The organism is Streptomyces fulvorobeus (genome assembly GCF_013167895.1).
Taxonomy (GTDB): Bacteria; Actinomycetota; Actinomycetes; order Streptomycetales; family Streptomycetaceae; genus Streptomyces; species Streptomyces fulvorobeus.
In genome coordinates this window covers 3,195,025-3,251,571 of sequence record NZ_BLWC01000001.1, presented here as the reverse complement: position 1 = coordinate 3,251,571, position 56,547 = coordinate 3,195,025, and the positions used below count along the sequence as shown (strand labels likewise).

At 69.8% G+C, this 56,547-nt stretch carries 52 protein-coding genes and 3 pseudogenes (2 of these 55 cut by a window edge); 32 read left to right on the top strand and 23 right to left on the bottom strand.

The genetic code is table 11. The features are described 5' to 3' along the window. On the top strand, positions 1–833 hold the 3' portion of the coding sequence (locus Sfulv_RS14690; RefSeq protein WP_173314130.1) for an aminopeptidase P family protein. It extends 661 nt beyond the left edge of the window; 833 of the gene's 1,494 nt are visible here — the last part of the coding sequence; its start codon lies beyond the left edge, outside the window; its stop codon occupies positions 831–833. 47 nt (positions 834–880) lie between these two features. Here Sfulv_RS14690 and Sfulv_RS14685 read toward each other — a convergent pair whose 3' ends face one another. Beyond that, a complete protein-coding gene (locus Sfulv_RS14685) occupies positions 881–1,495 on the bottom strand; it encodes an ATP-binding protein (protein WP_173314128.1) in 615 nt (204 codons plus the stop codon). Between the two features lie 237 nt (positions 1,496–1,732). Here Sfulv_RS14685 and Sfulv_RS14680 point away from each other — a divergent pair, with 237 nt between their 5' ends. From Sfulv_RS14680 to Sfulv_RS14640, 9 genes are all read left to right on the top strand, one after another. After that, a complete protein-coding gene (locus Sfulv_RS14680; protein ID WP_173314127.1) occupies positions 1,733–2,548 on the top strand; it encodes a hypothetical protein in 816 nt (271 codons plus the stop codon). A gap of 122 nt (positions 2,549–2,670) precedes the next feature. Continuing rightward, positions 2,671–3,411: a YcnI family copper-binding membrane protein gene (locus Sfulv_RS14675; protein WP_173314125.1), complete on the top strand. Its 741-nt coding sequence runs from the start codon at positions 2,671–2,673 to the stop codon at positions 3,409–3,411. A 44-nt stretch (positions 3,412–3,455) separates the two neighbouring features. Then, a complete protein-coding gene (locus Sfulv_RS14670) occupies positions 3,456–4,112 on the top strand; it encodes an SCO family protein (RefSeq protein WP_173314123.1) in 657 nt (218 codons plus the stop codon). After that, positions 4,109–4,555, top strand: a complete 447-nt coding sequence (locus tag Sfulv_RS14665) for a copper chaperone PCu(A)C (protein WP_173314121.1) — start codon at positions 4,109–4,111, stop codon at positions 4,553–4,555. The genes Sfulv_RS14670 and Sfulv_RS14665 overlap by 4 nt, the downstream gene beginning before the upstream one ends. 12 nt (positions 4,556–4,567) lie before the next feature. Next, positions 4,568–6,520 carry a copper resistance CopC/CopD family protein gene (locus tag Sfulv_RS14660; protein WP_173314119.1) on the top strand — a complete coding sequence of 651 codons (1,953 nt, stop codon included), beginning with the start codon at positions 4,568–4,570 and terminating at the stop codon, positions 6,518–6,520. Positions 6,521–6,537: 17 nt separating this feature from the next. After that, positions 6,538–7,857 (top strand): iron uptake transporter deferrochelatase/peroxidase subunit, encoded by a 1,320-nt coding sequence (gene efeB / locus Sfulv_RS14655; protein WP_173317866.1) that lies wholly within the window; start codon positions 6,538–6,540, stop codon positions 7,855–7,857. 63 nt (positions 7,858–7,920) lie between these two features. Next, a complete protein-coding gene (pheA, locus tag Sfulv_RS14650; RefSeq protein WP_173314117.1) occupies positions 7,921–8,856 on the top strand; it encodes a prephenate dehydratase in 936 nt (311 codons plus the stop codon). Positions 8,857–9,503: 647 nt separating this feature from the next. Next, positions 9,504–10,781 (top strand): serine--tRNA ligase, encoded by a 1,278-nt coding sequence (gene serS, locus Sfulv_RS14645; RefSeq protein WP_173314115.1) that lies wholly within the window; start codon positions 9,504–9,506, stop codon positions 10,779–10,781. After that, a complete protein-coding gene (locus tag Sfulv_RS14640; RefSeq protein WP_173314113.1) occupies positions 10,778–11,593 on the top strand; it encodes an HAD family hydrolase in 816 nt (271 codons plus the stop codon). Before serS ends, Sfulv_RS14640 begins: the two co-directional genes overlap by 4 nt. A gap of 198 nt (positions 11,594–11,791) precedes the next feature. On the opposite strand, the gene Sfulv_RS14635 is transcribed toward Sfulv_RS14640, so the two are convergent. The 4 genes from Sfulv_RS14635 to Sfulv_RS14620 are packed head-to-tail and all read right to left on the bottom strand — an operon-like array spanning position 11,792 to position 15,373. Next, entirely contained in the window at positions 11,792–12,511 is a 720-nt protein-coding gene (locus Sfulv_RS14635; protein ID WP_173314111.1) for an ABC transporter permease subunit, read from the bottom strand. A gap of 30 nt (positions 12,512–12,541) precedes the next feature. Continuing rightward, entirely contained in the window at positions 12,542–13,453 is a 912-nt protein-coding gene (locus Sfulv_RS14630) for an ABC transporter ATP-binding protein (RefSeq protein ID WP_173314109.1), read from the bottom strand. Further along, the gene (locus tag Sfulv_RS14625) at positions 13,450–14,313 is read right to left on the bottom strand and encodes an ABC transporter permease (RefSeq protein WP_173317864.1); all 864 of its coding nucleotides are present in this window, start codon (positions 14,311–14,313) and stop codon (positions 13,450–13,452) included. Before Sfulv_RS14625 ends, Sfulv_RS14630 begins: the two co-directional genes overlap by 4 nt. Positions 14,314–14,356: 43 nt before the next feature. Continuing rightward, positions 14,357–15,373, bottom strand: coding sequence for an ABC transporter ATP-binding protein (locus Sfulv_RS14620; protein ID WP_256669262.1), 1,017 nt, complete (start codon positions 15,371–15,373; stop codon positions 14,357–14,359). A 405-nt stretch (positions 15,374–15,778) separates the two neighbouring features. Between Sfulv_RS14620 and Sfulv_RS14615 the strand changes: the two are divergent. The 3 genes and pseudogenes from Sfulv_RS14615 (at position 15,779) to Sfulv_RS14605 (ending at position 19,257) form a co-directional block, all read left to right on the top strand. After that, positions 15,779–17,550 (top strand): annotated as a pseudogene (locus Sfulv_RS14615) (SDR family oxidoreductase). A gap of 95 nt (positions 17,551–17,645) precedes the next feature. Beyond that, the gene (locus Sfulv_RS14610; RefSeq protein WP_256669259.1) at positions 17,646–18,566 is read left to right on the top strand and encodes a MerR family transcriptional regulator; all 921 of its coding nucleotides are present in this window, start codon (positions 17,646–17,648) and stop codon (positions 18,564–18,566) included. 148 nt (positions 18,567–18,714) lie between these two features. After that, a complete protein-coding gene (locus tag Sfulv_RS14605) occupies positions 18,715–19,257 on the top strand; it encodes an RNA 2'-phosphotransferase (protein WP_173314108.1) in 543 nt (180 codons plus the stop codon). 25 nt (positions 19,258–19,282) lie between these two features. Here the strand turns inward: Sfulv_RS14605 and Sfulv_RS14600 are convergent, their stop codons facing one another. Next, positions 19,283–19,573 carry a hypothetical protein gene (locus Sfulv_RS14600; RefSeq protein ID WP_173314106.1) on the bottom strand — a complete coding sequence of 97 codons (291 nt, stop codon included), beginning with the start codon at positions 19,571–19,573 and terminating at the stop codon, positions 19,283–19,285. Between the two features lie 197 nt (positions 19,574–19,770). On the opposite strand from Sfulv_RS14600, the gene Sfulv_RS14595 reads away from it, so the two are divergent. Both Sfulv_RS14595 and Sfulv_RS14590 read left to right on the top strand, forming a co-directional pair. Then, positions 19,771–20,667 carry an LLM class flavin-dependent oxidoreductase gene (locus tag Sfulv_RS14595; RefSeq protein WP_173314104.1) on the top strand — a complete coding sequence of 299 codons (897 nt, stop codon included), beginning with the start codon at positions 19,771–19,773 and terminating at the stop codon, positions 20,665–20,667. 147 nt (positions 20,668–20,814) lie between these two features. Next, positions 20,815–21,660: an HAD hydrolase family protein gene (locus Sfulv_RS14590; RefSeq protein ID WP_173314102.1), complete on the top strand. Its 846-nt coding sequence runs from the start codon at positions 20,815–20,817 to the stop codon at positions 21,658–21,660. 64 nt (positions 21,661–21,724) lie between these two features. On the opposite strand, the gene Sfulv_RS14585 is transcribed toward Sfulv_RS14590, so the two are convergent. Further along, the gene (locus Sfulv_RS14585; RefSeq protein WP_173314100.1) at positions 21,725–23,431 is read right to left on the bottom strand and encodes a sensor histidine kinase; all 1,707 of its coding nucleotides are present in this window, start codon (positions 23,429–23,431) and stop codon (positions 21,725–21,727) included. Between the two features lie 78 nt (positions 23,432–23,509). Continuing rightward, positions 23,510–26,916: pseudogene (gene cydD / locus Sfulv_RS31475) on the bottom strand (thiol reductant ABC exporter subunit CydD); the annotation flags it as partial. On the opposite strand from cydD, the gene Sfulv_RS31470 reads away from it, so the two are divergent. Beyond that, positions 26,903–27,025, top strand: a complete 123-nt coding sequence (locus Sfulv_RS31470; RefSeq protein ID WP_371874667.1) for a hypothetical protein — start codon at positions 26,903–26,905, stop codon at positions 27,023–27,025. The pseudogene cydD and the gene Sfulv_RS31470 overlap by 14 nt on opposite strands. A gap of 35 nt (positions 27,026–27,060) precedes the next feature. Here Sfulv_RS31470 and cydB read toward each other — a convergent pair whose 3' ends face one another. The 3 genes from cydB to hisC all read right to left on the bottom strand — a co-directional run bounded on the left by cydB (position 27,061) and on the right by hisC (position 30,970). Further along, on the bottom strand, positions 27,061–28,065 hold the full coding sequence (gene cydB, locus Sfulv_RS14575) for a cytochrome d ubiquinol oxidase subunit II (protein WP_173314098.1): 1,005 nt from the start codon (positions 28,063–28,065) through the stop codon (positions 27,061–27,063). A gap of 18 nt (positions 28,066–28,083) precedes the next feature. Then, positions 28,084–29,595, bottom strand: a complete 1,512-nt coding sequence (locus Sfulv_RS14570) for a cytochrome ubiquinol oxidase subunit I (protein WP_173317859.1) — start codon at positions 29,593–29,595, stop codon at positions 28,084–28,086. Positions 29,596–29,893: 298 nt separating this feature from the next. Then, positions 29,894–30,970 (bottom strand): histidinol-phosphate transaminase, encoded by a 1,077-nt coding sequence (gene hisC / locus Sfulv_RS14565; RefSeq protein ID WP_173314097.1) that lies wholly within the window; start codon positions 30,968–30,970, stop codon positions 29,894–29,896. A gap of 404 nt (positions 30,971–31,374) precedes the next feature. Here hisC and Sfulv_RS14560 point away from each other — a divergent pair, with 404 nt between their 5' ends. From Sfulv_RS14560 to Sfulv_RS14550, 3 genes and pseudogenes are all read left to right on the top strand, one after another. Beyond that, the gene (locus Sfulv_RS14560; RefSeq protein WP_173314096.1) at positions 31,375–32,496 is read left to right on the top strand and encodes a LacI family DNA-binding transcriptional regulator; all 1,122 of its coding nucleotides are present in this window, start codon (positions 31,375–31,377) and stop codon (positions 32,494–32,496) included. A gap of 174 nt (positions 32,497–32,670) precedes the next feature. After that, positions 32,671–33,739: pseudogene (locus Sfulv_RS14555) on the top strand (metallophosphoesterase). A gap of 188 nt (positions 33,740–33,927) precedes the next feature. Beyond that, on the top strand, positions 33,928–34,722 hold the full coding sequence (locus Sfulv_RS14550; RefSeq protein WP_173314095.1) for a hypothetical protein: 795 nt from the start codon (positions 33,928–33,930) through the stop codon (positions 34,720–34,722). Positions 34,723–34,843: 121 nt separating this feature from the next. On the opposite strand, the gene thiC is transcribed toward Sfulv_RS14550, so the two are convergent. Then, the gene (thiC, locus tag Sfulv_RS14545; RefSeq protein ID WP_173314094.1) at positions 34,844–36,646 is read right to left on the bottom strand and encodes a phosphomethylpyrimidine synthase ThiC; all 1,803 of its coding nucleotides are present in this window, start codon (positions 36,644–36,646) and stop codon (positions 34,844–34,846) included. A gap of 197 nt (positions 36,647–36,843) precedes the next feature. Between thiC and Sfulv_RS14540 the strand changes: the two genes are divergently transcribed. Next, positions 36,844–38,175: a YibE/F family protein gene (locus Sfulv_RS14540; RefSeq protein WP_173314093.1), complete on the top strand. Its 1,332-nt coding sequence runs from the start codon at positions 36,844–36,846 to the stop codon at positions 38,173–38,175. A 12-nt stretch (positions 38,176–38,187) separates the two neighbouring features. Here Sfulv_RS14540 and Sfulv_RS14535 read toward each other — a convergent pair whose 3' ends face one another. The 4 genes from Sfulv_RS14535 to Sfulv_RS14520 form a co-directional block, all read right to left on the bottom strand. Further along, positions 38,188–38,625, bottom strand: coding sequence for an SsgA family sporulation/cell division regulator (locus Sfulv_RS14535; protein WP_173314092.1), 438 nt, complete (start codon positions 38,623–38,625; stop codon positions 38,188–38,190). Positions 38,626–38,726: 101 nt separating this feature from the next. After that, positions 38,727–39,497: an IclR family transcriptional regulator gene (locus tag Sfulv_RS14530; protein ID WP_173314091.1), complete on the bottom strand. Its 771-nt coding sequence runs from the start codon at positions 39,495–39,497 to the stop codon at positions 38,727–38,729. 237 nt (positions 39,498–39,734) lie between these two features. Continuing rightward, entirely contained in the window at positions 39,735–39,947 is a 213-nt protein-coding gene (locus tag Sfulv_RS14525) for a DUF5326 family protein (protein WP_173317857.1), read from the bottom strand. Positions 39,948–40,070: 123 nt separating this feature from the next. After that, the gene (locus Sfulv_RS14520; protein ID WP_173314090.1) at positions 40,071–40,388 is read right to left on the bottom strand and encodes a cupin domain-containing protein; all 318 of its coding nucleotides are present in this window, start codon (positions 40,386–40,388) and stop codon (positions 40,071–40,073) included. A 68-nt stretch (positions 40,389–40,456) separates the two neighbouring features. Here Sfulv_RS14520 and Sfulv_RS14515 point away from each other — a divergent pair, with 68 nt between their 5' ends. The 7 genes from Sfulv_RS14515 to Sfulv_RS14485 all read left to right on the top strand — a co-directional run bounded on the left by Sfulv_RS14515 (position 40,457) and on the right by Sfulv_RS14485 (position 45,872). Continuing rightward, positions 40,457–40,834 carry a phage holin family protein gene (locus Sfulv_RS14515; protein WP_173314089.1) on the top strand — a complete coding sequence of 126 codons (378 nt, stop codon included), beginning with the start codon at positions 40,457–40,459 and terminating at the stop codon, positions 40,832–40,834. Between the two features lie 66 nt (positions 40,835–40,900). Further along, positions 40,901–42,025: a cystathionine gamma-lyase gene (locus Sfulv_RS14510; RefSeq protein ID WP_173314088.1), complete on the top strand. Its 1,125-nt coding sequence runs from the start codon at positions 40,901–40,903 to the stop codon at positions 42,023–42,025. A gap of 210 nt (positions 42,026–42,235) precedes the next feature. Then, positions 42,236–43,132, top strand: coding sequence for a LysR family transcriptional regulator (locus tag Sfulv_RS14505; RefSeq protein WP_173314087.1), 897 nt, complete (start codon positions 42,236–42,238; stop codon positions 43,130–43,132). Between the two features lie 51 nt (positions 43,133–43,183). Then, positions 43,184–43,663 (top strand): NUDIX domain-containing protein, encoded by a 480-nt coding sequence (locus Sfulv_RS14500; RefSeq protein ID WP_173314086.1) that lies wholly within the window; start codon positions 43,184–43,186, stop codon positions 43,661–43,663. Positions 43,664–43,915: 252 nt separating this feature from the next. After that, a complete protein-coding gene (locus Sfulv_RS14495) occupies positions 43,916–44,800 on the top strand; it encodes a GNAT family N-acetyltransferase (protein ID WP_173314085.1) in 885 nt (294 codons plus the stop codon). 132 nt (positions 44,801–44,932) lie between these two features. Continuing rightward, positions 44,933–45,391, top strand: coding sequence for a MarR family winged helix-turn-helix transcriptional regulator (locus Sfulv_RS14490; protein ID WP_173314084.1), 459 nt, complete (start codon positions 44,933–44,935; stop codon positions 45,389–45,391). 28 nt (positions 45,392–45,419) lie between these two features. Further along, entirely contained in the window at positions 45,420–45,872 is a 453-nt protein-coding gene (locus Sfulv_RS14485) for a GNAT family N-acetyltransferase (RefSeq protein WP_173314083.1), read from the top strand. 88 nt (positions 45,873–45,960) lie between these two features. On the opposite strand, the gene Sfulv_RS14480 is transcribed toward Sfulv_RS14485, so the two are convergent. Together Sfulv_RS14480 and Sfulv_RS14475 are read right to left on the bottom strand one after the other, a co-directional pair. Further along, a complete protein-coding gene (locus tag Sfulv_RS14480) occupies positions 45,961–47,355 on the bottom strand; it encodes a serine hydrolase domain-containing protein (RefSeq protein WP_173314082.1) in 1,395 nt (464 codons plus the stop codon). 97 nt (positions 47,356–47,452) lie between these two features. Continuing rightward, positions 47,453–48,037 (bottom strand): dihydrofolate reductase family protein, encoded by a 585-nt coding sequence (locus tag Sfulv_RS14475; RefSeq protein ID WP_173314081.1) that lies wholly within the window; start codon positions 48,035–48,037, stop codon positions 47,453–47,455. A 165-nt stretch (positions 48,038–48,202) separates the two neighbouring features. On the opposite strand from Sfulv_RS14475, the gene Sfulv_RS14470 reads away from it, so the two are divergent. Further along, complete coding sequence (locus Sfulv_RS14470) at positions 48,203–48,775, top strand: TetR/AcrR family transcriptional regulator (protein ID WP_173314080.1); 573 nt, start codon at positions 48,203–48,205, stop codon at positions 48,773–48,775. A 70-nt stretch (positions 48,776–48,845) separates the two neighbouring features. On the opposite strand, the gene dnaB is transcribed toward Sfulv_RS14470, so the two are convergent. Further along, complete coding sequence (gene dnaB / locus Sfulv_RS14465) at positions 48,846–50,303, bottom strand: replicative DNA helicase (RefSeq protein WP_173317855.1); 1,458 nt, start codon at positions 50,301–50,303, stop codon at positions 48,846–48,848. A gap of 477 nt (positions 50,304–50,780) precedes the next feature. Between dnaB and Sfulv_RS14460 the strand changes: the two genes are divergently transcribed. After that, positions 50,781–52,118, top strand: a complete 1,338-nt coding sequence (locus Sfulv_RS14460; RefSeq protein WP_173314079.1) for an MATE family efflux transporter — start codon at positions 50,781–50,783, stop codon at positions 52,116–52,118. 130 nt (positions 52,119–52,248) lie between these two features. On the opposite strand, the gene rplI is transcribed toward Sfulv_RS14460, so the two are convergent. From rplI to rpsF, 4 genes are all read right to left on the bottom strand, one after another. After that, on the bottom strand, positions 52,249–52,695 hold the full coding sequence (gene rplI / locus Sfulv_RS14455) for a 50S ribosomal protein L9 (protein ID WP_173314078.1): 447 nt from the start codon (positions 52,693–52,695) through the stop codon (positions 52,249–52,251). Between the two features lie 18 nt (positions 52,696–52,713). Further along, positions 52,714–52,950, bottom strand: coding sequence for a 30S ribosomal protein S18 (gene rpsR / locus Sfulv_RS14450; protein WP_003967857.1), 237 nt, complete (start codon positions 52,948–52,950; stop codon positions 52,714–52,716). Positions 52,951–52,993: 43 nt separating this feature from the next. Beyond that, positions 52,994–53,623: a single-stranded DNA-binding protein gene (locus Sfulv_RS14445; protein WP_173314077.1), complete on the bottom strand. Its 630-nt coding sequence runs from the start codon at positions 53,621–53,623 to the stop codon at positions 52,994–52,996. A gap of 74 nt (positions 53,624–53,697) precedes the next feature. Continuing rightward, on the bottom strand, positions 53,698–53,988 hold the full coding sequence (gene rpsF, locus Sfulv_RS14440; RefSeq protein WP_006604399.1) for a 30S ribosomal protein S6: 291 nt from the start codon (positions 53,986–53,988) through the stop codon (positions 53,698–53,700). Positions 53,989–54,267: 279 nt separating this feature from the next. Here rpsF and Sfulv_RS14435 point away from each other — a divergent pair, with 279 nt between their 5' ends. From Sfulv_RS14435 to Sfulv_RS14425, 3 genes are all read left to right on the top strand, one after another. Continuing rightward, positions 54,268–54,582: a hypothetical protein gene (locus Sfulv_RS14435; protein WP_173314076.1), complete on the top strand. Its 315-nt coding sequence runs from the start codon at positions 54,268–54,270 to the stop codon at positions 54,580–54,582. 129 nt (positions 54,583–54,711) lie between these two features. Then, entirely contained in the window at positions 54,712–55,830 is a 1,119-nt protein-coding gene (locus Sfulv_RS14430; protein ID WP_173314075.1) for a lipid II:glycine glycyltransferase FemX, read from the top strand. A 133-nt stretch (positions 55,831–55,963) separates the two neighbouring features. Continuing rightward, positions 55,964–56,547: the 5' portion of an alanine racemase gene (locus Sfulv_RS14425; protein ID WP_173314074.1), read on the top strand. The gene runs 448 nt beyond the window's last position; only the first 584 of its 1,032 coding nucleotides appear in the window; its start codon is at positions 55,964–55,966; the stop codon falls past the right edge of the window.

Sequence of the window (56,547 nt, the reverse complement as noted above, 5' to 3'; positions counted from 1 at the left end):
TCTCCGAGGCCCGCCTGGTGAAGGACGCCTTCGAGATCGCGGAGCTCCAGAAGGCGTGCGAGATCACCGCCCGCGGCTTCGAGGACGTCGTGAAGGTCCTCGACAGGGCCGAGGCGACGAGCGAGCGCTACATCGAGGGCACCTTCTTCCTGCGCGCCCGCATCGAGGGCAACGACATCGGCTACGGCTCGATCTGCGCCGCCGGCCCGCACGCCACCACCCTGCACTGGGTACGCAACGACGGCGCCGTCCGCTCCGGCGAACTGCTGCTGCTCGACGCGGGAGTGGAGACCGACGCCCTCTACACCGCCGACGTGACGCGAACCCTTCCCATCAGCGGTACGTTCACGCCGCTCCAGCGGAAGATCTACGACGCGGTGTACGAGGCCCAGGAAGCGGGCATCGCGGCCGTCAGGCCCGGCGCCGACTACCGGGACTTCCACGACGCCGCGCAGCGCGTGCTCACCGAGAAGCTGGTCGAGTGGGGTCTGCTCGGTGACCTCTCCGTCGACAAGGTCCTGGAGCTCGGCCTCCAGCGCCGCTGGACCCTGCACGGCACCGGCCACATGCTCGGCATGGACGTCCACGACTGCGCCGCCGCCCGCACCGAGGCGTACGTCAACGGCGTACTGGAGCCCGGCGTGTGCCTCACGGTCGAGCCCGGACTGTACTTCCAGGCCGACGACCTGACCGTACCCGAGGAGTACCGCGGCATCGGCGTCCGGATCGAGGACGACATCCTGGTCACCGAGGACGGCAACCGGAACCTCTCCGACCAGCTGCCGCGCCGGGCCGACGAGGTCGAGGCGTGGATGGCCCGGCTCAAGGGCTGACCCCCGCCAGGCGGCCGGCTGTCGCCCCGCGCCGGAGGGCGCGCCGCTCAGGACACCATGAGCAGCGCGCCCTCCCGCCATTTCAGGACCTTGTCGAAGCTGACGACGGCGCCCCGGCCCGGCCGGTTGCCGAAGTGGACGTGGTCGGCCAGCTGCTCGATCAGACCGAGTCCCCGCCCGCTCTCCGCCAGGAGAGGCGGTGGCGGGGCCGCATCGACGGCGGGGCAGGACGCTTCGCGGCGTGCGGGCGGGTGCGGCAGAGCGGCGGGCCGCCGGCCGGCCGGACCGCCGGCGGACGGGTGTACGGAGGTGCGAAGCTCGCGCCGGGCGGGAAAGCCGGGTCCCGAATCGGCGACCTCGATACGGCATTTCTCGCCGTCCAGATAAGCGGTGACCCGGTACTGCCCGGCGGCGGGCCCGTTGCCCGGGAGGCGTGTCCCGGAGAGCTCACCGGCACCGCCCGCACCCTCGGCGTCCACGGTGTCCCAGCGTTCCCCGCCGTGCTCCACGGCGTTCGCGCAGGCTTCGCTGAGCGCGACCGACAGCTCGTAGGAGATGTCCGGATCGACGCCCGCCGTTTCCATCGTGCCGAGAAGGAAACGACGCGCGAGCGGGACGCTCGCAGCTTCGCGCCGCAAATGGAGTGACCACCACATGCTCATGCTCCAGCCTCCTGGCTGCGGCTCGACATACGGATACGTATTGCCGCGAAGCGCGCTCCGTAAGCGCGGATCGGCCGGGACGGCACTCATTCGGCGGATGCGAATGTTCCGCATACCGGCTATGTCCGCCGGTCGCAGCCCACCCGAACAGGCACAACAGCCACCCAGCGCGCAGGAAAGCGACCTTCCGGACCTGCCTGACGCGGATCGAGCCCGCAGTGCGATGATGACCCTGCCATGTCTACGCCTGTCGCACGCGCCGGAGCCGGTCTGCGGCTCATGAGGGCCGCGGTGTTCACCGCGGTCTGCGTCGTGCTGTCCGCGGCGGGGCACACGCTCGCCTCGTGCGCGGCCGTCCCGTGGTGGACCCTGTTCGCCGGTTTCCTCGGGCTCCTCGCGGTGGTGGCTCCGCTCGCCGGGCGCGAGCGGTCGCTCCCCTCCATCGCCGCCGCGCTCACCGGCGGACAGCTCGCCCTGCACGTCCTCTTCGGACTCGGCACCCATGGCGCGGGCACGGCGGCGGCGGCCGGGACGGAGAGCGACGCGCTCGTCCGCTTCGCCGGCGGGCTGCTCTGCGGTGAGAAGTCGGCCCGGCTGAGCACCGGCGAGGCGCACCGCCTCGTCACCACCGCGGGGATCGACCCGGTCGCCCTGGCGCAGGATCACGCACACCCCGTAGCGGCCGACCCGACCGCGCTGACCGGCCTCGCGCAGTCCTCCGGGACGCTGCCGAGCCTGCCCATGCTCCTCGGGCACCTCCTGGCCGCCCTCGCCACCGGCTGGCTGCTGCGTCGCGGCGAGGTCGCCCTGTTCGGCCTCGCCCGGCTCTCCGCGCACGGCGCCCAGGAGCTCGCGTCCGGCGCCCGGCTGCGTGCGCTGCGCGCCGCGCTCTCGCTCGTACGCGCCATGCTCGCCGGCCTCCCGGAGCGGCGCACGACCGGGCGGCTCCTCCCCCGTACCGCGGCCGACGCACCCGCGCCGGCCACCGGGAACCCCTTGCAGCACGTGGTGATCAGGCGCGGGCCTCCCGCCGTGTACGTACGCGCAGCCTGACGCGACACCCTTCGCGCGGATCACTCCGCAGGGCCCGGATCACCCGGGGCAAGGGGTCGCGATGCCGTCGCGCACCGGCGCGCCGGACCATCCGTTTCCTCCTGCCTGTGGAGATTCCTGCCATGAACGTTTCCCGCATCGCCCTCGCCGGCGGCGTCGCCGCCTCCACCGTCCTGCTGTTCGCCGGCCCCGCCGCCGCGCACGTCAGCGTCCAGCCGCAGGGCGAGGCCGCCAAGGGCGGTTACGCGACCGTCAACTTCAAGGTCCCCAACGAGCGCGACAACGCATCGACGGTCAAGCTCGAAGTCAGCTTCCCGGCCGACCACCCGCTGTCCTCGGTGAGCCCGCAGGCGGTTCCGGGCTGGAAGATCAAGGTCGACAAGACCGCGCTGGACAAGCCGCTCGACGTGCACGGCAAGAAGATCACCGAGGCCGTCTCCAAGGTCACCTGGACCTCGGACGGCAGCAAGATCGCCCCGGGCTACTTCCAGCAGTTCCCGCTCTCGGTCGGCCGGCTTCCCGAGGACGCCGACCAGCTCGTCTTCAAGGCCCTCCAGACGTACGACAACAAGGAAGTCGTCCGCTGGATCGAGGAGCCCGCAGCGGACGGCGAAGAGCCCGAGAGCCCGGCCCCCGTGCTCAAGCTGACCGCCGCTTCGGCCGACGCGCACGGCGCCACCGCCGCCGCCGACGACCAGAGCGCCCACCCCTCGGACGACAAGGCCACCGAGGAGAAGAAGGCGTCCTCCGCCTCGGCCGACAGCAGCGACAGCACCGCGCGCGTCCTGGGCGTCATCGGCATCGTCGTCGGAATCGCCGGGGTCGCGTTCGGGGTACTCGCGGGACGCCGCCGCACCGTCTGACGTCCAGAGCAGCACCCTCACCACAGACCAGGAAACAACTCTCCATGCGCACCAAGAAGACCACGCTGGCCGCGGCGCTCGCCGCCGCGGCCGCACTGACGCTGTCGGCCTGCGGCAGCGAAACGGGCCCGGCCGACAAGCCCGTCGCCGATGTCTCCACGGCCACCAGCGACAAGGCCGCGACCGTACTCCACCAGCCCTTCACCAAGCCCGACCTCGTCCTCACCGACACCCACGGCAAGAAGTTCGACCTCCGTGAGCGGACCAGGGGCAAGCCGACGCTCATCTACTTCGGCTACACGAACTGCCCCGACGTCTGCCCGCTGACCATGAGCAACATCGCGCTCGCCAAGCGCGCCCTGCCCAAGGCCGACCAGGACGAGCTCCAGGTCGTCTTCGTCACCACCGACCCCGAACGCGACACACCCTCGTCCCTGGGCAGCTGGCTCAAGGCCCAGGACCCCACCTTCGTGGGACTCACCGGGGAGTTCCCGGCCATCCAGGCGGGCGCCCGGCAGATCGGCATCGGCATCGATCCGCCGAAGGTGGAGAAGGACGGCACGGTCACCTCGATGCACGGCGCGCAGGTGGTCGCGTTCTCCCCCAGGACCGACAAGGGGTACGTGCTCTACGGCGAGGACACCACGGCCGACGACTACACGAAGGACCTCCCGAAGCTGATCACGGGGGCGACTCCGTGAACCGCCGCACCGTCCTCGCCGGCGTCCTGGCCCTCACCACGGGGCTGACGCTGGCGGGGTGCTCGTCGGGCGGCGAGCCCGAGCTGGAGGTGGCCGGCGCCTACATGCCGCAGCCCGTCAGCGACATGGCCGCCGGATTCCTCGTCGTACGCAACAGCGGGGACGCCGCCGACCGGCTCACCTCGGTGACCAGTCCGCTCTCCGACGACGTCACGCTCCACAAGACGGAGAACCGGACCATGCGCGAGGTCCGCTCCTTCGAGGTGCCGGCCGGTGGCGAACTGGAACTCGCGCGCGGTGGCAACCACATCATGTTCATGAAGCTCAAGCAGCGGCCGGAACAGGGTGAGAAGGTCTCACTGGAGCTGCACTTCGAGAAGGCCGGCCCCATCCGGGTCGACGTTCCCGTGAAGGAGACCACCCACAACCCGAAGAAGCAGTGAGGGACTGACACCATGACAGCCACCGCCCCGCACTTCGGGCCGCACCTGATACGCCGGCCGCTCGCCGCCCTCGCGCTGCTCGCCGCACTGACCGGCCTGCTCTTCGGCCTGGTGCTGGCCGGCGCGAGTCCCGCGTCCGCGCACGCCGCCCTCACCGGGAGCGACCCGCAGGACGGGGCGGTGGTCGACACCGCGCCCGAGGAGGTCACCCTCACCTTCTCCGAACAGCTCGCCATCGGCGACGACTCGATCCGCGTCCTGGACCCGGAGGGGCGGCGCGCCGATGACGGCGCACCGCGTGAGGTGGGGAGCGGCGGCGCCGTCCAGTACGGTGTCCGGCTCCTGGCGGGCCTGCCCGACGGCACCTACACCGTGGCCTGGCAGGCCGTGTCCGCGGACAGCCACCCGATCTCCGGCGCGTTCACGTTCTCTGTCGGCGCCCCCTCCGAGACCACCGTCACCCTGCCGTCAGGCGAGGCCGGCGGCGGGCTGGTCGGCACGCTGTACGACATCGCGCGCTACGCCGCGTACGCCGGGTTCATCCTGCTGGTGGGCGGCGCGGCCTTCGTGCTCGCCTGCTGGCGGCGGGGCGCGGGGGAGCGCCCGCTGCAACGCCTCGTGGTAGGCGGCTGGATCAGCCTGACGGCCGCCACCCTGGTCATGCTGGCGCTCCGCCACCCGTACACCGGTTCCGGCGAACTCTCGGACGCCTTCGACCTCGACGGTCTCCAGGCCGTGCTCGACACCAAGCCGGGAGCGGCGCTGGTCTCCCGGCTGCTGCTGCTCGGCGCCGCCGCGCTCTTCGTGGCGGTCCTGTTCGGCGGGTACGCCAGGCGCGAGGACGAGACGGAGCAGAAGGACCTGACCTTCGGTCTGGCCGTCGGCGGCACGGTCGTCGCCGCCGGGATCGCCGGTACCTGGGCCCTCGCCGAGCACGCGTCGACGGGCATCCAGCCGGGCATCGCCATGCCGGTCGACGTCCTGCACCTGCTGGCCGCCGCCGCCTGGCTGGGTGGCCTCGCCGCACTGCTGGTCGCCCTGTACCGGACGCCCTCGGTCGACAGCTCCGCCGTCCGGCGCTTCTCCCGCGTGGCGTTCGTGAGTGTCGTCGTCCTCGCCGCGACCGGGATCTACCAGTCCTGGCGGCAGGTCGGCTCCTGGTCCGCGCTGACCGGCACCGCCTACGGACAGCTCCTGCTCGTCAAGGTCGCTCTGGTGGCCGCGCTCGTCGGTGCCGCCTGGATCTCCCGCCGGTGGACGTCCCGGCTGACGGAGAGCGCGCGAACGGCCGTGGCAGAGGGGGCACCGGACGCCGAGGACACCGAGGCCAGCGCCGAGGACGGTGAGCCGGTCGCCGCGACGGAGGTCGCGGACGCCGAGGCAGTGGGCCCCGGCCGCGCCGCCCAGCTCGCCCGCCAGCGCGCCGCCCTGACGGCCACCCGGAAGAAGCGCGCCCGGGACGCGGACCCGGTCCGCTCAGGTCTGCGCCGCTCGGTTCTCACCGAGGCCGGCATCGCCGTGGTCGTCCTCGCGGTCACGACCGTGCTGACCTCCACCGAACCGGGCCGTACGGAGGAGGAGTCCGCACGCGGCCCGGTGGCGGCGACCGCTCCGGCGACCGGCGCTCCGGTCAGTCTGACGATGCCGTTCGACACCGGCGGCCAGAACGGCGAGGGGACCGTGCGGCTGGACATCACGCCCGGTCGCGTCGGCGCCAACCAGCTGCACATCTGGGTCGACGGGGCGAACGGCGAGCCGCTGGACGTTCCCGAGGTCAAGGTGGCCCTCACGCTGAAGTCCAAGGACATCGGGCCGCTGCCGGTCGTCCCGGACCACCTCGCCGACGGCCACTGGACGGCCGCCGGCATCCAGATCCCGATGAAGGGCGAGTGGACGATCTCCGTGACCGTACGGACCTCGGACATCGACCAGACCACCATCGACAAGAACGCCAAGATCGGCTGAGCACGTTGAGCAAGGACATGAAGGACGAGGCCCCGAAGGCCGCGGGCGACGGCTCAGGGCCGGGTGCGACCGGCGCCCTCTCCCGGCGGCGGCTGCTCGGCACCGCCGGGGCCGCCGGAGCGACCGGTCTCGTGCTGGGCGCGGCGGGCGGCGCCACGGGGTACGCCGCCACCCGCCCCGAGGCGGCGAGGGAGCTGACCAGCGTCGGGGCGACCCGGGCGATGTTTCACGGGAAACATCAAGCGGGAATCACCACTCCGCTTCAGGCCCGGGGCCACCTGATCGCGTTCGACCTCGCGCCCGGCGCGGGGCGCAAGGAGGCCGCCGCGCTGATGCACCGCTGGTCGGCCACGGCCGAGCGGCTGATGGCGGGCCGGCCGGCCGAGGGCGGGGACGGTCAGGACACGGGGATCGCCCTGGACGCCGGGCCGTCCTCGCTGACGGTCACCTTCGGCTTCGGCCGCACCTTCTTCGAACGTACGGGCCTGACCGGCCGCCGGCCCACCGCCCTCGACCCGCTGCCGCCGTTCTCCTCCGACCATCTCGACGCCAAGCGCTCCAACGGCGACCTGTGGGTGCAGATCGGGGCTGACGACGCGCTCGTCGCCTTCCACGCGCTGCGCGCCATCCAGAAGGAAGCCGCCGGAACCGCCCGGGTGCGCTGGCAGATGAACGGCTTCAACCGCACCCCGGGCGCCACCGACCGGCCCAGGACCGCCCGCAACCTGATGGGCCAGATCGACGGCACCGGCAACCCGAAACGGGACGACAGCGATTTCGACCAGCGGATCTTCGTACCGGCGAGTACCGCGTCCGGCAGTGCCTCGCCCGATTCAGGTCCCGCGTTCGACTGGCTCGCGGGCGGTTCGTACGCCGTCGTCCGGCGCATCAGGATGCTGCTCGACGACTGGGAGAAGCTTCCCGTGGACCGGCAGGAGCGGGTGATAGGGCGCCGCAAGGCGGACGGCGCCCCGCTCAGCGGCGGGTCGGAGACGACCGAGATGGACCTCGGCAAGGCCGGACCCGACGGCCGCCTGCTGATCCCCGACAACGCGCACGCCCGGATCTCCTCCCCCGAGGAGAACGGTGGCGCGGCCATGCTGCGGCGCCCTTTCTCGTACCACGACGGCATCGCGGCGGACGGCACTCCGGACGCCGGGCTCCTGTTCATCTGCTGGCAGGCGGACCCCTTCCGGGGCTTCGTGCCGGTGCAGCGCAAGCTCGACCGGGGCGACGCGCTCTCCCCCTTCATCCGGCACGAGGCGAGCGGGCTCTTCGCCGTGCCGGGAGGTGCCGCGAAGGGTGAGTACGTGGGGCAACGGCTGCTGGAATCCTGACGGCCGCCCGGCCGCATTCTGAGACGGAGCGGCCCCTCGCGCACAGCGCATTAGGGTGACCGTATGTCAGCCACGCGTTACGCCTATCTCGGCCCTGAGGGCACCTTCACCGAGGTGGCCCTCCGCACGCTCCCGGAATCCGCCACCCGCGAGCTCGTCCCGATGGTCTCCGTCCCGGCGGCTCTGGACGCGGTGCGCAGCGGCGAAGCGGCGGCAGCGCTCGTACCGATCGAGAACTCGGTCGAGGGCGGCATCACCGCGACGCTCGACGAGCTGACCAGCGGCGAGCCGCTCATGATCTACCGCGAGGTGCTGCTCTCCATCACCTTCGCGCTGCTCGTGCGTCCGGGGACCGAGCTGACCGACATCAAGACGGTCACCGCGCACCCGGCCGCGCAGCCGCAGGTACGCAACTGGATGGCGGCCCACCTCCCGAAGGCGGTGTGGGAGTCGGCCGCGTCCAACGCGGACGGTGCGCGGCTGGTCCAGGAGGGGCGTTACGACGCGGCTTTCGCCGGGGAGTTCGCCGCTGCGACCTACGGGCTGGAACCGCTGGTGACGGAGATCCACGACGCCGAGAACGCCCAGACGCGCTTCGTGCTGGTGGGCCGCCCGGCGCGGCCGTCTGCGCCGACCGGCGCGGACAAGACCTCGGTGGTCATCTGGCTCGGTGACGACCACCCGGGTGCGCTGCTCGCGCTCCTCCAGGAGTTCGCGGCCCGCGGGGTGAACCTGATGCTGATCCAGTCGCGGCCGACCGGCGAGGGCATCGGCAACTACTGCTTCGCCGTGGACGCGGAAGGGCACATCGCCGACCGGCGGGTCGGGGAGGCGCTCATGGGTCTGAAGCGGATCTGTCCGAAGGTGCGCTTCCTGGGTTCGTACCCCCGGGCCGGAGTGACGGCCGAGGACGTGAGCCCGGTACGCGAGGGGACCTCGGACGCGGACTTCACCGAGGCGTCCGACTGGCTGGCCCGCAGCCAGGACGGCCGGGTCTGAGGCCCCGAGCCCGGCACCACGTCGGCACCGGGCGGGCGTCACTGCACTCCGGTCAGGACCGGGGCAGAGCCGCCCTGTGTATTGCGCACCGGTCCTACCTGCGGATTTTCATGCACCCACAGAGTTATCCACAGGCTGGCGTCTCGACCTGGGGACAAGTCGACACCGTACTGCGACATGGTCGACAAATTACCTCAGGGGCATCAGACCGGCCCACAGAGCCACAGGTCGGCGCGTGTCGCCTCAATTGCATTGATCAACTCGTCAGAGCATCGAATTCCCACCCGAATGAGTGTGTGAGCTGCGTTTGAACGGGGAATCCATACGCCTTCATGTGGCTTTCGGAACGATCTCTTCCGGTGTCCACAGATCTTCTTCACAGCCTGTGGATAACTATGGGAAACCCGGCCCTCCTGTGGACAACGCGCGGGCTCCGGCGCCAACTGCCGCCCCGCAGCCGCCCGGTGCGTCAGGAGGAGCGAAGAGGGTGAACCCTTTTCGGGGGAATGGGCTCATTTATCGGCCGGCCCGGCTCTTCCGGTCCTCCGATTCCCTTCCAGCATTACCAAACCCGGCAATCCGGGCAAAGTGACACGCTCATCGATATCGGTTCGAGCGGAGGAACCCCACACCGGTAGCCTTGGGGGGTGATTGACCTTCGCCTGCTCCGTGAGGACCCCGACCGTGTTCGCGCCTCCCAGCGCGCCCGTGGAGAGGACGTCGCGCTCGTCGACGCCCTGCTCTCCGCCGACGAGCTGCGCAGGTCGTCCGGCATCCGCTTCGACGAACTCCGCTCCGAGCAGAAGTCGCTCGGCAAGCTGATCCCCAAGGCGACCCCGGAGGAGCGCGCCGAACTGCTGAAAAAGGCCGATCAGCTGAAGACCGAGGTCAAGGCGGCCGACGCGGCTCAGGACGAGGCCGACGCCGAGGCCAAGCGGCTGCTCCTCCAGCTCGGCAACATCGTCCACGAGGACGTGCCCGTAGGCGGTGAGGAGGACTTCGTCGTCCTGGAGACGCACGGCACCATCCGCGACTTCGGAGCCGAGGGATTCGCGCCGAAGGACCACCTGGAGCTCGGCGAGGCGCTCGGCGCCATCGACATGGAGCGCGGCGCCAAGGTGTCGGGATCGCGCTTCTACTACCTGACCGGGATCGGCGCACTGCTCGAACTCGCGCTGGTCAACGCCGCGATCGCGCAGGCCACCGAGGCCGGCTTCATCCCGATGCTGACGCCCGCCCTGGTCCGCCCGCGCGCCATGGAAGGCACCGGCTTCCTCGGCCAGGCTTCCGCGGACGTCTACCACCTGGAGAAGGACGACTTCTACCTGGTCGGCACGTCCGAGGTCCCTCTCGCCGCGTACCACATGGACGAGATCGTCGAGGCCGACAAGCTGCCGCTGCGGTACGCGGGCTTCTCGCCCTGCTTCCGCCGCGAGGCCGGCACGTACGGCAAGGACACCCGCGGCATCTTCCGCGTCCACCAGTTCGACAAGGTGGAGATGTTCTCGTACGTCGATCCGGCGGACGCCGAGGCCGAGCACCGCAGGCTCCTCGACTGGGAGAAGCAGTGGCTCACCTCGCTGGAGCTGCCCTTCCAGGTGATCGACGTGGCCTCGGGTGACCTGGGCGCTTCGGCTTCCCGCAAGTTCGACTGCGAGGCGTGGATTCCCACGCAGGGCAAGTACCGCGAGCTGACCTCGGCGTCCAACTGCGACGGCTTCCAGGCGCGCCGCCTCTCCGTCCGGATGCGCGAGGGCAAGAAGGTCCAGCCGCTGGCCACCCTGAACGGCACGCTCTGCGCCGTACCGCGCACGATCGTGGCGATCCTGGAGAACCACCAGCTGGCCGACGGGTCGGTACGGGTGCCCGAGATGCTGCGTCCCTACCTCGGTGGACGCGAAGTGCTGGAGCCGGTCCCCAAGTGACGACCTTCCCGTACAAGCTCATCGCGACCGACCTCGACGGCACGCTGCTGCGTGACGACGGCACGGTCTCCGCGCGCACGCGCGAGGCGCTGGCCGCGGCCACCTCGGCCGGCGCGGCGCACATCATCGTCACCGGACGCGGGGTCCCGTGGACCCGGCACATCCTGGACGACCTGGGCTACGACGGCCTCGCCGTCTGCGGTCAGGGCGCGCAGGTCTACCACGCGGGCGAGCACAAGCTGCTGACGTCGCTCACCCTGGACCGTCAGCTCGCCGGTCTGGCGCTCGCCAAGATCGAGGCGGAGACCGGTCCGCTGGCGCTCGCCGCCAGCCGTGACGGCCTTGAGGGCGAGGTGCTGGTCGGGCCGGGTTACCGGGTGCAGGACGGGCCGCTGCCCGCCGTGTTCGTGGACGACGCCGCCGAGATGTGGACGGCGCCGCTGAACAAGGTCTACATCCAGCATCCGGAGCTCGGCGACGACGCGCTGGCGAAGGCCGCCCGGGAGGCGGTCGGCAGTCTGGTGGACGTCGTCATGGCGGGTCCCGGTGTGGTGGAGATCCTGCCGCTGGGGCTGAGCAAGGCGACCGGGCTCTCCCTGGCCGCCCGCCGGCTGGGTATGAAGGCGGCGGACACGCTGGCCTTCGGTGACATGCCCAACGACATCCCGATGTTCGGGTGGGCGCGGCACGGGGTGGCGATGGCCAACGCGCACGAGGACCTGAAGGCCGTGGCTCACGAGATCACCGCGTCGAACGAGCACGACGGGATCGCCGTGGTGCTGGAGGAGCTCCTGAGGACAGGGCGCTCCTGAGGCACGGGGGGCCGGGCGGCGTCCCGCGAAACGTCCGTTGCGGGGTCGGCGGCGGAGGATGCGGGGATCGAACGCGCTCTGTTCTCCTCCTGTGCCGCGAGGCCGATAACCGTACAGATACGGGTACCACTGTCCGTCCATAGGAACAGAACAACCCCCGTCCTCGGGACGGGGGTTGTTCTGTTCCAGGCGGTCAGCTCACTCCTCGCCGGCGAGCTTCAGCGCCCGCAGCTTCTGGCCCGCGTACCAGGTGGCGGCCACCGTGATGCCGGCCAGCAGCACCGTCGCCAGTGGCAGCCCGACGTCGGAGACGATCGCGCCCTCCGCGCCCACCTTCTCGGCGACCGCGAGGGACCACTGCTGCACACTCAGCGTCCGGGCGCCGGGCACCAGGCTGCCGAAGAGCGCCTCCCACACGAGCGCGTAGACCAGGCCGAAGACGACCGCGTGGCGGCTGACCGTACCGAGCAGCAGGAACAGCGCGCTGTACGCGATCGAGGCCACCAGCGCCGCGATCGTGTAGGCCACGGCGATCTGCTGGCCGTTGCCGTTGAGGATCAGGCCCGCGACCAGGGTCGGCAGGGCCGAGAAGACCATCGTCACGGCGATGGCCACGGTCAGTTTCGTGACGATGATCGTCGGACGCTTCACCGGCTTGGCCAGGAGGTAGACGATCGAGCCGTCGTCGATCTCGGGACCGATCGCCCCCGTCCCCGCGATGACTCCGATCAGCGGGACCATCGTGGCGAGGGCGAAGCCGCCCAGGACGTCCGACGCGACCTGGTCATCGGTCCCGGCGAACGCCCGTACCGCCACGGCGATGACGACCAGCAGCACGGGCAGGACGAAGAGGATGGCGGCCCGGCGCCGGCCGAGCAGGGCCCGGTAGGTGAGCCGGGCGACTGTGGGGTCGTACATGACGCTTCACAGCTCCTTTCAGGCCACTACTCAGGCCGCTACGAGATAGGAAAAGACCGATTCGAGGGACTCGTCGGACGGCGATACGGTCAGCAGCCGGATGCCGTGCTCGCGTGCCACCCGGGGCAGGAGCGCGGTGAAGCGCCCGAAGTCGACGGCCTGGACGCGCAGGGCCCGTTCGCTCACGTCGACCTCGATACCGGCGGTGGACGGGTCGGCGATGAGCGCGGCGGCGAGTGCGCGGTCGTCGCTCGACCGCACGAGATAGCGGTGCGGGCGGTCCGTCATCAGCCGTCGGATGCGCCGGAAGTCACCGGACGCGGCGTGCCGGCCGGCCACGATCACCTCGATGTGCGAGGCCAGCTGCTCGACCTCTTCGAGGATGTGCGAGGAGAACAGGACCGTACGGCCCTCCGCCCCCATCCGCCGCAGCAGCTCCATCAGCTGCATGCGCTGGCGGGGGTCCATCCCGTTGAACGGCTCGTCGAGCAGCAGCACGGACGGCTCGTGGACCAGCGCGGACGCCATCTTCACGCGCTGGCGCATGCCCTTGCTGTACGTCGAGATCTTGCGGTCCTGCGCGTGCTCCATCTCGACGGTGGCCAGGGCCTTGCGCGCGACCTCGTCGCCGAGGCCGTGCAACTCGGCGTTGGCGACGACGAACTCGCGGCCGGTCAGGAAGTCGTACATCCCCTCCCGCTCGGGCACGATGCCGATCTCCTTGTAGACCGCCTCGTTGCGCCAGATCGCCTTGCCGTCGAGCGTGACCTTCCCCGTCGACGGGGCGAGGAACCCGGCCATCATGTTGATGAGAGTCGACTTCCCGGCGCCGTTGGGGCCGAGCAGCCCGGTGACACCCGGGCCGACCGTCATGCTGACGTCGTTGACGGCGACCACGTTGCCGAACCAGCGCGAGGTGTGGTCGATCTCGATGGTGGTCACAGCCCGACCTTCCGGTAGCGGCGCATCAGCACGGCGTACGAGCCGGCGACGAGCGCGAGAACAACGATCAGATACGCCACTCCGGCACCGGCTCCCGGTCCTTCCCCTCCGGGGAAGGACGAGGTGGCGCCGAGGAACGCGGTCTGGACACCGTCGATCAGCGTGATCGGCGAGAAGAGCCCCAGCCACGGCACCGCGCCGCTGGACCCCGTCTCCCAGGCGATGGCCTGGAGCGTGGAGACCGCCCCGTACGAGATGGTCAGTACCGCGATCACCGCGGCGACACCGAAACCGCGGCGCGGGGTGAGGGCGGCCATCACCAGGCCGAGACCGGCGAACAGGACGGACAGCAACGCCACCGACACCAGCCCCTGCCCGAATTCCCTGGTCTGTGCGCCGAGATCGAACTTCGCGAGGAGTGAGCCCGCGTACAGGATGACGAGAGGTGTGGCGGTGAGGATGAAGAGCGCGGAGGCCATGGCGGCGAACTTGGCGACCACGTAGTCGCCGCGTTCGATCGGCCGGGAGAAGTACAGGGGGATGCTCTTGAACCGCAGGTCCCGGGAGACCGACTGCGGTGCCTGTGCGGCGATGAACAGCCCGATCACCGCCTGGAGGTAGATCGCGAAAGCGGTGTACTCGACGGGCAGTTTCGTCATCCCCGGGGTGGCGATGGCGACCGCCACGAGGATCAGCGCGACGAGGCACATCACCCCGCACAGCAGCATCGGGAGCACCTTGGACTTGGCGGAGCGGCCGAGCCCGAAGGAGCCCCGCAGGGACTGCGAGAAGAGCGAGCGGCGCGCGTAGGCGCGTCCCAGGCGCGGACCGTCGTAGGAGCGGTATCCGATGTTGTGGATGCGGGAGCTTTCGGCCCCGCCATGGCCCCGGTCCCGGTGCTCATCACGAACCGTTCCCCTTCTGCGCCGCGGCACCCGCGGACGCGGTGTGTGCCGCGCGGACCGTGTCCGGCGTCGTCTCCTCGGTACGGAAGACCTCGGCGATGTGGTGGCGCCGCTGTTCCATCCGCACGAGGCCGAGGCCGAGCCCGGCGACGCTGTCACGGACGATGTCGTACGTCTCCTCACCGGCCGCTTCGACCAGGAGGATGTGACCCGCTCCCGGCAGCCCCTCCACGTCCAGGCCGTCGAGGCCGATCAGCGGGACGCCGGCCTCGGTGAGGACCTTGCGCAGGGCGGCGGTGCCGTCGGGGTGGGTGTCGCTGTCGGTGACCTCGACCGCGAGGGTCGTGGTCGTCTGGGTGAAGTCACTGGTGGAGCTCGACCGCAGCAGGCTGCCGCCGTCGACGACGACCACGTGGTCGCAGGTGCGCTCCAGCTCGCCCAGGAGGTGCGAGGTGACGAGCACGGAGATGCCGAAGTCGGTGTGGATACGGCGGATGAGGCTGAGCATCTCGTCCCGGCCGACCGGGTCCAGGCCGTTGGTCGGCTCGTCGAGAAGGACCAGCTGCGGGTCGTGGACGAGTGCCTGCGCCAGCTTCACGCGCTGTTTCATGCCGGTCGAGTAGCCGCCGATGGGCCGGTAGCGCTCCTCGTACAGGCCGACATGGCGCAACGTGTCGGCGGTGCGCTCGCGCGCCGCCGTGGGCGGCAGCCCCGACATCCGGGCCATGTGCACGACGAACTCGGTGGCCGAGACGTCGGGTGGCAGGCAGTCGTGCTCGGGCATGTATCCGACGCGCTCCCGGATGGCGGCGCCACTGGTGGCGACGTCGAGCCCGAGCACCGCGGCCCGGCCTTCGGTGGCGGGGGACAGACCCAGCAGGATCTTGATCAGTGTGGACTTGCCGGCCCCGTTGGAACCCACCAGGCCGGTTACACCGGGTCCGATGTCCAGGGTGAGCCGGTCAAGAGCGGTCACCCGGGGGAACCGCTTGCTCAGGCTTTCGGTAACGATCACAGTCACGTATACGAACGTAGTGGCCTCGGCCACAGCGGTCGTCAGACCTGGCGGCTGTATCCGCGTCAGTCTCCAGGCGTACGGACCCGTAGGGGGACCCACGAGGAAGGACCCCCGGACGTCCGGGCCGGGTCGGTCCCGGAGTTGTCCACAGGTCTCGGCGCTCTCTTGACGTAGCCGCCGGACATTGTCACATTCATCGGTGTCAGGTTCGGGCACGTAGCCGGGGGCCGGGGGGCCGGCGCACGGGGTCCGCGAGCGGCGTCGGCCGCCGCGTCTCATCGGATGCGGTACGCGGTCACCCAGCGGGCCGGCGAGCGACTCACGGGACCCCGGACCAGGCGCGTTCCGGCTCGACGACGACCTGCCGCTCATGCGGCGTCCGGCAGAGGAGAAGGTGGCGGCGTGAAGCTGCGTGAAGCGCGCGAGCGCTGGGTCCGCACGGGTGGAGTCGAGCTGTGCGTCGCCGAGTTGGGCGACGCCTCCCGGCCGACGGTCGTGCTGGTGCACGGTTACCCGGACAGCAAGGAGGTCTGGTCCCAGGTCGCGTCCCGGCTGGCCGAGGAGTGGCACGTGGTGCTGTACGACGTGCGCGGCCACGGCAGGTCGACGGCGCCCTCGCCCCTGCGGGGCGGTTTCACACTGGAGAAGCTCACGGGCGACTTCCTGGCCGTCGCGGACGCGGTGAGCCCCGACCGGCCGGTGCACGTCGTGGGGCACGACTGGGGTTCGGTGCAGGCGTGGGAGTTCGCCACGGTCAGGCGGACGGAGGGGCGGATCGCCTCCTTCACCTCCATGTCCGGCCCTTCACTCGACCACTTCGGCCACTGGATCAAGCAGCGCATGAGCCGGCCCACGCCGCGCGGGGTGGGCCAGCTGATCGGGCAGGGCGCCAAGTCCTGGTACGTGTACCTGCTGCACACGCCGGTCCTGCCGGAGCTCGCCTGGCGGGGACCACTCGGCACGCGGTGGCCGCGGATTCTCCGGCGCATGGAGAAGATGCCCGAGGACGGTTACCCGACAGCGTCGCTGCCCCGGGACGCCGCGCACGGGGCCTGGCTCTACCGCGACAACGTCCGCCCCCGGCTGCGCGAGCCCCGCACCGACGCGTACGCGCACGTCCCGGTCCAGCTGATCACCCCGACCGAGGACTTCTTCCTCTCCGCGTCCCTCCACGACCGACTGGAGTCGTGGGTGCCGCAGCTGGTACGCCGGTCGCTGCCGGCCAAGCACTGGGTGCCCCGTACCAGGCCCGACCAGCTGTCCGCCTGGATCAGCGAGTTCGTCGCGTCGAACGAGACGGCACGGCGGGACGGGCCGCCGCTCCTGGGCCCTGCGGCGACCGGGGCCCACGCCGAACGGTTCGCCGGGCAGCTGGTCCTGGTGACGGGCGCGGCCGGGGGCATCGGCCGGGCGACGGCCTTCGCGTTCGCCGAGGCGGGTGCCCGGGTGGTCGCGGTGGACCGCGACGGTGAGGGGGCGGCCAGGACGGCGGAGAGGGCGCTGCTGATCGGCTCTCCCGCCGCGTGGGGCGAGACGGCCGATGTCGGCGACGAGCAGGTGATGGAGAAGCTCGCCGAGAAGGTCGCCCGGGAGTACGGCGTCGTCGACGTGCTGGTCAACAACGCCGGGACAGGTCTGTCCGGCTCCTTCCTGGAGACGACGAGCGAGGACTGGAAGAACGTCCTCGACGTCAATCTGTGGGGGTCATCCACGGCTGCCGGATCTTCGGCAAGCAGATGGCCGAGCGTGGCCAGGGCGGCCATATCGTCAACCTGGCCTCCGCGGCCGCCTTCCAGCCCTCACGGGCGCTGCCTGCGTACAGCGCGACCAAGGCGGCGGTGCTGATGCTCAGCGAGTGCCTGCGGGCCGAGCTGGCCGAGAAGTCCATCGGGGTGAGCGCGATCTGTCCCGGCATCGTCAACACCGGCATCACGGCGACCGCCCGGTTCGCCGGCGCGGACGCGGCGGAGGAGAGACGCCTGCGGAACCGGGCCGGCAGGCTCTACGGACTCCGGAACTACCCTCCGGAGAAGGTCGCCGACGCGATCCTCAAGGCCGTGGTGCGCAATCGGGCCGTCGTCCCCGTCACTCCGGAGGCCAGGGTCGCCCGGCTGCTGTCCCGGGTGAGCCCCAAGGTGCTGCGCGGCATCGCGCGTCTGAAGCCACCGCTGTGACCGGCGCTGTGGCCGGTGCTGTGGCCGGCGGGGGAGGCGGTGGCGAGGGTGACGGAGTCAGCGGGGGCGCCGGCGGTCCGGCGGCCGCGGAAAGCGTGCGGGACGCCGAGTACCGGATCGAGGACCTGGCCCACGCCAGTGGTGCCACGGTCCGCACCATCCGCGCCTATCAGGACCGCGGGCTGCTGCCCACGCCTGAGCGGCGCGGCCGGGCCAACGTCTACCGGCACACGCACCTGGCCCGGCTGCGGCAGATCGCCGGCCTACTGGACCGCGGCTACACCCTGGCCAGCATCAAGGAGTTGCTGGAGGCATGGGACGCGGGCCGCGGTCTGGGTGGTGTGCTCGGTATGGTCGCCGAGGTGCACGGCCCCTGGACCGACGAGGAGGCCGGCCGGATCACCCGCGCCGAGCTCGACCTGCGGTTCGGTATGTCCCCCGACGAAGCCGCCGTCGAGGAGGCGGTCGCTCTCGGCGTGCTCGAACGGGTCCCGGGCACGGAGGACGAGTTCCTGGTCCCCAGCCCGCAAGAGCTGGCGGTCGCGGCGGAGTTGTACGCGTCCGGGGTCCCCCTCCCGGCGATCTCCGCCCACCTGCGGGAACTTCGCGGCCAGGTCGAGCACATCGCCTCGCGCTTCCTGGAGTTCACCACCGAGCACGTCTTCGCCCGCTATCTCGGCCACCGCCCGCCGACGGACGCGGACGCGGCGGAAGCGGCCTCGATGGTACGGCGGCTCCGGCCCCTCGCCCAGCAGACGGTGGACGCCGAACTGGCCCGCGCCATGCGCGTGTTCGCCACCCGGCACCTGCGCCACCACCTGGTACCCGAGGAGCCGCTCACCGACAGCGACACCTCACGGCCGGTACTGCTCCCGGTGGACACAGTGCGCGCCGTCCAGCAGCTGGTTGGCGCGGACCGGGTGGAAGCCTTCGTCGCCGCTGCCACCCAACGAGAGCTGCAGGCAAGGACACTGGACGCACTCGCCAACATATCCCCTATAGAGGACTTAAGTTGAGCAACTGGGGCGTTTAGTAAGGTCCTTATCCACAGAACTCCCAAATTCCCTGTGGATAACCACAGTTGGCTGTGGATCAAACCCGAGCGCCCGCCTCACTCGGAGAAATCCGGCTGCACAGTAGTCGTACTACAAGCATCCTGTCCGAATGGATGAGGAACGCACCGTCACGGTGTCCAAGTTTCTTTCGCGCCATCTCAGGCACCAGCCGGAACGCATCGGAATCACGCTCGATGCCCAGGGCTGGGTCCGGATCGACGAGCTCCTTCGAGCGGCTGACGACCATGGACGCGCCCTGACCCGCGCCGAACTGGACCACGTGGTCGCGACCAACGACAAGCGGCGCTTCGTCGTGGACGGTGACCGCATCCGGGCACAGCAGGGCCATACCGTCGCCGTAGAGCTGGGACTGCCTGCCGCTGAGCCGCCGGCGTACCTCTACCACGGCACCGTGGCGCCGGCCCTGGAGGCGATCCGGGCCGAAGGACTGCGCTCCATGGACCGGCACCACGTCCACCTCTCGGCCGACCGCGAGACCGCGACCCGCGTGGGCGCCCGCCGCGGCCGTCCCGTCGTCCTCTCGGTCGACGCGGGGGCGATGCACCGGGCGGGCCACGTCTTTCACGTCAGCGCCAACGGAGTCTGGCTGACCGACGCCGTACCGCCGACGTTCCTGCGCCTGCGCGGATGACCGGGTGTTCCGGCCCGGTGCCGGGCTACCGCTTCAGGTTCCCCAGGCCCGTGCGGAGATCGTCGAGGTTCATGACGGGCGTGACGCTGACCCTGGCCCCGGCGAGGAAGAACGGCTCGGAGATCGGGGGCAGCTGGGCTGACTCGGCCATGTCGAAGACGAACATGCAGGTGCGGTCACCTTCCATCGGCGTGAAGTAGGCCGCCTCGGGCTTGAGATCCTCCACGATGTCCGCGATCAGCTTCGGCAGCGATCCGTCGGCGAGGGCACGGTTCGTGTGCTCGGTGTTCATCCGAGCGGTCAGCAGCATCCTCATGGCGTCTCATCCTTCCGGTGACGCGCCCGGTGCCGTGCGTCCACGCGCGGGAAGGGAACCGGCCGCGTCCACATCCAGCGTCACTCCGCGGATTCGAGGCGGCAACCCCCACGGCCCGTCCCGCCGCCCCACTCCCCGGACCACGCCGCGCCGCGCCCTGCCGGGCGTCCGCACGGCCCGGCCGTATCGTCACCCGCATGCACGTCAGCACCCTGATCCTGCCCATCCACCGCTGGAACGAAGGCCGGAAGGTCTGGCAGCGGGCCGAGGACCTCGGCTTCCACGCCGCCTACACCTACGACCATCTGGCCTGGCGGATATTCCGCGACGGACCCTGGTTCGGCGCGATCCCGACGCTGACCGCCGCGGCCGCCGCCACCGAGCGGATGCGCCTGGGCACCCTCATCACGTCACCCAACTTCCGGCACCCGGTCACCCTCGCCAAGGACCTCATCACGCTCGACGACGTCTCCGGCGGACGCATCACCCTGGGCATCGGCGCCGGAGGCAACGGCTTCGACGCGACGACACTGCGCCGGACCGGCGAGCCACCATGGACCCCGCGCGAGCGTGCCGACCACCTCGACGAGTTCGTACCCCTCCTCGACCAGCTGCTGCGTGAGCCCTCGGTCACGTACGAGGGCGAGTTCTACGCGGCCAACGAGGCCCGGAACATCCCCGGCTGCGTTCAGCGCCCCCGCCTCCCCTTCGCGGTCGCCGCCACCGGCCCGCGCGGGCAGAAGCTCGCCGCGCGGTACGGCCAGGGATGGGTGACCACCGGCGATCCGAAACTGTTCGGGACGGGGACGCCCGTGCAGTCCGTGGCCGCCCTGCGACGACAACTCGACGCTCTGGCCGCGGCGGGCGCCGCGGTCGGCCGGGACACCGCCGGGCTGGACAAGATCCTTCTCACCGGGTTCACCCCGGACCGGCCGCTCGACTCCTTCGACGCGTTCGTCGACTTCGCGGGAACACACTTCGCGCTGGGATTCACCGAGATCGTGCTCCACTGGCCGGTGCCCGAATCGGTCTTCGCCGCCGACGAGAAGGTTTTCGAGCGGATCGCCACCGAGGGACTGGCCCAGCTCGGCTGACCCCTCCCCTTCCCGCCCTCCCTGGTCCTTGGGTACATGCCGTCCTTGGGCACCTGCCTCCGGCATGTTCTGCTGTTCAGAGCGATGGACTCTCAGATGTGCGCCCCTGCGCACGCCCGTGCACTCCCATACGGGAGAATGCTCCCTGTGACCTCAGTTACCGATGCGCCGCTGCCCGCCGTGACCCGGCTGATCGCCACCGACCTCGACGGCACCCTGCTGCGCGACGACAAGACCCTGTCGGACCGCACGGTCGCGGCCCTCGCGGCGGCCGAGGAGGCCGGGATCGAGGTCTTCTTCGTCACCGGACGTCCCGCCCGGTGGATGGGCGTCGTCAGCGACCACGTCCAGGGCCACGGCATGGCGATCTGCGCGAACGGCGCCGCAGTGGTCGACCTGCGCGACGACGGCAGGCCGCTCCTGGTCAGGCCGCTGGAACGGGAAGCCGCCCTCGCGGCGATCCGCGCGCTCCGCGAGGTCGCCCCGGGCACCTCGTTCGCGGTCGAGTTCACCACCGGCATCCACTACGAACCGGCTTATCCGCCGTTCCACCTGGACCCGGGCGCCACGGTCGCCGTCGCCGAGAAGCTGCTCCAGGCCGACTCCTCCGGCTCCGGCGCCCCGGTGCTGAAGCTGCTGGCCCACCACGCCGAGCTGGCCCCGGACGAGTTCCTCGCCCTGGCCCGGTCCACCGCGGGTGACCTCGCCTCCTTCACCCGGTCGAGCCCCACAGCGCTCCTCGAGGTCAGTGGGCCGGGAGTCTCCAAGGCCAGCACCCTCGCGCTGTGCTGTGCGGAACGGGGCATCGATCCCGCCGAGGTGGTCGCCTTCGGCGACATGCCCAACGACGTGGAGATGCTCGGCTGGGCAGGTGCCTCGTACGCGATGGGCAACGCCCACCCCGATGCCGTGGCCGCCGCTTCCGGCGTGACCGTCACCAACAACGAGGACGGCGTGGCCGTGGTCGTCGAACGGATTCTCGCCGCCGGCTGACCCGGCCCACCGCCTGCCACCGCCCCGCAGGCCCGGCCGCCGCGCCGGCTCCGGGGCGCGGCCCTCAGAGCGGCGCCTCCCACACCACCGTCGCACCGCCCCCGTCCTCACCGATCCCGGGACCGAACCGGCTCGCACCGCCCAGCGACTCCGCCCGGCGGGCCAGGTTGCGCAGACCACTGCGGCGGCCGCCCTCCGGGATGCCCACACCGTCGTCGGCGACCGAGAGGCGTACCCCGTCGCGCCCGTCAGGAAGGGTGACGGTCGCGTCGACGACCACGTCGATCAGCGAGGCACCGGCGTGCCGGAACGCGTTGGACAACGCCTCGCGCAGCGCCGCGATGAGGTTCTTCCCGGCCAGTTCACCCACGAGCGAGTCGACCGGTCCGACGAAGTGGTGCGACGGTGTGAAGCCCAGCGGCACCGCCGCCATGTTGATCTCCCGCAGGACACGTGTGCGCAGCCCCGAAGGTGCCTCGGCGGGTTCCTGCTGCAACGCGAAGACGGCCGTCCGGATCTCCTGGATCGTCACGTCCAGCTCGTTGACGGCGCGTCCGACCCCGTTCCGCACCTCGGGCACCACCGATCCCCGCTGGGCGCTCTCCAACAGCATCCCGGTGGCGAAGAGCCGTTGGATGACGAGGTCGTGGAGGTCACGGGCGATCCGGTCCCGGTCCTCGTACACCGCGAGCCGTTCGCGGTCGCGCTGCGCCTCGGCCATCATCAGCGCGAGTGCGGCCTGCGAGGCGAACTGGGTGGCGAGGGTCCGCTCCGCCTCCGTGAACGGGCGCGCGCCCCGGCTGCGCGGGGTGGCCAGTGCGCCGAGCACCCGGCCGCCGCTGTGCAGGGGCAGCAGCATGCACGGGCCGAACTGGCCGGCCAGCCTGGTGACCATGCGGCCGTCCGAGGCCGAGTCGTCCATGAAGACGGCCTGCCCGTCGAGGAGCGTCGCCACGACGGGGCTCTCCGGCGGAATGATCACGCCCAGCGAATCGGACGGGTTCTCGGCGGACACCGCGACGGCCTCCAGCCCACCGTCCGCCGTAGGGAGCAGCACGATCCCCGCCGCGGACCCGGCGAGGCGACGGGCCTGTTCCGCGACGACCGACAGCGCGTCGTCGGCGTCACCACCGGACAGGAGCGCGGTGGTGACGGCGACCGACCCGTCGATCCACCGCTCGCGCCGGCGCGCCGCCTCGTACAGCCGGGCGTTGCCGATGGCGATACCGGCCTCGGTGGCCAGCACGCGCACCATGTGCAGGTCGTAGTCGGTGAACTCGCTCCCGCCGTGCTTCTCCGCCAGGTACAGATTGCCGAAGACCTCGCCCTGGACGCGGATCGGCACCCCGAGGAACGTACGCGTCCGCGGATGGCCGGCCGGAAATCCGGCGGACCGCGGATCAGCGGTCAGGTCGGCCAGCCGGAGCGGTACCGGATCGTGGAGGAGAGCGCCGAGGAGCGCTCTGTGGGCGTCGGGCCGGTGTCCGATCTCCCGGATCACGTCCTCCGGTACGCCGTGGGTGACGAAGTCGGACAGTCCCTCGCCGGTGTCGTCGACGACACCGATCGCGGCGTAGCGGGCCCCGGCGAGCTCGGCCGCCGTCTCGCAGATGCGGTCGAGGGTGGAGTGCGGTTCCAGGCCCGTGCCGGCCGAGCGCATGGCCTCAAGCAGCTGTGGGACGCGGGCGGTGAGTTCCGAGGAGAGTCCCTTAAGGCTGCGCGTGGCCCGGGTCGCGGCTTCGATCGGGTCCTTCGGGTCCGGCTCTGCCATGCACCGAGCCTAATTACTCCCATTTACTGGGGAAAGTCGGGCTGGAGCGCTACCGGGCCCGTCCGGGCGTTCCCTTCAGGCCGGCACGCTCCGCCGTTCCCGCTCCAGCATCCGCCGCAGGGGACCGTCCACGCCCGCCAGGTCGGCGTACGCACCGCGTTGCACCACGCGGCCCGCGTCGAGCACCACCACCTCGTCGACCGTGTCCAGTCCTTCCAGCCGATGCGTGATCAGGACGGTCGTACGGCCCCGGGTCGCCGTCAGCAGGTCCGCGGTGAGCGCGTCGGCCGTCGCCAGATCGAGGTGCTCCGCGGGCTCGTCCAGGACGAGTACGGGGAAGTCGGCGAGGAGCGCGCGGGCCAGCGCGAGCCGCTGCCGCTGGCCGCCGGAGAGCCGGGCGCCGTGTTCGCCCACCAGGGTGTCGAGCCCGGTGGGCAGCGAGTCGGCCCAGTCGAGCAGCCGGGCCCGTGCGAGCGCGTCCCGCAGTTCACCGTCGGTCGCCCCGGTGCGGGCCAGGCGCAGGTTCTCCCGGATGGAGCTGTCGAAGACATGGGCGTCCTGGGCGCACAGCCCCACGAACGTGCGGACGGTGTCGCCGTCCAGTTCGCACGCGTCGACACCGCCGATCCGGTACGTGCCGGCCCGCGCGTCCAGGAAGCGGAGCAGGACCTGGGCGAGCGTCGACTTGCCCGAGCCCGAGGGCCCGACCACGGCGACACGCCGACCGGCGACGAGTGTCAGATCGACGGACTCCAGGGCGTTCCTCGACGCTCCCGCGTACCGGGCGGACAGCCCTCGCAGGTCCAGCGGGAACGGCGAACCGGGAGCGGCGGCGGGGGTGGCGGGCTCCCGCACCGGCACCGGGGCGTCCAGCACCTCGTACACGCGCTCGGCGCTCCGCTTCACGCGTCGGCGGTACTGCACGGCGAGCGGCAGCCCGGTCACCGCCTCGAACGCCGCCAGCGGGGTCAGCACCACCACCGCGAGCGTCACCCCCGCCAGCCGTCCGTCGTGTACCGCGGGGAGGGCGACGAGTGCGGCTCCGACCACCGTGAGCCCGCAGACCAGCGCGGAGAGACCGCCGCCGAGCGCGGTCGCGGTCGCGGAGCGTGAGGCGATCCGGGTGAGGGTGCCATCCGCTTCGCGCACCTGGCGGCTGCGGGCAGGCAACGCCCCGGCGACGGTCAGTTCGGCCGTCCCGGTGAGCAGGTCGGTGACCCGGGTGGCCAGTTCGGCACGCGCGGGGGCCAGTCGGCGTTCCACGTGGCGGGCGCACGCCCCGCTCACCAGCGGCACGCCCACCCCCGCGACCAGGAGGCCGGCGGCGAGTACGGCACCCGCCTCCGGGAGAAGCAGGCCGGTGAAGCCGACCGCCGCGCAGCCGACGACGACCGCGGTGCCCACGGGCAGCAGCCAGCGCAGCCAGTAGTCCTGCAACGCGTCCACATCGGCCACGAGGCGCGACAGCAGGTCACCGCGGCGCGTCGTCCGCAGACCGGCCGGGGCGACGCGCTCCAGCCTCCGGTACACGGCGACCCGCAGTTCCGCGAGCATCCTGAGCACCGCGTCGTGCGAGACGAGCCGCTCGGCGTACCGGAAGACGGCGCGTCCGATACCGAAGGCGCGGGTCGCGGTGACGGCCATCATGAGGTAGAGCACCGGCGGCTGTTCGGAGGCCCGGGATATCAGCCATCCCGAGACGGCCATCAGCCCGACGGCCGAGCCGACGGCGAGGCTGCCCAGCAGCAGGGCCAAGCCCAGTTTCCCGCGCTGCGCCCCGGCGGCCTCCCGTACCCGGGCCAGGACGTGCCCCTGCCCCGGGGCGGTGTCCCTGAGGTCCGCTGCCTCCCCCGCCCCGTCCGGCTCGCCGGGGGCCACGAGGGAGGGGCCTTGGGCGAGCGCTTCCACCGGGCGCCCGTCTTCCGCGTCCGGAGCGGCGTCCGCGCGGTTTCCGGCCTCCGGCGGCCTCAGCGTCACCACACGGTCGGCAACCGAGAGCAGGGCCGGGCGGTGCACGACGAGGAGTACGGTCCGGCCCGCCGCCAGTCTGCGTACCGCATCCACGATCCCCGCCTCCGTCTCGCCGTCCAGGCTCGCGGTCGGCTCGTCGAGCAGGAGCAGGGGACGGTCCGCGAGGAACGCGCGGGCCAGGGCGAGCCGCTGGCGCTGCCCGGCCGAGAGCCCCGCGCCGTCCTCACCGAGCGGTGTCCGCTCGCCCTCGGGGAGGTCCGCGACGAAGCCGGACGCGCCCGCGTCCCGCAGCGCCGCCGACACGGCTTCGTCGTCGGCGTCCGGGCGGGCCAGCCGTACGTTCTCGGCGACCGTCCCCGCGAAGAGGTGCGGACGCTGCGGCACCCAGGCGATCCGTTCGCGCCAGCGCTCGGGGGACAGGTCGGCCAGATCGGCCCCGCCGACCCGCACGCTCCCCGGTCGGGCGCGGAGAAGCCCAGCACCACGTTCAGGAGCGTGGACTTGCCGACACCGCTGGGCCCCACCAGAGCGACGGTCTCGCCGGGCTCCACCACCAGGGAGACGTCACTCAGGGACGGTTCGCTCCGGCCCGGGTGGCGGACGGTCACCCCGTCGAGCTCCAGCCTCGGTGCCGGAGGGACCGCCTGAGTACCGGCCGCCCTGGGCTCGGTCTCCAGGACCGCGAAGATCTCCTCCGCGGCTGAGAGCCCCTCGGCTGCCGCGTGGTACTGCGCCCCCACCTGCCGGATGGGCAGGTACGCCTCCGGCGCCAGGATGAGGATCACCAGGCCGGTGTAGAGGTCCAGTTCGCCGTGGACGAGCCGCATCCCGATGGTCACGGCGACCAGCGCCACCGAGAGGGTGGCCAGGAGTTCCAGGGCGAAGGAGGAGAGGAAGGCGATCCGTAGGGTCCGTACGGTGGCCTGCCGGTACTGCGAGGTGATGGTGCGGATCGATTCCGCCTGCGCCTTGGCGCGTCCGAAGACCTTCAGGGTCGGAAGTCCGGCGACCACGTCGAGGAAGTGCCCCGAGAGCCGCGACAGCAGGTGCCACTGCCGGTCCATCCGGGACTGCGTGGCCCAGCCGATCAGGATCATGAAGAGCGGAATGAGCGGGAGCGTGACCACGATGATCGCGGCGGAGACCCAGTCCTCCGTGACGATCCTCGCCAGGACCGCGACGGGCACCACCACCGCGAGTCCCAGCTGCGGCAGGTAGCGCGCGAAGTAGTCGTCGAGCGCGTCGACACCCCGGGTGGCGAGCGCCACCAGGGAGCCGGTGCGCCGGCCGCTCAGCCAGTCGGGCCCGAGCTGCGCGGCGCGCTCCATGAGCCTGCCGCGCAGCTCCGACTTGACCGCCGCACCGGCCCGGTACGCGGCCAGCTCGGTGAGCCAGGCCACCAGGGCCCGGCCCACCGCGACCGCGGCGAGCAGCAGGAGAGGGGTGCGGAGCCCGGGAAGGGACAGGCCCTCCTCGAATCCGCCGACCACCACTTCGGCGATGAGCATCGCCTGGGCGACCACCAGCGCCGCCCCGACGAGCCCGAGCGCCACCACGGCAGCCAGGAAGAGCCGGGTGGCCCGGGCGTACCGGAGCAGACGCGGGTCGATCGGTTTCACGTGAAACATCTCCCGGAGAGTGCGCTGCGGCGGGTGCGGTCAGTGGTGCGCATCGGCGATGTGCTGGGTACCGATGCGCTTGCGGAACACCCAGTAGGTCCAGCTCTGGTAGAGCAGGACGACGGGAGTGGCGATACCGGCGCACCAGGTCATGATCGTCAGGGTGTACGGCGTGGACGAGGCGTTGGTGACCGTGAGGCTCCAGGCGTCGTCCAGCGAGGACGGCATGACGTTCGGGAACAGCGTCAGGAACAGCATGGCGACGGCGGCCACGATGGTCAGGCCGGAGAACGCGAACGACCAGCCCTCACGTCCGGCCGCGACGGCGACGACGGCGGCGGCCAGTGCCCCGGCCGCGACGATCATGGCCAGCAGACTCCAGCTGTCCCCGTTGTCGATCTGGGTCCAGGTCAGGAAGACCAGCGTGAGCACGGCGGTGGCCGGTCCGAGCGTGAGCGCCAGACCGCGGGCCCGTTCCCGGATGTCCCCGACCGTCTTGAGCCCGGCGAACACCGTTCCGTGGAAGGTGAAGAGGCAGAGCGTGACCAGGCCCCCGAGGAGGGCGTACGGGTTGAGCAGGTCCCCGAGGGTGCCGACGTACTCCATGTCGGCATCGATCTTCACCCCGCGCACGATGTTGCCGAAGGCCACGCCCCAGAGCACGGCCGGGATCAGCGAGGTCCAGAAGATCGCGTGCTCCCAGTTGGTCTGCCACTTCTCCTCCGGTCGCTTCGAGCGGTATTCGAAGGCGACCCCGCGCACGATCAGGCAGAGCAGAATGACCAGCAGCGGCAGGTAGAAGCCGGAGAAGAGCGTGGCGTACCACTCGGGGAAGGCGGCGAAGGTCGCACCGCCCGCGGTGAGGAGCCAGACCTCGTTGCCGTCCCAGACGGGACCGATCGTGTTGATCAGCACCCGGCGCTCCTTGCGGTCACGGGCCAGCACCTTGGTGAGGACACCGATACCGAAGTCGAACCCCTCCAGGAAGAAGTAGCCGGTCCAGAGGACGGCGATGAGTACGAACCAGACGTTGTGGAGTTCCATCTCTCAGCTCCTCCGCGCTCAGTAGGAGAACGCCATGGGGCGGTCGGCGTCCTGGTCGTCGTGTCCGCCGATCGTGGTGGGCGGGTTGAGGTCGGCCTCGCTGAGCTCCGGCGGCCCTGCCTTGATGTACTTCACGAGCAGCCTCACCTCGATCACGGCGAGCACCGCGTAGAGCAGGGTGAAGACGGTCATCGAGGCGATCACCTCGCCCTGCGAGGTGCCGGGGGAGACGGCGTCGCGGGTCTGGAGCACGCCGTAGACGACCCAGGGCTGACGCCCCATCTCGGTGAAGATCCAGCCCCAGGAGCTGGCGATCAGCGGGAAGAGCAGGGTCCACAGGGCGACGAGCCAGTAGAGCCTGGTGAGCTTCGGGCTCAGCGCCTTGTTCCTGAACAGGACCAGATGCGGCACCTCGTCCTCGCCGGTCCGCATCGCCGGTGGCAGCAGGAAGCGCCGGCGCGTGAGCCACAGTCCGAGCAGGCCGAGACCGAACGACGCCATGCCGAAGCCGATCATCCAGCGGAAGCTCCAGAAGGCGACCGGGATGTTGGGCCGGTAGTCGCCGGGGCCGTACTTCTCCTGTGCGGCCTTGTTGAGGTCGTTGATGCCGGGGACGTACGAGTCGACGTCGTAGTCGGCGAGGAAGGACAGCACCCCGGGGATCGAGATCTCCACGGTGTTGTGCCCCTCGCTGACGTCCCCGTACGCGAAGACCGAGAAGGGCGCGCCGTTCTGCCCGTCCCACAGCGCCTCGGCGGCGGCCATCTTCATCGGCTGCTGCTCGAACATCACCTTGCCGAGGGTGTCGCCGCTGACGGCGGTCATCATTCCGGCGATCACCACGGTGACGAGCCCGAGCCGCAGGGACGTCCGCATGACGGGGATGTGCCTCCTGCGGACCAGGTGGAAGGCGGCGATGCCGACCATGAAGGCTCCGCCGACGAGGAAGGCGGCCGTGATGGTGTGGAAGAACTGGGTGAGCGCGGTGTTCTGTGTGAGCACGCTCCAGAAGTCGGTGAGCTCGGCGCGGCCGCGCTCCTCGTTGATCCGGTAGCCGACCGGGTGCTGCATCCAGGAGTTGGCCGCCAGGATGAAGTACGCCGAGAGGATGGTGCCGAGGGAGACCATCCATATGCAGGCGAGGTGGATCCTCTTCGGCAGCTTGTCCCAGCCGAAGATCCACAGCCCGATGAAGGTGGACTCGAAGAAGAACGCGATCAGCGCCTCGAAGGCCAGCGGGGCCCCGAAGACGTCACCGACGAAACGTGAGTAGTCCGACCAGTTCATGCCGAACTGGAACTCCTGGACGATGCCGGTGACGACACCCATGGCGATGTTGATCAGGAAGAGCTTCCCCCAGAACTTCGTGGCTCTGAGGTACTTCTCGTTGCTCGTCCGCACCCACGCGGTCTGCAGGCCGGCGGTGAGCGCGGCGAGGGAGATCGTGAGAGGGACGAACAGGAAGTGGTAGACGGTCGTTATGCCGAACTGCCAACGCGCCAGGGTTTCCGGCGCCAGAGCCAGGTCCACGTCGTCGTTCTCCTTACGGGCCGAGTCCACCGCACACCGGGTCCCCAATCCCGTCGATCACGGGAGAAACGAGGCGAGCTTGTGAACGCGTTCACATTCACAAGCAATTATGGCGCACACACTTTCGGAGCGTTCGATCGGGGGTCGTTTCCAGCCGCGTGCGGCCCGCAGCCCGTGCCGTAGGCCGTCCGTCCCGCACACGACGGTGGCCCCGGACCTCATCGTTCGAGGTCCGGGGCCACCGGCAGCACCCAGCGCGTAACGGCCACGGCGGAAGGGTCCGCGCGCCGGCCGCTGCTCACTCCTTGCGGTACGACTCCGTCACCTTGAGGAACACGTCATTGGCCTCGGGCTCCCCGATCGTGACCCGCACGCCCTCACCCGCGAACGGCCGGACGACCACCCCGGCCCGCGCGCACGCCGCCGCGAAGTCGACGGTACGGTCCCCGAGCCGCAGCCAGACGAAGTTGGCCTGGGACTCCGGAACGGTCCAGCCCTGGCGCACCAGCTCCTCGTACACCCGGGTGCGCTCACAGACCAGTGTGCCGACCCGGCCCATCAGCTCGTCCTCCGCGCGGAGCGAGGCGACGGCCGCGTCCTGGGCGAGCTGGCTGACGCCGAAGGGGACGGCCGTCTTGCGCAGCGCCGCCGCGACCGGCTCGTGGGCCACCGCGAACCCGACCCGCAGACCGGCCAGACCGTACGCCTTGGAGAAGGTCCTCAGCACCGCGACATTGGGCCGGTCCCGGTAGATCTCGATGCCGTCCGGCACCTCGGCGTCCCGGATGAACTCCTTGTACGCCTCGTCGAGCACCACCAGCACATCGCCGGGCACCCGGTCCAGGAACCGTTCGAGTTCGGCCCTGCGGACCACCGTGCCCGTCGGGTTGTTCGGATTGCAGACGAAGATCAGGCGCGTCCGGTCGGTGACCGCGTCCGCCATCGCGTCCAGATCGTGCACATCGCCGTCCGTCAGCGGCACCTTCACCGAGGTCGCGCCGCTGACCTGCGTGATGATCGGGTACGCCTCGAAGGAGCGCCAGGCGTAGATGACCTCGTCCCCCGGACCCGACGTGGCCTGAAGGAGCTGCTGCGCCACGCCGACCGAGCCCGTTCCGGTGGCCAGGTGCGAGACAGGCACGCCGAACCGGTCTGCCAGCTCGTTCATCAGAGCGGTGCAGGCCATGTCCGGATAGCGGTTGAAGTGCGCGGCGGCGGCGAGCGCGCTCTCCATCACACCGGGCAGCGGCGGAAACGGGTTCTCGTTGGAGGAGAGCTTGAAGGCGACCGGTCCGCCGGCCGCCGCCGGCTTCCCCGGCACATAGGCGGGCACACCGGCCAGCTCGGCGCGCAGCTTGGGGCTCGTATCGCTCACCGCAGGTCCTCCTCGACCATCCGTGCACATCAATACTGCTCACCTTATGAGGATTCGGCCGCGCTGCGAATGGCCCGAGCCGGGATTCGCCCCCTGTGCCGGGAACCACACGGAATGCTCCCGCCCGCGTCGGCGCCGACGAGGGGGAGTGTTGGACGTACCGCCGCGCGCCGGTAGCTCGCGCCGTGGCGCGCATCCCTCGAAGAGGTGAGTTGAGACCTCTTCGAGACATCGTTCATTCAGCAGGCCCATCGACTTCGGTGCATGACACACTTGCGCGACAACAGCCAACTGCCTTGCTTTCCAAGGCAGTTAACATTAAATGATCATGCAGAAACGTGCCTCTCGGCGGGTGCATATGCGACCGGGCCAACTACCCGTCAGAGCCCTACTATCGGCTCGCCATGACAGCAGCAGGGAAGCACCAGGTGAGCCGGACAGAGACGCCCCGGCGTAACGGCCGGCAAGGACGGGCGGGTATCCGGGATGTAGCCGCCGCGGCCGGCGTCTCCATCACGACCGTCTCCGACGCGCTCAACGGCAAGGGCAGGCTCCCGGAAGCCACCCGCCGCCATGTCCGCGAGGTCGCCGAGCGGCTGGGCTATCGCCCGTCCGCGGCGGCCCGAACCCTCCGTACGGGCAAGTCGGGGCTGATCGGCCTGACCGTGACCACGTACGGGGATGAACCTTTCACCTTCACCGAATTCGCGTACTTCGCCGAAATGGCCAGAGCCGCCACGTCGGCGGCGCTCGCCCGCGGTTACGCCCTCGTCATCCTCCCCGCCACCTCCCGCCACAGCACCGTCGACGTCTGGTCGAACGTCGCGCTGGACGGCACCGTCGTCATCGACCCCTCCGACCAGGACCCGGTCGTCACCGAACTCGTACGCCAGGGCGTACCGGTCGTCTCGGACGGCCGCCCGGCCGGGTCCCTCCCGGTCACCGCCTGGGTCGACAACGACCACCGGGCCGCCGTCCTCGACCTTCTCGACCACCTCGCCGCCGCCGGAGCCCGCCGCATCGGACTGCTGACCGGCACCACCACCGACACCTACACACGGCTCTCCACCACCGCCTACCTCCACTGGTGCGAGCGCGTGGGCCAGGACCCGGTGTACGAGTCCTATCCGGCGCACGACCCGTGCGCGGGCGCCGTGGCGGCCGACCGTCTGCTGGCCCGCCCCGACCGCCCGGACGCCGTGTACGGGCTCTTCGACCCCAACGGGACGGATCTGCTGGCGGCGGCCCGCAGGTACGGGCTGCGCGTCCCGGAGGACCTGCTGCTGGTCTGCTGCAGCGAGTCCACCGTGTACGCGAGCACCGAACCGCCCATCACCACGCTGTCCCTGAAGCCGCGCAGAATCGGCACAGCGGTCGTCCAGCTCCTCATCGACGCCATCGAGGGCGTCGAACACGACGGCCCCCTCGAACAGGTGATACCGACCGAGCTCATCGTCCGGACGTCGTCACAGCGCCGCCCACCGCGCACCACGGTCAGCGCCCCACGATCTCCGGCCGGGGATTGATCATCACAATCCGGACCAATCAGCCGGTGAACCGTACGTGCGCGCGGATTCACCACCCCTGGTGCGTCACACAGCACGATCCGCATTCCTATGATGGGCGCACGACACCGCGGACCACCTCTACCAGGCAAGGCCCGTCAGGTGTACGGCGGCGCAACGGTGGTGGAGGGGTCGATGACTCAGGGGGCCGGTCAGGAACCCGTGGTGCGGACGGCGACGTTGCGTGACTTCCGCGTACCTCCGTATGCGCAGACGTATGCGCAGACGCCCATGCCCCGTACCCGCCACATCCCGGCAGTGTGGCCATGGACGACGGACCGCCGGAGGGCTACACGCCCACCGAGCGCGATCTGCCGGTGATCAGGCGCGAGGAGAGCCCCGGGGCGCGCCCCTCCCCGGGCAGCGGCCGGCCGCCGGGGCGGGGCGGGGCCCCCTCTACGTGGTCGGTGACGTCCACGGCTATCTGGACGAACTCCTGGCCGCCCTCGCCGAACAGGGGCTCATCGACGCCCAAGGCGCCTGGGCGGCGGGCAACGCCCGGCTCTGGTTCCTCGGCGACTTCACGGACCGGGGCCCGGACGGCATCGGCGTCATCGACCTGGTGATGCGGCTCTCCGCCGAGGCCGCCGCGGCCGGCGGGTACTGCAAGGCCCTGATGGGCAATCACGAACTGCTGCTCATCGGCGCCAAGCGGTTCGGCGACACCCCGGTGAACTCCGGCGCGGGCACCGCGACCTTCCAGGCGGCCTGGCTGCTCAACGGCGGCCAGAAGTCCGACATGGACCGGCTCCAGGACGTCCACCTCCAGTGGATGTCCCGGCTCGACGCGGTGGTCGAGGAGGACGGGCATCTGCTGATGCACTCCGACACGACGGCGTACCTCGACTACGGCTCCACCATCGAGGACGTCAACGACACGGTGCACGCCATTCTCACGCGTAACGACGCCGACGAGTGCTGGGACGTCTTCCGCAAGCTCACCAAGCGGTTCGCCTTCCGCGACGAGGGGGGCGCGGGAGCGGTGCGCGAACTGATGGCGGCGTACGGCGGCGAGCGCGTCGTGCATGGTCACAGCCCCATTCCGTATCTGCTCGGCGAGGTCGGTTCGGAGAACGGCGAGGACAGCGCACGCCCTGTCGTGGTCGGCCCGCACGTGTACGCGGACGGACTCGCCATCGCCATGGACGGCGGAGTGACCATGGCCGGAAAGCTACTGGTGGTCCAACTCCCGCTGCGTGAATGAAGCACGACGGGGAGAACACCGACACGACGTGAGCACGCCGATCACCGGGCCTATTTACGGCAACCCTCTGTCACCCCGCGCGGTGGGCGCTCTACCATCGGCGTATCAGTAGCAGGCTCTCCTCCGTTTCCGCCCGGCTGGCCGGTTCACGCGGCCGGTCAGGCCCTACGGAGCATCGGGGGACGCACATGACAGACGCTCCGCACCTGCTGGCCGAGGACCGCCCCGAGTACGAGCGGATTCTCGACGACGCGCTACGTCACGCTCGTGACCACCCGGCCCTGGACGGTGTCGGCGACCGGCTCAACGCGGAACAGCTGCGCACCATGGCACTGTACGCCACGGCTCTGATCAGCGCGGCGGCCGGCACCGAGTACGAGCAGTACGTGAAGGCCCGCGAGGAACAGCGCGGTCCGGCCGGTGATCCGGCGCCGGACGAGAGGCGGGGGACGGGCGCCGGGGCAGGCGCCGTGGTCACCGTGCTGGCACCGGTCCTGGCCGGCAGCGCCGCCGTGATCTTCCTGCTCGTCGGCTACCTGATCCAGGCGCTCGGACCGGACCTGCCGATCGCCGCCACGATGGTCACCGCGGGCTGGTTCTTCGCCGCGCTCGCCGCGGCGGCCACCCTGGTCGCCGCTGTCGGGCTCCTCCTGGCAGCCCTGCGCAACGGCTCCACCTCGCTGCCCGCCGACGGACCGGACGAGGAGCTTCCGGAGGAAGTCGCACGGGCCAGGGAGGCGTGGCGCCATGCCCTCCTGGAGCGCGGCATCCTGCCGTTCCTGCGGGACGCCCTCGCCGACCCGGCGGCGGGCCCCGCCTCCCGGACGCCGCACGGCTCCCCGAACCGCATGCCGAAGATCGGCTACAGCCGGCCCGAGTTCTCCGGCCCGTCCGAGGGGCCGTCGGCCGGCCCGCGTCCGACCTTCACCAGCCCGGACTTCTCCAGTCCTGACTTCGGCGGACCCGAACACCAGCCGGACTGACCGCGGATGGACCGACCACGGATGGACCGACCACGGCGCCGGGGCCACCCGCACCCCGGCGCCGTGCTCACCGCTGCCCGGTCCCCGGGCAGCCCGTCCGCTCAGTCGGTCAGTCGGCCGGTCAGTCGGCGATCGGCAGGTAGACCCGGTTGCCGGCCGCCGCGAACTCCTTCGACTTCTCCGCCATGCCCACCTCGATCTCCTCCTGCGTACCCCCGTGCTCACGCCGGATGTCGTGCGAGATCTTCATGGAGCAGAACTTCGGACCGCACATCGAGCAGAAGTGGGCCGTCTTCGCCGGCTCGGCGGGCAGCGTCTCGTCGTGGAACTCCCGTGCCGTGACCGGGTCGAGCGCCAGGTTGAACTGGTCCTCCCAGCGGAACTCGAACCGCGCGTCCGACAACGCGTCGTCCCAGTCCTGCGCTCCCGGGTGCCCCTTGGCGAGGTCCGCCGCATGGGCCGCGATCTTGTACGTGATGACACCCGTCTTCACGTCGTCCCGGTTGGGCAGGCCCAGGTGCTCCTTGGGGGTGACGTAGCAGAGCATCGCCGTGCCCCACCAGGCGATCATCGCGGCACCGATCCCCGAGGTGATGTGGTCGTACGCCGGGGCGACATCCGTGGTCAGCGGGCCGAGCGTGTAGAACGGCGCCTCCTCGCAGATCTCCTGCTGGAGGTCGATGTTCTCCTTGATCTTGTGCATCGGGACATGGCCCGGGCCCTCGATCATCGTCTGGACGCCGAACCTCTTGGCGACGGTGTTCAGCTCACCGAGGGTGCGCAGCTCGGCGAACTGTGCCTCGTCGTTGGCGTCGGCGATCGAACCGGGGCGCAGCCCGTCACCCAGCGAGTACGTCACGTCGTACGTCGCGAGGATCTCGCAGAGCTCCTCGAAGTTCTCGTACAGGAACGACTCCTTGTGGTGCGCGAGGCACCAGGCCGCCATGATCGAGCCGCCGCGCGAGACGATGCCCGTCTTACGCCGGGCGGTCATCGGCACGTACGGCAGGCGCACGCCGGCGTGCACCGTCATGTAGTCGACGCCCTGCTCGGCCTGCTCGATCACCGTGTCCTTGTAGACCTCCCAGGTCAGCTCCTCCGCACGGCCGTCGACCTTCTCCAGTGCCTGGTAGAGCGGCACGGTGCCGATCGGGACGGGCGCGTTGCGCAGGATCCACTCACGGGTGGTGTGGATGTTGCGGCCGGTGGACAGGTCCATGACCGTGTCGGCGCCCCACTTGGTCGCCCAGGTCATCTTGTCCACCTCCTCCTCGATGGAGGAGGTGACCGCGGAGTTGCCGATGTTCGCGTTGACCTTCACCAGGAACCGCTTGCCGATGATCATCGGCTCGATCTCCGGGTGGTTGACGTTGACCGGCATGACGGCCCGGCCCGCGGCGATCTCCTCGCGCACGACCTCGGGCTCGACGTTCTCCCGGATCGCGACGTACTCCATCTCGGGGGTGATGTCACCACGCCGCGCGTACGCGAGCTGGGTGACGGGCCGTCCGTCGCGGCTGCGGCGCGGCTGGCGCGGACGGCCGGGGAAGACGGCGTCGAGGTTGCGCAGTCCGCCGCGGGGCGATGTGTGCTTGAGGCCGTCGTCCTCGGGGCGGCCGGGGCGTCCGGCGTACTCCTCGGTGTCCCCGCGGGAGATGATCCAGTTCTCCCGCAGCGGCGCGAGGCCACGCCGGACGTCGGTGTCGATGGTGGGGTCGGTGTAAGGGCCTGACGTGTCGTACAGCGTCACGTCCTTGCCGTTGGTGAGGTGCACCTGCCGAACCGGCACCCGGAGGTCCGGGCGTGAGCCCTGGACGTATCCCTTGTGCCAGCCGATGGACTTCCCGGCCTCGGCATTCGGTGCGTCCTGCGCGTTCTGCGCGTTCGGCTCCGAGGCAGGCGTGCGTGCGTCCGCTGTGGTCATGAGACCTACTCCCTACGCCGGCATTACCCGGTAACAGGTTCGGCGGTCGGCGCAGCCTGTTCCGTACCGGTGTACGGAGGTCAGCGCCCTCTCAGCCCGGTGCTCCGAGCTCCCGCGTGTGCAAAGGTGCCACCACGCTAGCGTCCTTCATGGCGTGCTGAATAGAGGGCACCTCCTGTTCTTGCGATGATCGCCCGGTGACCTCCTCCCAAAGCGATCCCGAACCGCAGGCCCCTCCGCACGGCCACGCGCACAGTCATGGCCCCGCCGCTCCCGTCTCCAAGCATCTGCGCAGGGTCATCGCCGCCGTGCTGATCCCGTTCGCCACCGCGGTCCTCGTCGGCCTCGTCGCGTACTGGCCCGGTGGCGCCCCCGCCCACGAGCGCACGGGTGTCGGCTTCGACCGGCAGACGCAGTCCGGCAAGGTGGTCCAGGTCGACAAGGTGGACTGCGCGGACGTCAACGCCGCGCAGGTACCGCCGACCGGCGACACCTCGACACCTTCGGGACGTGAGGCGGTCAACAGGCAGACGGGGGACTGCGAGAAGGCCACGATCGAGGTGACGAGCGGCAGGGACGCGGGCCGGACCTTCGCCGAGATCGTCCAGCCGGACGCCCCGAGGCAGCTGCGCGAGGGCCAGGGCGTGGTCGTGGCGTACGCGCCCGACGCGCCCCGCGACCTCCAGTACTCGGTGACCGACGTCAACCGGAAGCTGCCGATGGCGCTGCTGGCCGGGATCTTCGCACTGGCCGTGGTCGCGGTGGGCAGGCTGCGGGGGCTGATGGCACTGGTCGCGCTCGCGGTGTCGTTCGCCGTGCTCACCCTGTTCATCCTGCCGGCGATCCTCCAGGGCTCGAACCCCCTGGTCGTGGCGGTGATCGGCGCGAGCACCATCATGCTCGCGGCGCTCTACATGTGCCACGGCCTGACGGCCCGCACGTCCGTGGCTGTCATCGGCACACTCATCTCACTGCTGCTGATCGGCCTGCTCGGCTCGCTCTTCATCGGCTGGGCCAGCCTGACGGGAAACACCGACGACAACACCGGTCTCATCCACGGCCTGTATCCGGACATCGACATGAGCGGTCTGCTGCTGGCCGGCATCATCATCGGCTCGCTCGGCGTGCTCGACGACGTGACCGTCACCCAGACGTCGGCGGTCTGGGAACTGCACCAGGCGGACCCGACGATGGGGGCACGCAAGCTCTACAAGGCGGGGATCAGGATCGGCCGCGACCACATCGCCTCGGTGGTCAACACCCTCGTGCTCGCCTACGCGGGGGCCGCACTGCCCCTGCTGCTGCTCTTCTCGATCGCCCAGAGCAGCATGGGGACGGTGGCCAACAGCGAACTGGTGGCGGTGGAGATCGTCCGGACGCTGGTCGGGTCGATCGGACTGGTCGCCTCGGTGCCACTGACGACGGCGCTGGCGGCGCTGGTGGTCTCCGCGGACCGCACAGGGCTCGGCGCGGAAGCCGGAGCTCCTGCACCCGTACGGACCGGGAAGGGCCGTCGTCGCAAGACGTAACGACGGCGCTCCTCAGCCGGCGTTCTGCTCCTCGGCGAGAATCCGGCCCAGTGCCTCTTCGAGGTTGTCCTCGAAGTCACTCAGCGTGTGCTCCTGACCCAGCGGGACCAGCTTGTCCGTCCGGTCGAGAAACGCCACGAGAGGCGCCGTACCGGCCCGGAAGAGGGCTCGGTCCTCTCCCACCTGGAGTCTGATGTGCACATCGGAAAGCCCTTCGGGCTCGGTCGGCTCGATGTGCACATCACCGTCACCGCTGGGACTGTTCAGACCGTCAAGCAGCAGCTCCCGGCCAAAAGCCCAGGTGACAGGGGCGTCACCGGGCAGGTGGAAGGTCATGCGGATGGCATAGGGATCAGCGACCTCGTACCGGAGCTCCACCGGAATCCGGAAGGAAAGCTCCTCGGAAACGAGAAAACTCATCATGACCTCTGCTTGAACCGACTCGCGCATCGTTCAACCCCGCGGTAGATGAAACTGGCTGGGAATGGTCCCTCGTGGCCCTATTGACGCCATCGTGGTGCACGCGATAGCAGATCACAAGGAGTGATTTTTCAGATACTGATAGAGAGCACGAGCGAGCGTAGGAGGTCGGTGACCTCGGAGCGTAGTTGCTCGACTGCGGGGAGCAAGCGATCCTGTTGGTCAGAGGGCATCGAAATGGCCATCGACGCCACGGTGGAACCCACCGTGATCGGGATGGCCGCGCAGATCGTTCCCAGGGCATATTCCTGTCGCTCAATGACAGGTTCCATGCGTGCTGTCGATCTCAATCGGTCAAGAAGCGACTGACGATCTCGCACAGAGTGACGAGTCAACGGCTGCACAGGGTGGCGGTCGAGGTGATCCCCACGAGCGGTCTCGTCGAGCTGTCTCAGAAGGCACTGCCCGATAGCATGGGCATGACCGGTCTCGCGGAACGCGGCCCACTCGTCGACCGCGGGGTGGGCGGGAGAATCCGCGACCCCGATCAGTTCGATCTCGCCCTCGCGGTAGACGGCGCAGTACACCGGCACGCCTATGGCGTCGCTCCATCTGCCCAGTGACTCGGTCATGCTGGTGCGGCGTTTCTGCCCGGCACCGCCGCCGATCAGCCGCTCGGCGGCCTCGCCGAAGACGAAGACGCCGTTCTCCCGGCGCAGATACCCCTCATGGGTCAGGGTGCGCAGCAGGTGGTACGCGGTCGGAAGCGGGAGCCCGGCTTCCCGTGCGAGCTGCTTCGCGGGCGCCCCGTCGCGATGGGTGCCCACGGCCTCCAGCAGTCTCAGCGCCCGCTGCACCGAACCGATCAATGTCGGCACAGCGGTACTCGTTGCTGTGGTCACAGGTCACCCCCAGGCATGGTGACGGGCGGTCAGCCCTCCCGTGGGGGCCGCCCCCACGGAGTGCCGCGAACCTGGGTCCGATGACCGGACGGCCGTACAAACCGATGGTCAATTCGGTGACAGACAGTTACTTCCCAGGCGTCGGCGGCGATACGACTGTATCGGCACCACACGCGTGAAGGGGGTTTCCGGCCGGGACTTAGCTCAGCTGGCCTAATCCTCCCGGGCCGTTGGTCACTACCAGTCACGGCCCGAAGGGGAGGACGCCATGAACTTCCGTACGACGAAAACCAGACCTCCGACCAGCACGGCGAATACCAGCACCTTGAAGAGGAGGCCGATGACGAAGCCCACCACGCTGGCGATCAGGCCGCCGAACACGACTATCGCGATGACGGGCACCGCGACCCACTTCACCCACCAGGGCATCCCCGCGAACATCTCCCGCACCGCCATCGTCCTTACCTCTTCCCTGTGAGTCCCTGCCTCGATGCTAGAGGCGCGGGGGTGGCCGGCGGGCGTGCCCGATCCCTTGGACTTCCCTGATCGATCCCTAGGGACCGCGCTCTCCCCTCAGCTCTCCGGCGGGGAGAAGACCACCATCACCCGCAGGTCCTCGGTGATGTGGTGGAACTTGTGGGCCACTCCGGCCGGCACGTACACGACGCTGCCCCTGCCCACCTGGGTGGTCTCCATGCCGACCGTGATCGCCGCACGGCCACTCACGACCAGGTAGACCTCGTCCTGGTCGTGGGGATGCTGCGGGTCGAGCTGGCCCGCGTCCAGCGCGTAGAGCCCGACCGACATATTGCGTTCCCGTACGAACTGGAGGTAGGCCCCGTCATTGGCGGCCCGCTCCGCCTCCAGTTCGTCCAGCCTGAATGCCTTCATCGCCCGTCCGCCCCTTGGGTCCGTGCTGCCGCTGTCGGCCGCCGATCATGTCTGCCACGATCAGACACATGATGAATTTCGTAGTCAAGACGATCGCCAACGCGGGTGCGCTGGCCGTGGCCATCTGGCTGCTCGACGACATCACACTGACCGGCGACGACACCTGGAACAAGGTGCTCACCCTGGTCCTGGTCGCCCTTCTCTTCGGGCTGGTCAACTTCGTCGTCAAGCCGGTGGTGCAGCTGCTGACCCTCCCGCTGTTCATCCTGACGCTGGGGCTGATCACGCTGGTGGTCAACGCCCTGATGCTGATGCTGACCTCGTGGCTGGCCGACCTGTCCGACCTGAGCTTCCACGTCGACGGCTTCTGGACCGCCGTCCTCGGCGGCCTGATCATCGCCGTCGTCTCCTGGGCGCTGAACGTCGTACTCCCCGACGAGGACTGATCCGGGTCGTCTGAAACAGTGCAGGTCACACCGGTGGCAGACCGGGGAGAGAAGCGAGGACACGGTATGAGCACCATGGGCGACGGAACACGGGCGGTACGGGCCGGGCTTCCCGAACCGGCACAGTACGAACCCACACTCCCGGGGCCGGTTTTCGCCGCGCACTTCCACCTGTCCGGAGAACCGGTCGGCCCGTACACCTACGGCCGCGAGACCAACCCGACGTGGACCCATCTGGAACGTGCGATCAGCGAACTGGAGGCGCCCGGGGAGCCGGTCGAGACCACGGTGTTCGCCTCCGGGATGGCGGCGATCACGGCCGTACTCCTGTCGCAGACACGCACGGGTGACGTGGTAGTGCTGCCGGACGACGGCTACCAGGCGCTGCCGCTGGTCCGTGACCAGCTGGAGGCGTACGGGGTCGAGGTGCGGACCGCGCCGACCGGGGGTGACGCCCAGCTCGCGGCCCTGGAAGGGGCCAAGCTGCTGTGGCTCGAGACGCCTTCCAACCCCGGGCTCGACGTGTGCGACATACGACGGCTCGCGGAGGCCGCGCACTTGGCGGGCGCCCTGGTCGCGGTCGACAACACGCTGGCGACCCCGATAGGCCAGCGCCCGCTGGAGCTGGGAGCCGACTTCTCGGTGGCCAGCGACACCAAGGGCATGACGGGCCACGGCGACATCCTGCTGGGCCATGTGACCTGCCGCGACCCCGGGCTGGCGGCGGGTGTACGGCGCTGGCGCAAGGTCGTCGGGGCCATTCCGGGACCGATGGAGGCATGGCTCGCGCACCGCTCGCTGTCCACGCTCCAGCTGCGGATCGACCGCCAGTGCACGACCGCCCTCAGGCTCGCGGAGGCGCTGGGCAAGCGCGCCGATGTCAGCGGTCTCCGGTATCCGGGGCTGCCGGCCGATCCCTCGTACCCGAACGCCGTACGTCAGATGCGGCGCTTCGGCTCGGTGGTGTCGTTCGTACTGGCGGACCGGGAGACGGCCGAACGCTTCCTTGCCGGGCTCCGTCTGGTCGATGACGCGACGAGCTTCGGCGGCGTACGCTCCACCGCCGAGCGCCGGGCCCGCTGGGGCGGGGACGCCGTACCGGAAGGCTTCATCCGCTTCTCGGTCGGCGCCGAGGACGCCGAGGACCTGCTCGGCGACGTCGAGCGCGCGCTCGACGAGGCATCCCGGTAAAAGCGCCGGCCAGCCGTGGTGCCCGCTGGTGCGGGCGGTCCGAGCCTCCCCCCTCGTGGCTCGGACCGCCCCGGTTCCACGCGCGAAGAACCGTCATGGCAAGGCTAGTTGACTCAGCGTCAGTGTCCAATCACAGTAGCGACAGCGACCTATCGGCATATCTATCGCTGCCCGGGTCCGAAGCGTCGCGAGCGCGGGAGGAGGCGGACCATGGACCTGGCCCTGCTGCGCACCTTTGTCACCGTGCACCGTGCGGGGTCGTTCACCCGGGCCGCCGCCCTGCTCGGACTCTCGCAGCCCGCCGTGACCTCGCAGATACGGACGCTGGAACGCCAGCTCGGCCGCCCCCTCTTCCTGCGCCGCGCCCGCGGTGTCACCCCGACCAGCATCGGTGACGAGCTGGCACACCGGGCCGCTCCCCACCTGGACGCCCTGGTGGAAATCGCCGAGGCCGGACTCGACGAGGCGACAGGGGTACGGACGCTCCACCTGGCCGGACCTCCGGAGTTCAGCTCCGTACGCGCTCTGCCCGCGCTCACCCCGCTGCTCTCCCAAGGGCTGACGCTGCGCAGCTCGTTCAGCGCCAACACCGAGAAGACGCTGGAGGGACTGGCCGCCGGACACCACGATCTGGCCATCACGACGGCGCGGCCCCGCGGCGGGCTGCTCACCTCGACACCGCTCTGCGACGAGGAACACGTCCTGGTGGCGGCGCCGCGCTGGGCCGCACGTCTGGGACCGGGGACGCTCCGGCACAAAGGGCCTGTGGTGCTGGAGCAGTTGCCCCTGGTCGAGGTGCACGAGAGTCTGCCCTTCGCCTCCCGCTACTGGGCGGCCGTGTTCGACAGCGGGCCGGCCGCGGCCGCGACCGTGATCACCCCGGATCTGCGGGCGGTCCTGGAGTGCACGGCAGCGGGGGCCGGGCTGGCCGTGCTGCCGCGGTATCTGTGCGAGCAGGCGCTGGAGCGGGGCGAGGTGGTGGCGCTGCTCGACCCTCCGGTACCGCCGCTGCGCACGTACTTCCTGGCCGCGCGTACCGGCACACTGGCGCTGCCGCACATCGCGCGGGCGCACGAGTGGCTGGTGCGCGCTGCCGTCGACTGGTGACCGTGGCTCCGGAAGCGTTTCAGATCGGGTCCCACGGGCCACTCTCTTGCCATGACCGAACGCCCTGTGGTCAAGCGCACCGCACGTGCCATCCTGCTCGACGGGGACGACCTCATCCTCATCAAGCGCACCAAACCGGGGGTTGATCCGTACTGGCTCACGCCGGGCGGCGGGGTCGAACCGGAGGACAGCACCGTCGTCGAAGCGCTGCACCGCGAGCTCGACGAGGAGCTCGGTGCCAAGATCACCCATGTCGTGCCGTGCTTCGTGGACACCGTGGAGCACATCGCGGGCGGCGGGGCGAAAGGTGTCAAGGTCCAGCACTTCTTCGTCTGCCGGCTGGAGTCGATGGACCTCTCACGGCGGCACGGACCCGAGGTCGACGAGCCCTGCGGGGAGTACGAGATCGTGCGGGTGCCCTTCAGCCGGATCGGGATCGCCGCGGTCCATCTGGTACCGCTGTCACTCCGGCACTACCTCGACGGCAACATCGAAGGCGTCCGGGCGATGCACGCGAACGATCTGGGCTGAATCGACGCCTGCTGCGTCCAAGCGCCTTCTGGAGCGAGGTCCGCAAGGCCGGCAGGCAGGGAGGCTTCCCTCGGCAGACGGCCGGTCGCTCTGGGCGGGTCAGCGTGTTTCACGTGAAACCACTCACTTACGGGAGACACCGCCGCCGACCAGGGCGCCACCTGGGGTCAAGCGGGGCGCCCACCTGCGTATATCGGACAGCTACGCTAAAGCGGTGGACGAACGATCATCGCGTCAGGAAGCCTGACCTCTATGCACAACCCATGGCCCGGCCAACTCGCCGACCTCCCCGTCCGACGTCTCACCCGCGCGGACCTGGTCTCCTGCGCCGACCTCTGCGAGGACCGCGGATGGGCACGCGACGAGCACCGGTGGGGGCTGCTCCTCTCCGTGGGTACGGGTTACGGCATCGATGACCCGGGCGGCAAGGGACTGGCCGCGGCCTGCGCCGTGACCGCGAACGGGACGCACACCTCCGTGGGGATGCTGCTCGTCGCCGACCGGCACGCCAGGCAAGGGCTCGGCCGACGACTGATGCACCACGTGATCGAGGCGACCGGAGAGACTCCGCTCTCGTTGTACGCCACCACGGAAGGGCAGCCGCTCTACGAGCGGCTCGGTTTCGCCGTGGTGGGCAGGGCCGACCGCGTCAGCGGCCACTTCCGGCCGGTGGACGGCGAGGGCGCACAGTCCTCGGTGACGCCTTCGGTCACCATCCGTCCGGCCAGGGCGGACGACCTCAAGAGCATCCTCCGCCTGGACGCCGACACGTTCGGTGCCGACCGGACCCACCTCATCACGCGGCTGCCCGCCTTCTCCGACAAGCTGCTGGTCGCGGAGGACGATGACACCCTCGTCGGGTACGCGGCGATCTGGCCGAGCGGGAACGTCCACTCCATCGGTCCGCTGGTCGCGCCCGACACCGCCACGGCCAAGGCTCTCGTCACCACGCTCGCCGCGACCACCGACCGCCCACTGCGGACCGATATCGACGTACGCCACCATGAACTGCTGGACTGGCTCGGCGAGCGGGGTCTGGAGAAGGGGACCACCACGGTGGTCATGATCTACCGAAGCCAGACGCTGCCGGGTGACTGGACCCGCAGGTTCGCACCACTGACCGTCGCGACCGGCTGACACCTGCCGGCTGAGACCGGCTGACCAGGCGCAAGTGCCGAGGGTGATTGCATACGCCGGTTAATTGCAGGCGCGGGATATTGCGTGTGTCCCCTATCCTGGAGATACGCAGCTCCACCTGGAGGAGAGACCATGACCGCGACCGACCCCGCCCTGACCGCCCTCTCCCAGGGCTGGTGCGCCCTCTCCCTGCTCCACGGGAAGATCGAGGCGCGCATCGAGCGGGCTCTGCAGACGAACCACGACCTCAGCGTGCGGGAGTACTCCCTGCTGGACGTCCTGAGCCGGCAGCACAGCGGCCCCGGTGGCCATCTCCAGATGAAGCAGGTCGCCGACGCCGTCGTACTGAGCCAGAGCGCCACCACCCGCCTGGTCACCAGGCTGGAGGACCGTGGGCTGCTGACCCGGTACCTGTGCGACACCGACCGCCGCGGCATCTACACCGACGTCACCGAGGCCGGCCTGACGCTGCTCGCGGAGGCCCGGCCGACCAACGACACCGCGCTGCGCGCCGCCCTGGACGAAGCCGCCACCCACCCCGATCTGGCTCCCCTCGTCACCGCGGTCGAACAGCTGAAGGTTCCCGCATAGCCTCCGCGAGCTGCGTACCCTGCGGCATATGAACGATCTTGCGATCCGTCCTGCCGTGCTCTCCGACATCCCCGCCATCGTGGCCATGCTGGCTGACGATCCTCTCGGTGCGGAGCGGGAGTCACCGGACGACCTCACCCCATACCACACCGCGTTCCAGCGGGTCACCGACGACCCCAACCAGCATCTCGTCGTGGCGGTGCGTGCGGAACGGGTCCTGGGAACCCTGCAGTTGACGATCGTTCCCGGTCTGTCCCGGCGCGGTTCGACGCGCTCGATCATCGAGGGTGTCCGCATCCATGCCGAGGAACGCGGCAGCGGCCTCGGCACTCAGATGATCCAGTGGGCCGTGGACGAATCGCGCCGCCAGAAGTGCACACTGGTCCAGTTGACGTCCGATGTCACCCGCACCGACGCACGACGCTTCTACGAACGCCTTGGCTTCACCGCCAGCCATGTCGGATTCAAGCTCACGCTCTGACCTCCGGAGCACGCACGCACCACCCGAGCGATCACGCGGTACCCGCGCCGTGTTTCACGTGAAACACGGCGCGGGACTCGGGGCGGGCTCAGATGGCGAGTCCCCGCCAGCCCTCCGCGTCCACGCCACCGGGGACCGCCGCCCCCGGGTCGTACGGTTCGCGGGTGAAGACGAAGGACCCCAGGTCGAGGTGGTCGACGGCGCCGTCACTGTTCCGCACCACGCGCAGCGTCTCCCCCGCGTAGTACCCGTCGAGCCCTGTCCAGGTGCCGTCAGGCCGGAAGCGGAAGCGGGCACCTCGGCCCGCTCCTCGCATCGGATGGAGTTCCACGCCGTGATCCGCGACCACCCTCAGGACGTAAGCGTGCGTCCCCCAGTACCAAGGGCCCGTCAGGGCGAGCAACGCGGAGTCCGCCTCGGGCAGAGGACGCCACGGCGCCGGGATACGGGGCTCGGCCTCGGCGACGATCCGCACGAGGTCGGCGGCGACGCCGGCGACGAGCGGCCCGGACGTGGCGTTGGTGAGCGCCACCGCGGCGAGGCCGTCCTCCACACAGATCCACAGAGCGGCCAGGAATCCCGGCAGCGAGCCGGTGTGTCCGACGAGCGTCCGGCCGTCCCGGCGCACGATCTGGAGACCCAGACCATAGGCACCGTCCCAGTCGTCCGGGGCGAGGGAGGCCGCCGGGACCCGCATCTTGTGCAGTGAATCACCGCTCAGCACCTTCTCATCGCCCTCGGCGAGGAAGGCCGCGAAGCGGAGCAGGTCGGCCGTTGTCGACCAGAGCTGGCCGGCCGGCGCCATCAGGCCGAGATCCTCGGACGGTTCGGGCAGCATGACATCCGCCCATGGATGGACAGCCCAGCCCCCGGCGTGCGGAGCGACCGGCTGGGTGCTCGTCCGGCGCATACCCAGCGGCTCAAGGATTTCGCGTCGCAGCACCTCCTCCCAGGACGCGCCTCGCACCGCCTCGACCAGCGAGCCGAGCAGGGTGTAGCCAGTGTTCGAGTAGTGGTGGCTCCGGCCCGCCGACTGCGTCCGCGGTTGATCCCCGAGGACATCCGCGAGCTCGGGACGGACGGTCCCTGACGTGCGCTCCCACCACGGCGCGGGGGATTCGGCGGCCAGTCCCGCGCTGTGGCTGAGGAGCTGGAAGACGGTGGCATCGCCCACCCCCGTGCCGGGGAGGTGCTGCTCCAAGGGGTCGTCCAGGCCGAGCACACCTTCGTCGCACAGCCGGAGCACCAGCACGGCGGTGAAGATCTTGGTGAGGGAGCCGATTCTGTACTGCGTATCGGCGTCGGGCTCGTGGTCCTTTACGCAGCTGCGCGCACCGTCCCAGACGGTCCGCCCTTCCCGCTGCACCGCGGCGACGAACGAGGGTGTCCGGCCTTCGGCCTGAGCCGTGGCGATGCGGTGCAGCAGGGCACGCCGGGTACTGGGAAGCAGCTCTTCACGGAGGGAGCCATGGGGGGAAGTCATGGTCAAGGACTACCCGGGTGGCAGCAGTCTGGCGAGCAGTTTTCGCGGCCCATGGAAGACGGGCCCCGGGCCGGTCGGCACGGGGAGGAGCGGGGACTCAGCGCTTGCGGCTGTACGTCCTGACCAGCGCCCCGTTGTCGAAGGTACGTACGGCGTCGAGCGTGAACTCGATGGCTTCGAGGTCCGAGCCGAACATCGGCATGCCGGAGCCGTACACCAGCGGATAGGTCTTGATCACGAGTTCGTCGATCTCACCGATCAGCTCACCAGCGAGCTGCGATCCGCCGCAGAGCCAGATCCCCAGGTCACCCGCCTCCGACTTGAGCTCCCGGATGCGGCCGACGAGGTCCTGCGAGATCAGCTCCACGTTCGCGTCGGGCGATTCCGTCAGCGTGCGGGAGGCGACGAACTCACGGAGCTGGGCGTACGGGCTGGTGACGTGGGCATCCAGGGCCAGCTGATAGCTGGCGCGCCCCTGTACGACCGTGTCGAACCGCTGGTTCGGCACGTCGTGGAACCCCAGCGCCTTACGCCCCTCGACAGGGACCGTCTCCGGGTAGTCCGCCTTGAGGAAGGACAGGAACTCCTCGTTGACGAAGCGGTACATCGATGTCGCGTCGCCACTCGGGTCCCCGATGAAACCGTCGATCGAGCAGGCGATGAAGTAGGTGAGCTTGCGCAAGTGGTATCCGTTCCCTCTAGGGATGTCCCGGTCAATGAGCACGTCCGTCCTCGCGGCGCCTGGACGGGCACCGCGACCACGTCATTTATAGTGCTTCACACGTAGTGGTTGCGCAAGGTGCTTTTCCTCTGAGCCCCCGCAGCGGCGAACTGACAGGAGATCAGCATGGCCAGGAACCCGGAGCGCAGAACAGCGCTCACCGACGCCGCCATCGAGGTGCTGGCACATGAGGGAGCCCGCGGTCTGACCTTCCGCGCCGTCGATGCCCGGGCAGGGGTACCCGTGGGCACCTCCTCGAACTACTTCAGCAGCCGGGACGATCTGTTCATGCAGGCCGGAGCGCGTATCAACAACCGCATGGCGCCCGACCCGGCCGCGGTCGAGGAAGCACTGCGCCACCCGCCCTCACGAGAACTGGTCACCTCCCTGATGCACTGGCTGGTCCAGCGCATGACGGCTGACCGCACCGGCTATCTCGCCATGCTCGAACTGCGCCTCGAAGCCACCCGCCGGCCGGCGCTTCGCGCCCAGCTGACGCAGACCGTGCGCGCGGAGTTCGACGCAGGCGCCGACTTCCACCGGAACACGGGCCTGCCCGGCGACCACGACACGTTCCGCGTCCTCTACCTGGCCATGACAGGCGTGCTCCTGGAGCACTTCACGCTGCCCGGAGTGCTGACGGAGACCGCACTCGACGAGCTGGTGGAGAGCGTGGTCACACAGATCGTGCCGCGCTGACACCGCACGACGCCCACCGATCAGGGGCTCCCGGGCGGGGAAGAGGCCATCTGGACGCTACGGTTCGGACTCAGGTCTGGGCCATGTCCACAAAGCGTGAGTAGTGGCCCTGGAAGGCCACGGTGATCGTCGCCGTAGGACCGTTACGGTGCTTGGCCACGATCAGGTCCGCCTCGCCCGCACGCGGTGACTCCTTCTCGTACGCGTCCTCGCGGTGCAACAGGATCACCATGTCGGCGTCCTGCTCGATGGAGCCGGACTCGCGGAGGTCGGAGACCATCGGCTTCTTGTCCGTACGCTGCTCGGGGCCACGGTTGAGCTGGGACAGCGCGATCACCGGCAGCTCCAGCTCCTTGGCCAGCAGCTTGAGGTTCCGGGACATGTCCGAGACCTCCTGCTGACGGCTCTCGGCCCGCTTCGCGCCGCCGGACTGCATCAGCTGCAGGTAGTCGATCACCACGAGCTTGAGGCCGTTGCGCTGCTTGAGGCGCCGGCACTTCGCGCGGATCTCCATCATGGAGAGGTTCGGCGAGTCGTCGATGTAGAGCGGGGCGGCCGAGACGTCGGGCATCCGGCGGGCCAGCCTGGTCCAGTCCTCGTCCGTCATCGTGCCGGAGCGCATGTGGTGCAGTGCCACCCGGGCCTCGGCCGACAGGAGGCGCATCGCGATCTCGTTGCGGCCCATCTCCAGGGAGAAGATGACGCTCGGCAGGTTGCTCTTGATCGAGCACGCCCGCGCGAAGTCGAGGGCCAGGGTGGACTTACCCATGGCGGGGCGGGCCGCGATCACGATCATCTGGCCCGGGTGCAGGCCGTTCGTGAGGGCGTCGAGGTCGGTGAAACCGGTCGGCACACCGGTCATCTCACCGCTGCGCGAACCGATCGCCTCGATCTCGTCGAGCGCGCCCTCCATGATGTCGCCCAGCGGCAGGTAGTCCTCGCTGGTGCGCTGCTCGGTGACGGCGTAGATCTCGGCCTGGGCGGAGTTGACGATCTCGTCGACATCCCCGTCGGCCGCGTATCCCATCTGCGTGATCTTCGTGCCCGCCTCGACGAGGCGGCGCAGCACGGCACGCTCGTGGACGATCTCCGCGTAGTAGGAGGCGTTCGCCGCGGTGGGCACGGACTGGACGAGGGTGTGCAGATACGGGGCTCCGCCGACCTTCGTGATCTCGCCGCGTCTGACCAGCTCGGCCGCCACGGTGATCGGGTCGGCCGGCTCACCCTTGGCGTAGAGGTCGAGGATCGCGGTGAAGACGGTCTCATGGGCCGGGCGGTAGAAGTCATGGCCCTTGATGATCTCCACCACGTCGGCGATGGCGTCCTTGGACAGCAGCATGCCGCCCAGCACCGACTGCTCGGCATCAAGGTCCTGCGGAGGCACGCGCTCGAAGCCGGGAGACCCACCGTCCCAGCTGCTCTCCCGGCCCCGGTCGTGCTGTTCGTCGCGTCCCTTGCCCTCGCCGCGGCGCTGACGGGAAACGGGCAGACGGTCACTGGGACCGGTGTCGGTCCAGGGGTCGTCCAAAGGCTCGGGGATACTCACCCGGCCACCTCCTCCCGTCCGCTTCGCGGACCTAGCCGTGTCACTCTTTCTTACGGCACGGCACCGACAAACAAGACGCCCGACTCCGGTTGTGGCACGAAGAGTTCTACGGGGTTCCCAGGCCAGAACGGAGTGCGGGCGCCGGACCACGGTAGGCCGCTCAGCACCTTCAGCCAATCTGGTTATCCACAGGGCATGTGGATGACGGGGCAGATGCTGTGGAGAACCCCTCCGAACCTGTGCACGGACCAGGGGACAGCACTGTGGACAAACTCATACCTCCACCCTCACCACCGCTCTGACCAGGCGTTTCCCCGTCCACTGGCTGTGGGGGAGAAATTCTTTTGTGCTCGATTCACGATCATGGCGAACGGTGCACAGGTGAACTCCGGAGGGTAACGAAAGTAAGGACCGTAGCTGCATTGCATCTCTTACCTGTGGAAGATTAGATTGGCACCCATGACCAAGGCCCCCGAGACGTCCTCGCTCAGCCGCCGAGGACACGACCGCGAGATCATCGCCCTCGCCGTCCCCGCCTTCGGCGCGCTCGTCGCCGAGCCCCTTTTCGTCATGGTGGACAGCGCCATCGTCGGGCATCTCGGAACACCCCAACTGGCCGGCCTGGGGGTCGCGGCCGCCCTGCTGATGACAGCCGTGAGCATCTTCGTCTTCCTCGCCTACGCGACGACGGCGGCGGTCGCCCGCCGGGTGGGCGCGGGAGACCTGCCGTCCGCGATCCGTCAGGGCATGGACGGGATCTGGCTGGCGCTGCTGCTCGGTGCCGCTGTCGTCGCCGTGACACTCCCCTCGGCCCCCTGGCTCGTCGACGTGTTCGGCGCCTCCGAAACCGCGGCTCCCTACGCGACCACGTACCTGCGGATCTCCAGCCTCGGCATCCCCGCCATGCTGGTGGTCCTCGCGGCGACCGGTGTGCTGCGCGGCCTCCAGGACACCAGGACCCCGCTCTACGTCGCCATCGGCGGCTTCGCCGCGAACGGCGCTCTCAACGCGGTTCTCGTCTACGGCTTCGGCTTCGGTATCGCGGGCTCGGCCTGGGGAACCGTGATGGCCCAGGCCGGCATGGCCGTCGCCTATCTCGTCGTGGTCGTTCGAGGCGCCAGGCGCCACGGAGCCTCCCTGCGCCCCGACGCGGCTGGCATCAGAGCCAGCGCACAGGCAGGAGTGCCTCTGCTGGTCCGTACGCTCTCCCTGCGCGCGGTCCTGCTGATCGCCACCGCTGTCGCTGCCCGTCTCGGCGACACGGATATCGCCGCCCACCAGGTCATCCTCTCGCTGTGGAGTCTCACAGCGTTCGCCCTCGATGCCATCGCCATCGCCGGCCAGGCCATCATCGGCCGCTACCTTGGCGCGAACGACGCCAAGGGCGCCCGCGAGGTGTGCCGCCGTATGGTGCGGTGGGGGCTCATGTCCGGGGTGGTTCTCGGCGTACTGATCGTGCTGGCGCGGCCCCTGTTCATCCCGCTCTTCACCAGTGACCCGTCCGTGCAGGACACACTGCTTCCCGCTCTGCTGGTGGTGGCGGTCTCCCAGCCGATCGCCGGGGTGGTCTTCATCCTGGACGGCGTACTGATGGGAGCCGGAGACGGCCGCTATCTCGCCTGGGCGATGCTGCTCACGCTGGCGGTGTTCACTCCGGTCGCGCTCCTGGTCCCCCTGTTCGGCGGCGGCCTCACGGCCCTGTGGTGGGCGATGACCTTGATGATGACCGTCCGGCTGGTGACCCTCTGGCTCCGGGCCCGCTCGGGACGGTGGCTCGTCACCGGCTCGACCCGCTGACGAGCCCCGGCTTCACTGCGCGGCTCGCAGGTTTCACGTGAAACACACTCCACGCGGAAGACGCACGGAACGACAAAGGGCCGCACCCCATGGGGTGCGGCCCTTCACCTAGCTCTCACGAGCTGTGCCCTCAGGCAGCAACGACCTCGATGCCGAGCTTCGCGGCGACCTCGGGGTGCAGACGCACGGACACCTGGTGTCCGCCAAGCGTCTTGATCGCCGAGCCGAGCTCAACGCGACGCTTGTCGACATCCGGACCACCGGCGGCCTTGATCGCCGAGGCGATGTCGGCCGGGGTGACGGAGCCGAAGAGACGGCCGGCGTCGCCGGAGCGAACAGCCAGACGAACCTTGACGGCCTCGAGCTTGGCCTTGATCTCGTTGGCCTGCTCGATCGTCGAGATCTCGTGGATCTTGCGGGCGCGGCGGATCTGCGCCACGTCCTTCTCGCCACCCTTGGTCCAGCGGATGGCAAAGCCACGCGGGACCAGGTAGTTACGGGCGTACCCGTCCTTGACGTCGACGACGTCGCCTGCAGCACCGAGGCCGGAGACCTCGTGGGTGAGGATGATCTTCATGATTCGGTCACCCTTCCCTTATCGCGCGGTGGACGTGTAGGGCAGCAGCGCCATCTCACGGCTGTTCTTGACTGCCGTGGCGACGTCACGCTGGTGCTGCGTGCAGTTACCGGTGACGCGGCGGGCACGGATCTTGCCACGGTCGGAAATGAACTTCCGCAGCATGTTCGTGTCCTTGTAGTCCACGTACTGGGTCTTGTCCTTGCAGAATGCGCAGACCTTCTTCTTAGGCTTGCGCACAGGCGGCTTCGCCATGGTGTTTCTCCTGTGTGATCAAGAAGTGGGGGTACGAGCTGCCCTAGAAGGGCGGCTCGTCCGAGTAGCCGCCGCCGGAACCAGCAGATCCGGTGGAGCCGCCGGAGCTTCCGCCCCAGCTGCCTCCGCCGCCCTGCTGAGCCCCGCCTTGCTGGCCGCCGGCCGGCGCGCCGGTGGCCCACGGGTCGTCGGCGGGAGCACCGCCGCCGCCCTGCTGGCCGCCGGCACCGGGACCGCCGCCCCAGTTGCCGCCGCCCTGCTGGCCACCGCCGTATCCACCCTGGCCGCCCTGGCCCTGGCCACCGCGACCTGTGGTCTTGGTGACCTTCGCCGTGGCGCTCTTCAAGCTGGGGCCGACTTCCTCGACGTCCAGCTCGTAGACCGTGCGCTTGACGCCCTCACGGTCCTCGTAGGACCGCTGCTTCAGCCGGCCCTGCACGACGACGCGCATGCCTCGCTGGAGCGACTCCGCGACGTTCTCCGCCGCCTGACGCCAGACCGAGCAGGTGAGGAACAGGCCCTCACCGTCCTTCCACTCATTGGTCTGACGGTCGAAGATGCGGGGAGTGGACGCGACACGGAACTTCGCGACCGCCGCACCGGACGGGGTGAAGCGCAGCTCGGGGTCGTCGACGAGATTGCCGACGACCGTGATGACGGTCTCGCCTGCCATGGGTGAACCTCTCGGCGGGGATTGCTTCTGGCTGCTTGCTGCTACTCGGACCCGATGACCGCTGAGCTAGAAGCTCAGTGGGTCTCGGGGCGGAGGACCTTGGTCCGGAGGACCGACTCGTTCAGGTTCATCTGTCGGTCGAGCTCCTTGACGACTGCGGGCTCGGCCTGCAGGTCGATGACCGAGTAGATGCCCTCAGGCTTCTTCTTGATCTCGTAAGAGAGACGACGACGGCCCCAGGTGTCGACCTTCTCGACCTTTCCGTTGCCCTCACGGACGACGGAGAGGAAGTTCTCGATCAACGGGGAGACTGCGCGCTCCTCGAGATCGGGGTCGAGGATGACCATCACCTCGTAGTGACGCATGTGGAACCCACCTCCTTTGGACTCAGCGGCCACGGTCGTTCCGTGGCAGGAGGGTCGTGATGCGTGAGCACATGTGTCTCCGAGTGAAACAGCCGCCACTGACAACGCCCTCCATGGAGAGGAAGCTGTCGAGCCGACCCGGGGCAGACACAGGTGCAGACCGTCCAGACTACCCGCAGAGGGGCTTCCGGTTGAAATCCGGTGCTCAGGAGACGCAATCTGTACACATCGGGTGTGAGCGGCGCCGCAGGGCGCCGCCTCCAGGCCAGGAGGTTCTCCATGGCACACGCAATGCGACGCGGTCCCTCCGCGTCCCTCTTCTCCACGGACGGCAAGGCTCATCCACTCCAGGACGGCCTCATGGCGGTCACCCTGGTGCTGGGCGCGCTCGCCTTCGTGACGGCGATGTTCCACGACCTGCATCTGATCAGTTCGTGGGCGGGACTGATCGGAATCCTTACGGGCGCCTACGGGCAGTACGTCTCGGTCACCACGCGCGAGAGGTTCGCGCTGATCATCGGACTCGGTGCGTCTGCCATCGGGTTCTTCCTCGGTATGGCCCACGGCGGCCTCTTCGGCGGCGTGATCGGCTGAGTTTCCCTCACCCGGCTGCCGGGCCGGGGCCCGTGGTGCCAGACGGGGCGCTCCCCGGTCACAGTAGGCTTCGGCGCGAGAGCCGGAGCCCCTGACCGATGGGGACACACCTGCCGAGGAGCGCCCCGCATGAGCCTGACCCTGAGGACCATCAGCCGAGAGCAGCATCTGGCGTACATCCAGAGCCTGCCCTCGGCCAGTCACTGCCAGGTCCCGGCGTGGGCTGACGTGAAGACCGAATGGCGCTCGGAGAACCTGGGATGGTTCGACCAGAGCGGCGAGCTGGTCGGCGCCGGCCTGGTCCTCTACCGCCAGCTGCCCAAGATCAAGCGGTACCTCGCGTACCTTCCCGAGGGCCCGGTCATCAACTGGTACGCCCCCAACCTGGACGACTGGCTCCAGCCGATGCTCGCCCACCTCAAGCAGCAGGGCGCCTTCTCCGTGAAGATGGGCCCGCCCGTCGTCATCAGGCGCTGGGACTCGGCCGCCATCAAGTCCGGCATCCAGAACCCGGACGTGAAGCGCCTGCGCGACGTCGAGGCCACCCACATCGAGCCCCGCGCCTTCGAGGTCTCGGACCGTCTGCGGAAGATGGGCTGGCAGCAGGGCGAGGACGGCGGCGCCGGTTTCGGCGACGTACAGCCCCGCTACGTCTTCCAGGTGCCGCTGGCCAACCGCTCCCTCGACGACGTGCTCAAGGGCTTCAACCAGCTGTGGCGCCGTAACATCAAGAAAGCCGACAAGGCCGGTGTCGAGGTCGTCCAGGGCAGTTACGAGGACCTCGCCGAATGGCAGCGGCTGTACGAGATCACCGCCGTGCGCGACCACTTCCGGCCGCGCCCGCTCTCCTACTTCCAGCGCATGTGGACCGTCCTGAACTCCGAGGACCCCAACCGCATGCGCCTGTACTTCGCCCGGCACAACGGGGTGAACCTGTCCGCGGCGACGATGCTCGTCGTCGGCGGGCACGTCTGGTACTCCTACGGCGCTTCCGACAACATCGGACGTGAGGTCCGGCCCTCGAACGCGATGCAGTGGCGCATGCTGCGCGACTCGTACGCGATGGGCGCGACCGTCTACGACCTGCGCGGCATCAGCGACTCGCTGGACGAGACCGATCACCTCTTCGGCCTGATCCAGTTCAAGGTCGGCACCGGTGGCGAGGCCGTCGAGTACGTCGGCGAGTGGGACTTCCCCCTCAACAAGCTGCTGCACAAGGCACTCGACATGTATATGTCGCGCCGCTGACCCCGGCGGTGGAGCCCGGATCAGGCACCGCATCCGGTGCCCGATCCGATGCCGTTGCTTCAATGGACGCTCCAGTACGCAGTACCGCACACCCCTGTCACACCGCAGCCAAAAGAAAGGTTCCGGGCCGGCCATGGCGCTCTCCCTCTACGTAGACACCGCGCGCTGGCGGGCGCACCAGAAGTCCGTGCTCGACCAGTTCCCCGGGCTCGTACCGGTCTGCAAGGGCAACGGATACGGTTTTGGCCACGAGCGGCTCGCCGACGAGGCGATCCGCTTCGGCTCCGACACGCTCGCCGTGGGAACCACCTACGAGGCGGCTCGTATCAAGGACTGGTTCAGCGGCGACCTTCTCGTCCTCACCCCCTTCCGGCGAGGCGAGGAACCGGTTCCGCTCCCCGACCGCGTCATCCGTTCCGTCTCCTCCGTGGACGGTGTCCACGCGCTCGTGGGCGCCCGGGTCGTCATCGAGTGCATGAGCTCGATGAAGCGCCACGGTGTGAAGGAGGAGGAGCTGGGACAGCTGCACGCGGCCATCGAGGACGTACGCCTCGAAGGGTTCGCGCTGCACCTGCCGCTGGACCGCGCGGACGGCTCGGACGCGGTCGAGGAGGTCATCGGCTGGATGGACCGGCTGCGCGCCGCCAGGCTGCCGCTGCACACCATGTTCGTCAGCCATCTGCGGGCCGAGGAGCTGGCCCGGCTCCAGCAGCAGTT

What these genes read in the sequence shown, in the direction of transcription:
- Sfulv_RS14505 (WP_173314087.1), top strand. Translation starts at nt 42,236, where the DNA reads ATGGACCTGGCCCTGCTGCGCACCTTTGTCACCGTGCACCGTGCGGGG.
- Sfulv_RS14535 (WP_173314092.1), bottom strand. Translation starts at nt 38,625, where the DNA reads ATGCGCGAGTCGGTTCAAGCAGAGGTCATGATGAGTTTTCTCGTTTCC.
- Sfulv_RS14595 (WP_173314104.1), top strand. Translation starts at nt 19,771, where the DNA reads ATGCACGTCAGCACCCTGATCCTGCCCATCCACCGCTGGAACGAAGGC.
- Sfulv_RS14430 (WP_173314075.1), top strand. Translation starts at nt 54,712, where the DNA reads ATGAGCCTGACCCTGAGGACCATCAGCCGAGAGCAGCATCTGGCGTAC.
- efeB (WP_173317866.1), top strand. Translation starts at nt 6,538, where the DNA reads ATGAAGGACGAGGCCCCGAAGGCCGCGGGCGACGGCTCAGGGCCGGGT.
- Sfulv_RS14550 (WP_173314095.1), top strand. Translation starts at nt 33,928, where the DNA reads ATGACAGACGCTCCGCACCTGCTGGCCGAGGACCGCCCCGAGTACGAG.
- rpsF (WP_006604399.1), bottom strand. Translation starts at nt 53,988, where the DNA reads ATGCGTCACTACGAGGTGATGGTCATCCTCGACCCCGATCTCGAGGAG.
- Sfulv_RS14515 (WP_173314089.1), top strand. Translation starts at nt 40,457, where the DNA reads ATGATGAATTTCGTAGTCAAGACGATCGCCAACGCGGGTGCGCTGGCC.
- thiC (WP_173314094.1), bottom strand. Translation starts at nt 36,646, where the DNA reads ATGACCACAGCGGACGCACGCACGCCTGCCTCGGAGCCGAACGCGCAG.
- cydB (WP_173314098.1), bottom strand. Translation starts at nt 28,065, where the DNA reads ATGGAACTCCACAACGTCTGGTTCGTACTCATCGCCGTCCTCTGGACC.
- Sfulv_RS14605 (WP_173314108.1), top strand. Translation starts at nt 18,715, where the DNA reads ATGGATGAGGAACGCACCGTCACGGTGTCCAAGTTTCTTTCGCGCCAT.
- Sfulv_RS14510 (WP_173314088.1), top strand. Translation starts at nt 40,901, where the DNA reads ATGAGCACCATGGGCGACGGAACACGGGCGGTACGGGCCGGGCTTCCC.
- Sfulv_RS14675 (WP_173314125.1), top strand. Translation starts at nt 2,671, where the DNA reads ATGAACGTTTCCCGCATCGCCCTCGCCGGCGGCGTCGCCGCCTCCACC.
- Sfulv_RS14660 (WP_173314119.1), top strand. Translation starts at nt 4,568, where the DNA reads ATGACAGCCACCGCCCCGCACTTCGGGCCGCACCTGATACGCCGGCCG.
- Sfulv_RS14480 (WP_173314082.1), bottom strand. Translation starts at nt 47,355, where the DNA reads ATGACTTCCCCCCATGGCTCCCTCCGTGAAGAGCTGCTTCCCAGTACC.
- Sfulv_RS14435 (WP_173314076.1), top strand. Translation starts at nt 54,268, where the DNA reads ATGGCACACGCAATGCGACGCGGTCCCTCCGCGTCCCTCTTCTCCACG.
- Sfulv_RS14635 (WP_173314111.1), bottom strand. Translation starts at nt 12,511, where the DNA reads ATGTACGACCCCACAGTCGCCCGGCTCACCTACCGGGCCCTGCTCGGC.
- rplI (WP_173314078.1), bottom strand. Translation starts at nt 52,695, where the DNA reads ATGAAGATCATCCTCACCCACGAGGTCTCCGGCCTCGGTGCTGCAGGC.
- rpsR (WP_003967857.1), bottom strand. Translation starts at nt 52,950, where the DNA reads ATGGCGAAGCCGCCTGTGCGCAAGCCTAAGAAGAAGGTCTGCGCATTC.
- Sfulv_RS14560 (WP_173314096.1), top strand. Translation starts at nt 31,375, where the DNA reads ATGACAGCAGCAGGGAAGCACCAGGTGAGCCGGACAGAGACGCCCCGG.
- Sfulv_RS14520 (WP_173314090.1), bottom strand. Translation starts at nt 40,388, where the DNA reads ATGAAGGCATTCAGGCTGGACGAACTGGAGGCGGAGCGGGCCGCCAAT.
- Sfulv_RS14445 (WP_173314077.1), bottom strand. Translation starts at nt 53,623, where the DNA reads ATGGCAGGCGAGACCGTCATCACGGTCGTCGGCAATCTCGTCGACGAC.
- Sfulv_RS14670 (WP_173314123.1), top strand. Translation starts at nt 3,456, where the DNA reads ATGCGCACCAAGAAGACCACGCTGGCCGCGGCGCTCGCCGCCGCGGCC.
- Sfulv_RS14495 (WP_173314085.1), top strand. Translation starts at nt 43,916, where the DNA reads ATGCACAACCCATGGCCCGGCCAACTCGCCGACCTCCCCGTCCGACGT.
- Sfulv_RS14500 (WP_173314086.1), top strand. Translation starts at nt 43,184, where the DNA reads ATGACCGAACGCCCTGTGGTCAAGCGCACCGCACGTGCCATCCTGCTC.
- Sfulv_RS14585 (WP_173314100.1), bottom strand. Translation starts at nt 23,431, where the DNA reads ATGGCAGAGCCGGACCCGAAGGACCCGATCGAAGCCGCGACCCGGGCC.
- Sfulv_RS31470 (WP_371874667.1), top strand. Translation starts at nt 26,903, where the DNA reads ATGAGCATCGCCTGGGCGACCACCAGCGCCGCCCCGACGAGCCCGAGC.
- Sfulv_RS14485 (WP_173314083.1), top strand. Translation starts at nt 45,420, where the DNA reads ATGAACGATCTTGCGATCCGTCCTGCCGTGCTCTCCGACATCCCCGCC.
- Sfulv_RS14460 (WP_173314079.1), top strand. Translation starts at nt 50,781, where the DNA reads ATGACCAAGGCCCCCGAGACGTCCTCGCTCAGCCGCCGAGGACACGAC.
- Sfulv_RS14685 (WP_173314128.1), bottom strand. Translation starts at nt 1,495, where the DNA reads ATGAGCATGTGGTGGTCACTCCATTTGCGGCGCGAAGCTGCGAGCGTC.
- Sfulv_RS14470 (WP_173314080.1), top strand. Translation starts at nt 48,203, where the DNA reads ATGGCCAGGAACCCGGAGCGCAGAACAGCGCTCACCGACGCCGCCATC.
- Sfulv_RS14600 (WP_173314106.1), bottom strand. Translation starts at nt 19,573, where the DNA reads ATGAGGATGCTGCTGACCGCTCGGATGAACACCGAGCACACGAACCGT.
- pheA (WP_173314117.1), top strand. Translation starts at nt 7,921, where the DNA reads ATGTCAGCCACGCGTTACGCCTATCTCGGCCCTGAGGGCACCTTCACC.
- Sfulv_RS14680 (WP_173314127.1), top strand. Translation starts at nt 1,733, where the DNA reads ATGTCTACGCCTGTCGCACGCGCCGGAGCCGGTCTGCGGCTCATGAGG.
- Sfulv_RS14490 (WP_173314084.1), top strand. Translation starts at nt 44,933, where the DNA reads ATGACCGCGACCGACCCCGCCCTGACCGCCCTCTCCCAGGGCTGGTGC.